Below are 54953 nucleotides of genomic sequence, written 5' to 3' on the forward strand. Positions count from 1 at the left end.
AATCTGTGCGAGGTGGTCAACCGGCTTGTCGGCCAAGCCTGCGCGGCTCATGCGCGAGAGGACGCGCTGCGCGACGTCCTTCGCTTCGAACCGACCGCCTACCCCGCCATGGAAACCGCCGCGGTCGAGTGCGCCAGTAAGCTGTCCATTGATGCTGTCTCATTGCTGGAAGCTTGCGCGGCGATTGCCGCGGCGGCGGTCAACGACGAACAGGCGGGACCGTCCAGCTTTCAGCAGCGCATCCATGATTGGATGCTCGCCTGCTTCGGCGCCGAGATCACCGCCGACAAGCTGGAGCGCAACCACCGCTTCCTGGAGGAGGCGCTGGAGTTGGTGCAGGCGTGCGGCTGCACCCAGGGCGAGGCGCACCAGCTCGTGGACTACGTGTTCGGTCGCGCGGTCGGCGAACCGGCGCAAGAAGTCGGCGGCGTGATGGTGACCCTGGCGGCGCTGTGCCATGCGCAGGGCATCGACATGGCCGAGGCCGGAGAAACCGAGCTGGCCCGGGTGTGGACTAAGGTGGAGGCGATCCGCGCCAAGCAGGCGTCCAAGCCGAAGGGCTCGCCGCTGCCCACCCCCGGCGCTGGGGAGGATCGCTGATGCGCTCCACCATGATCCCTGACATTGGCCTGACTTTCACCGAGGCAGCCCAGCAGATTGCTGACCTCGCTCGGGACGGCCTGCACCATGAATACGCCCCTCTGGAAGACGGGATGCTGGCCGCAGAACCGGTCACGCCGCTCGACGTTCTGGCTGTGCTGGACCGGCTGCTGTGTCCCGAAATCGGGTTGACCGGCGAAGGGCACCGGCATGCTCCAGCGCTTCAGCGCGTGCGTGATGCTCTGGGCACGCTGCTCGCTAGGTCAGAGGACGCCGACCGCGACCAGATCCTCGCAGACGTCCGCCGCTGGCTCGAGCTGGAAGCGACCATCGGCGCCGAAGGTCAAGACGATGCTGACCTGATCGACTCGAGCAACGAGTCCTTCCGGCTGGCCCGCCAGATCGCGGCCTACGACGGGAACCCGACGCTGGGCATGGCCGCCAAGACGGTCTTGCTGTGGGCCACCCACCCCGTCGCCTGCCACCCGGACAGCAAGCCCGGCGTCCTGCCCTTCCCGCCCACGGTGTCGGAAGCCAGAAATGGAGTGGATGCGCTGGTCTTTGGCCTTGTCGCCGACGCTCTGCGGGCGGTGCCGGAGTTGAAGGCCCTGCTGACCGGCGACGTCCCTCTCGCGAACGAATCGGACGACTTCGGCGCGGCCATTGCCAGCCTCGCCGACCGCGCCATCCCTCACACCGCGCCTACGGTCCCCACCGTCATCACCGAAGCCATGGTGGAGGCGGGCGCCAACGCCGCCGGCTGCTCCCCCGACGCCTTCCGGGCCGGGTTCGCGGCGGCGCTCAAGATGATGGAGGCTGCGTGATGTCCATTCTGCAGTTCCACACGGATCGGGGCGCGCCGCGCCCCGTCCACACCGAGATCCACGTCGAGCGCTTAACCCTGCGCGCCGCCGCGGATTGGCAGCAGGACATCGCCGCTGAATGCCGGCGCCGCCGGACCCTCAGCGCCGACCTGTTCGACTGGTTGGAACGCCGCGGCCTGTTCGACCGCTGCACGGTGCTGGCGGCGATGGAGGCGGAAACGCCGCTGCTGTTCCGCCGGATCGGCGCACCGACGGTGAAGGTTCTCGGCATGGGCTGGAGCCGGTCCATGATCGGCCAGCCCGAGGCCGCCGACCCGCATACCGACTACGCCCACCGGATTGGGCTGGAATATGCCGAGGCCATCGGCGCGGGCGAGGCCCTGTTCAACCGGATCGCGGTGTCCGGTGTGGGGCGGCCCTTCGTCTACACCCAAGCGCTGTTCGGGTGGGCCGACCGTGGGCGGCGAGCGGTACTGTCGGCCATCGACGTGCAGACGCTGCATTGATCTGTCAGCGGCCTCCCTCACCAGGAGGGGCCGCCGCAGATACCGAGATCCATATACACGGCGTGGCGGCCCCAGCGCATGAGATGCAGCGGGAGCCGCCCCACGTCGCTCTGATGATAGAGGATGCCGGGCCGCTCCTCCAGCCTGCGCCGACCACCGCCCCGCCCGCTCCACACCGGTACCGTCTCCGGATCGACCAGCCCGACCACCCACTTCGGGTTCCAGCGGGCCAGGGCGACCAGCCGCACCATCTCGCCGAGCCGATGGAACAGCCCGGCACCGCGCCAGTCCGGCCGGGTCCAGCCAGCCACGATCCAGGCCACCGCCCCACGGGTGTCGTGCGCGGCCTCGCTGGCGACGAAGGCCCATTCATCCGCCGGCGCCGAGCCGGGATCGTGCAGAGCCGAAAGGTCCGCCAGCCGGGCGCCGAAGCTGGAGGAGGCGCAGTCGACCAACACCACGGCGTGCGTGGCGACCACCTCCCCTTCGCTGTCGACCAGCCCGAGCCAGAAGGCTGGAGCACTGGCCGGCTTGGGCAGCATCGGGAACCAGCTCTCACGGTGCCGGGCGTTCAGCACCTGCAGATCCGGCCAGGACTCGCACAGGATCGGCGTCACGCCGCGGGCGACCAGCTCACGGGACAAGCGGTCACGCGCGGCGCCCAGCGCCGGGGCGAGCGGCCCGGTGCCCAGCAACAAGGTCTCGACGAGGCGGAAGTCAGGCACGGCTGTGCGTGCCGGGAACATGGCGTTCACGGTTGGTATCCTTTGATTGAACATAGGGGTTGGGTATTCAGACCGACGATCTGCAGACATCAGTTCGCAGGATCGATGCGGTTGCGCACCTCGCCATAACAGACACAAGCGCGAGGCCAGCGCCTACATCGAGGTATTTCCGATAGCCTCTTGGAACGGGCGAGAGAAACGTCTCAACGTCCGCTTGTCGTCTCTTCCATGGAGGACGAAATGGACGCCGCTAATTTGATACGATTTGTCCTGACACACATTCCTTTGATCACCTTTCTACTGGCGATCATCATTCCCACCCTCAGCCGATCTGATCGGACGCCGGAAGGCTATCTGTCCTGGCTGCTGCTGTTGGCCGTTGGTGTCGATGCTCTCTGGGCTGGGCTGTTCCATGTGTTCGCTCCCGAGCGCGCCGCGGCATTCATCGGGTGGACGACAAGCCCGTTTCAGTTCGAGATCGGCGTCGCCGACATAGCGCTGGGCGTCATGGGGGTGCTTGCCTTCCGCAGATCACTCGACTTCAAGGCGGCGGTCGTGACCTACGCATCGCTGTTCTACATCGGCGTGGCGTACGGCCACTTTCATCAGATTTGGGTGGCCGGGAACTATGCGCCTGGGAACGCTGGCATTCTTCTCGTTCTTACCTGCATCCGGCCATTCCTGTTGATCCTGCTCCTCATCGCGGCTCAACGGAAGGCGGCCCCGGCGTTGGCGCTTGGGAGGTAGGAAGTAGCTGGCCGAGCGCTGCTTCGTCGCGCTTCCGAGGTACGCAATCGCGCAGCGCGCCGTAGACCAGCCCGGCCATGCAGAGCAGGTCGGCGGCCAGCCCGAAGGTCGAGCCGGACAGGAAGTCATGCGCGACCCAGCAGGCCCCGGCCAGCAGGAACAGGGCGCGCAGCAGCAGCGCCGACCGGCACCAGCGCGCCGCAGTACCGAGAGCCATCCCAGCCGCTGCACAGGCCGATGGCCAGCCCGCCCAGGTCGAGGCGGCCAACACGGCAAGCGCAGGCAGCGTGGAGATGTAGAGCGCCCGGCACCAGCGCGGACGATCGTCAGGCCAAGCGGTGGCGACCTGCAGGACGGACAGCCCGGAGAGTGCCGCACCGGTGCCAGCCCCGATCAACAGGTAGTGCAGCGCGAACGCCGCGGCGGAGGCGCCCTGCCCGGCCAGCAGCGCGCGGCGACCGGACAGCCAGGGCCAGAGGGCCACCAGGGCGAACCCGGCGCCACCGGCGAGGTCGGAGAGGTGAAGAACGGTCATGGCGCCCCTCACTTCCGCAGCAGCTTGTCCTTGGCCGCGCTGCCGGCGCTGGAGCCGACCCAATAGGACACCACCGCCGACGCCATGGTGGTCAGGGCGCCGAGCATCAGCGTGGCGTTCTGGTCGATCGCGCCGGCCGGCTGGCTCAGCACCCGGTACAGCACGATGCCGAACGTCGCCAGGACGATGGTTGAGACGACGGGCGCGCCCCAGGAGATGCGGCTGCCGGCCTGGGCAAGTTGGACGGTTTGAGCGCGAGCGTCGGCCCGGTCCTCATTGTCCAGCCGCAGCAGCGCCACGACCTGATCGCCCTGCTGGCGGTACAGCTCGGCCAGCTTCGCCGGATCGGTCTGCGCCGCGGCGACGGCGCGTTCGGCTTCCGCTGGGGTGGTGATCGGGATGCCGGTGACCTTCGAGACGACGGACACCGCAGCCTCGCCGACCTTCTGGGCGGTCTCGCCGGTGCCGAGGGCGGCCTTGGCGACCTCGGGCAGAAGCACCGGGGCAAGGGCGGTGAGGATCGGGATGAGCAGTGGCAGCATGATGGGTGCCCCTCCTTCGGGCATGAAAAATGCCGCCTCGGCGGGGGCCGGGCGGCTGGGGTGGATTCGGGTTGTTGGTGGCTGGAACGGCGGTGCACCAGGTGGGTTGATCCGCCATGGACACACGAGCTTCCGCGGCCCGGTTTCAGCGGCTCCTCCAACTTCGGGAGGACGCTTTCAAGCGGGCGCGGTCGTTACAGGAGCAGAGCCGGGAACTGCTCGCGCAAGCCGTACAGGCTCGGCTCGAAGCGCAGGATATCTGCGCCCGAGCAGCGGCGAGGCGGCAAAGGAAAGGTTGAGGTTGCGCTGAAACCAAGCGGCGGGGTGAACGATTGTCAGGATGGCGCGTCAGGCGCATCCTATGAGGGTGTACAGGTCAATGGAGCCCGGCATGCCCAAGCCTCAGTACAGCAGCAGGCTCATGGCCCAGGGGTACCTGACACAGGATCAGATCCTGCTCCTGCTGACGGCTGATCCCGGCACCGGGGAAGTCTACACGCAGAGCGCACACGCCCCCTGCGCGGCGCCGGAGTGGCTCGTGGTGGAGTGCCACGACCGCGGGCTGATCACACCGGGCCACTGTCCGGGCCGGTGGCGGCTCAGCCGTGACGGGTGGGATGCCTGGAACGCGCTGCTGGATTGATGGCGGACATCCCGCCGGCGTTCAGCTCAGCTCATCCGCTGGTGCCGATTCCCCCTCGCTCAGGAGGCCAGCCCCGTCCGTCCGGACAGCAGGGCGGTGATCACCGGGACCAGCGCGGACAAGGAATAAGGCTTGCGCAGGACCACCAGCCGTCCCGGCTCCTCGACAGGAATGTGCTCGCTGAATCCGGTCGAGACGACAACCGGCAAATCGGGGCGCCGCTGCCGGATGAGCCGGATCAGCGCCTCACCGCCCATCACCGGCATGCGCATGTCGGTGAGCAGGAGGTCAGCCGGATCGATGGCGTCAGCCTCGATGGCCGTCAGTCCGTTGTGCGTGACGGTGACCCGAAACCCCTCGGACTCAAGAAAATCGGCCACCACCATGGCAACCAGATCCTCGTCCTCGGCCAGCAGAACATGAGGGGATTCGCGCATCAGCCACCCGCATCAACGAGAATATGACCGCCATTTCTATCCAGATAACAACTCATGCACAGCAGAAAGATTGCATCCTCATGCCTTCCAGCATGAGCTCGGCCGCGCCTCATTGGGGCCATTCACTTCCCGTTGGTGTTACACATCGCCCCGATAAGTCTCCAACGGGTAAGCGCATCATTATCATTCAATCTAGCTACGTGTCCGAGAAAGGTCGCTTTGATATCATCTGCTCGATAGACGGATTTTCCCTGTTCGACTGCGTGTCGTTTGTCCGGTGCGGCTGGCGCAACCGCATCAAGACGGAGCGGGGTGTGCAATGGCTGACAATCCCGACCGAGACCAAGGGATGCTATCAACAGGCCATCCAGGAAACACGGATCGCCGGGTCCTGGGCGGGCGAGCGGTGGAGGGTGATCAGCCGTGCCCCTCATTTCGCCGCGCTCGCTCCCCGACCCAAGGCGTTCTGCGGCGAGTTCGAGCGCGAGGTGATGCTGATGAGCGACATGACGATTCGCTTCAACCGCCCCAAGTTGGCCGGCAACGAACTGGAATACATCCGCGAGTCCCTGGAGCAGGCGCACTTTTCCGGAGACGGAGCGTTCACCAAACGCTGCCAAGCGTGGCTGGAACGGCGACTTGGGGCACCGCAGGCCTTGCTGACCCATTCCTGCACGGCAGCGCTGGAGATGGCCGCCCTTCTGACCAACGTCGGTCCGGGGGATGAGGTCATTATGCCCTCCTACACCTTCGTGTCCACCGCGAACGCCTTCGTGCTGCGCGGAGCGGTGCCTGTCTTCGTGGACATTCGGCCGGACACGCTTAACATCGACGAGCGCTTGATCGAGGCGGCGATCACGCCCCGCACCCGCGCCATCTGCGTGGTGCATTACGCCGGCGTCGCCTGCGATATGGATGCGATCGACGCCATCGCCGCCCGGCATGGTCTGGCGGTGATCGAGGATGCCGCGCAGGCGCTGATGTCTGCGTACCGCGGCCGTCCGCTCGGCACCTTCGGCGCCTTGTCGGCCTTCTCCTTCCACGAGACCAAGAACCTGATCTCCGGCGAGGGAGGCGCCTTGGTCGTCAACGATCCGGATTTGATCGCCCGCGCCGAAATCATCCGCGAGAAGGGCACAAACCGCGCGCGCTTCCTCCGTGGCGAGGTCAACAAGTACACCTGGGAGGACATCGGTTCGTCCTATCTTCCCTCCGACATGCTGGCGGCGTTTCTTCTCGCTCAATTCGAGAATGCCGAGCGGCTGGACGAGGAGCGCCATGCCTTGTGGAACGCCTACCATGAGGCTCTGGCACCGCTGGAGGAACGCGGCCTGTTGCGCCGTCCGCTAATCCCGGCCGAGTGTCGGCACAATGCACATCTGTATTACGTCCTGGCGCGCACGGCCCGTGAGCGCAATGCGTTGATCGCCCACCTGCGGACGAACGGCATTCAGGCGCCGTTTCATTACGTGCCGCTACATACCGCGCCGGCAGGAAGGCGTTTTTCCTGCGCTGCAGGGGAATTGCCCATTACGGTCGATCTCTCCGCAAGGCTGCTGCGTCTTCCGATGTGGTACGGGTTGGGTGATAGAGTCTGGCAGGTGGTCGAAGCCGTGCAGGATTTCTTCCGCACGGCCCACTCGAGAGCGGCGGCAACAACAGGCTATGCTGCCTCAAGGGCGTCGGCGCGTAATTTGGCTTGGGTGCCAAGCACATCCGGCGAGGTTCATACCAACGCCACCTGAGGCGTTGCACAGTTGGAAAATGATGGAAGCGATCATTTTCCAACCGTATCAACCGTGACGACTGGGGTGCCTTGAACGCGCTGCTGAATTGATCGCGGCTACAGCTGCTCTCTGGCCCGCGTCAGGAAAGCCTGACAGCGCGCCATCTCATCGCGCAGCCATTCCCGGTAACCGGGGGTGCCCTGTGCCGGTGGATCTGCCGGCTGGATGTGGCAACCCCGCCGACCGCAGCCGCCGCAACGCGCCTTGCGGGCCAGCATGCAGAGATCGGTGGCCGGATCGAACTTCGCGAGCAGCATCTTCATGTCCCGGAAGCTGTGCCGCCGGCAGATCGGGCACCAGAACTCCAACTGCGTGACGCCTCGCTTCGCCAGGGTGCCCAGGGCGTTCATCCTGTACGACGGTTCGTGTTTCGGTGGGTGGTTCGGTTCCGGCATAGGAGAACGTTACGAGAACATTCCTAGGCGGTCAATGGGGCGAATGGTGGGTGGCGGCGATCCCGCTGCCGGCCCCAGCGGGGAGACCTGCGTTTTATGTGACATCCATCACATGTTTTCCGGCCCCGACTCCGCGACGCTACATACTCGAGAATGCAACATGCAGCGGTGAACGTGCCATGTCATCGAAGAAGCCGAGGAACGTAATGATCGCCGGGCGCCGCACCAGCATGCGGTTGGAGCCGGCCTTCTGGGACGCCCTGACCGAGATCGCGCAGAGGGAAGGGCTGACAGTGAGCGAACTGTGCACCCGCCTCGCCGAACGCGTGGAGGCGCTGGACACCAACAGCCTGTCCAGCGCCGTGCGGGTCTACGTGATGGGGTATTTCAGGGCGGCCACGCCCATGCGGGAAGAGGCTCGCTGGGAGCTGGCCGTGGCGGCGGAGTGACGGGCCGGAAGGCGGGTTGGCGCTGGTCAGGCAGAAAGGTCGGTCAGGCTGTTGACCTTCTCGGTAAACCAGCTGGCCAAGCACCGCTTCGAGCAAAATGAGGCTTCGGCTTGAGCATTCCGCTGCGGCAGGCCGTCCAGCAGATCGACCGAGGCCGATCCGGTCAGCTTCTCCAGATCGTGGTCGTGGTAGCCGATGTCGGCGGAGAGCGTCACGGGGAGTTCGCCGTCAGCGATCATCACGGCGCGGCCCGGCGCCTCCACCTTCATGGCGGCGACGTTCAGCGCGTAGGACTTGCGGTCCAGAGGCTTGCGGCAGTGGTGGCAGGTCATGGTGCGGCCCGAGCGGATGAAGTAGTGGCAGACCTTGGCGGCCCGCCCGCTGTTCGGCGCGAACCGCAGGGTGTGATTCACCGAGGGGCTGAAGGTCGGCGCCGCGGCGTTCCCGTCCCAGGTCCACCGGACACCGTTGCGGAACGGGTTGTCCACGGCGATCTGGAGCATCGCATTGCAGCCGGGGCACCAGTGTTCGTGCAGGGCCAGCTCGCCGTACTGCCGACGGACCAGCTTCGGGCTGAGGAGTTCGGTCATGGGAGGCTCCGGAAAAGGAAAAGCCGCCGGGCGGGATGCCGGGCGGCTTGCTAGGGCGGAAACATTATTGCCTGCTTGCAGTCTGCGCTCTTAGCATTTTTCCTGCCGGCCCGCCGTCACAGGAAGAACATGCAACTGGCCTGTGTTGCGACTCCATGATTTTAAGCAAACTATTAATAGATGCGCTGAGATTTATAGACTCTGCACGCTCCCACATACGCGTAAATTCTGCCCTAAACGGATTATAAAGAGCTGAAGGATCAGGAGTTCTATCAAAGCTATAAGCAGGGGTATTATCAACATGCTTACCATACTCATAATGCTGAAGCCAAAGCCTATCGCTTGAAAATATCATCTTCCATACCGGTGGCCAATCGAATAAACGAACCTCTATATCAGAACCTCTATTCTTAAGCTTTTTGCAAAATGATAAAGTTTTCACAAGTTCATTTCTATAATCATTAACGTCAACTTCCACGTTTGCAGCCCTCATCTCAATTGCTTCTGAGTAAGGGTATACAAGAAGAATTTTTACACTTTTCCCAAAGTTATTAATAACATCATGAAGTGGCGATGATGGAGAACCAAAAGTCGCCCATCCATTTGCGCCGGAGATAAGAATCGCGTTGTTGTTTACGTCATTTAGATGGTGAGCGCAGTCGTCCCAGCTTTCCTTCTTTTCTTGCTCAGTATTTCTAGGAAGAAAAGCCCGAATACCGACGCGACGGACCAGAATACGCCTTTTCATTGAACGCTTAATAAATGGATAGCCATGGGTAACAATGGCCCAGACCCCCATAATTCCTGCAGAAGTCCAAAGAAAACGGTCCCAGTGTATTGCTACATATACGCGCGCCCACTCCCAGAAAGACGCCCAAATTTGAGCGCCCATCTTGTCGACGCCGTCAATTTCCGTTTGGAATATTGTGTTGTATATAGCCACACCTACGCCTGGCACGAACGGGCCAAGCGTGGCGACCAAGAACACTGAAACGTATCTGAGAATTTTCGAAAGAGCGGGCATAAAAAATGCCTACCAGATGGCAGGCCGATATTCAACGGGTTGTTTATCTAATTTTTCACAATCGCTTTTGTTTGCGCCCTGGGTTCTCATCCATGATAATTGCGCGCGGAGCGAGCCGCTGCTCAACCAACTTATCGATCTTGCTAATGATGGTGCCGCCCGCTCCAACCTGAGCCGCAACTCCAAGAGCGATAATTACCGCCGCTGGAATCGATAACAGCACGGTTAATGTGGTTTCCATACGCACACCTCACTTGACAGGCGCGGTCTTATGTAACCTGCCGCTCCTGATGTCAAGTACCGTACACCCGATTACGCGTATCGTCATCGGGATTTTAGTCATAAAATGGTGCCGGACCGATATATATTTTTTCACGGTATGCCTTACCCATCTTATGGGTGGGCTAATGAGTGCAATTTCCTCATTCAGCACCAGATGCCTCTGTTCGTTCGTGGGCGTTGGGACGGAGTTACCTGACCATTACGGAAGGCAATGATTTTACAGATTAATTTTCTAGGAACCTCCCTCACACCAGCCCCAGCGCGATCGCCGTCCGCGTGTCCACCCGCCCGGTGACCGGCAGCCGATGCACGGCCTGGACCTGCTCGACCGCGTTGGCCGTCCGCCGGCCGAAGTCGCCATCCTCCACGATGGACGGGAAGCCGCAGCGCTGGAGCGCCCGCTGCAGGGCCGCCACGTCCGGCCCGACGTCCCCGATCCCCAGCACGCCGTCGCCCGCGGCGCCGCGAACCCGCTGATAGGCGGCGGCCAGCTTCTCGTCATAGGCGTTCTCCCGGAAGGCCGTCCCGTTGTACCCGCGGGCGAAGTCGCTCCAGCGCTTGCCCCGCAGAGCCGGCAGCAGCCCGCACGCCGTGACGAAGGCGTTGAAGGCGGCAAGCTGGGCGGCGGCGCTGTCCGCCATGGCCCGTACGAAGCTCTCGACGTCGCCGAAGCCGCACATGGCGTGGTTGCTGCCCAGGATCTGCGGCATACCCCAGGACGCCGCCTTCAGAGCGACCGCCGGCCCAATGGCGCGGTGCTGGCAGGCCCGGTTGAGCCGGTCGTATTCGCCGGCCGCCGTGCTGGAGTAAAGGCCACGATCCCAGCTTCGTTCCGCCAGACCAGGCACAGTCACGCCCCCATTGAGGCGGTAGGCGATGTGGGCCTCGAACAGGATCGGCATGCGGCCGTCGGGCCGGTAAGCGCTGCGGCCGCCGGTCTCCACGATCAGAACGGCGCGATAGGCCGCCTCCTCGACACCGAGGGCGGCAGCAGCGGTGGCGATGTCGGTGGGGCCGAGCGGGCGCGCGGCGCCGACGACGGTGGGCAGGCGCACGGCTTCAGCCGCGCCGGAGGGCGTGGTGGTCATGAGTTACTTCCTCTTTGGAATTGTTTTAAAGAGCAGCCGCGTTTAGGGTCCCGCGATCTGCTATCCACGGCAGAAATTAGCTGAACCTTGGCGGCTCTCTGGGGCCGCCATTCTTTTTCCCAGCGCCGATCCCCTACCGAGGGGAGGTTCAGCCAGCGGACCGCCGCACCGGCGGCCCAAGCTGCTGGAAGCCGGAGCACATGCCCCGGCGCGCGTTGACGAGGAGGTGCGCCAGCAGCAGGAGGGCATCGTCCTTGCTGCCCTCGCAGTCGGCCAGGGCCTGCGTGGCGACCTGCTGGTCCGTCTCGTTCACTTTTGCCATGGCCGCTCTCCCGGCACCTGCCGCGCTGTGGGCTTCGTGCCGGCCGGCGCCCCGCGGGCTTCCGCTTCAGCGACCGCGGCCTCCTCGACCAGCCGCTGGTTCGTCGCCATCAGGTTCTCGTTCTCCTGCTGGACCCGCACCAGCGCATTCCGGGCGTCATCCCGTTCCGACCGGGCCGATGCCAAATGCTCGTTGGAAAGCCGCAGTTCGGTTTCGAGCTGCAGCTTCACCATCACCGCTTGGTTCCGCTCGTGGGCCATCGAGGCGATGTCGGTCATTGCCTTGTCCAACCGATGACGGAGGTCGTCGCGAAGCTCCGCCTCCATCTTGGCAGCACGATCATGGCGGCCGAAGTAGACCAGCGCTCGCCAAAGCACAGCCGCCCCGAGGGCGCCCGTTCCGAGATAGCTGAGGGCGTTGTTCAATAGACCGCCGTCAGCGGCGGACGATGGATCGGGCATGGGACCTCCTGCGGCCCGGCGCGGTGGCGCGGGCATAGAAAAGGCCGCTCGCGGCGGCCGGAATCGTGGACGGGGTTGGGAGTCTTGTCGCGGGCGGTCAGGCCCGGAGGTGGGTGCAGGCTTGGAATACCTGGACGGGCGTCTCAGCCGCTTTGACGGCCTCCACCGCGGCGCGGCGCTTGCCCTCCAGGTCGGCGTTCGTCGCCGTCCAAGCCGTGGCAGTTGCGCGGACCAGCGCGGCCACGTTGTCCAGAGTGAGACCGGTGGCGGCGGCTTCCGCCTCCAAGTAGGGGAACGGGCCGCTTTCCCCCGCCGCGTGCTGGGCCGCCTCGCCCTGCTTTTCGAGATACGTTGCCGACTGCCCCACCGTCACGGTTATGTGCTGGGCGCGCAGCTCGCCGACGCGGGCGTTGATCAGGTCCACTGCGGCGGCCTTCAGGTCGGCCAGCGGCACCACGGGCGTGGCGGGCGGCTCTGGGATCACCTCGCGTTCGGCGATGACGTTGCCCAGCGCATCGAGATCCCGGAGGATAATCGGTCGGGCCGGCGGAAGCGCGGCGACGGCGAGCGCCCGGACCTCTGCATTCCCGGCCAGCACCGCCTCGATCTCCTCCGGCGTGGCGGCGAAGACGTCCAGCGGCGGCGAAGGGCAGCGCGGGCCGAACACCGCGGGCACCAGTTCGTCACCGGTCAGCGGGTCCAGCACCGCCGGCTGAACCTCAACCCAGGCCCACCGATACAGCAGGCGCCCGCCCTTGTAGTTGTCAGGCATCTGGTCAGGCTGCATAGCTGGTCTCCTCCGACAGGCGGGTGATGATGAAGGTGGCCTCCCAGCGGATGCGCTTGCCGGACACCCCGGTCACGCGGGCGGCGACCCAATCGCCGACAATGGCCAGGGTGGCGTCGGCGCCGCCGGTGACCTCAGTGTCCGTCCCTACCGGCTGGACCGCCCCCTGGAGCGTGATGGCGCCTCCCGCGTCCCTGTAGTAGGTCGCCCGCCTGACGTAGGTCAGCCGCTCCGTGTCCGCAGCTCCAGTGACCCTGCCGATGATCCGGGCCTCCACCAGCACGGTTTCCCGCTCGCAGACCGGGACGCGCGGCGCCAAGTCAAGCGCCGCACCATCGGTGGTGAGTCCGCGGGCGATAAAGCCGGCGCCAACCGGTCGCGGGCCGCCCACGGCGATGGCCTCCTTACCTCCCAGCGCGTCCCCTACGAAGCCGACCTCAGCCGCCGTGCCGATCAGCAGCGAACCGCCCCGCAAGGCGACCGACCGCACGGTGTCGGACGAGGTGGCCGCCAAGACGGCTTCGTCGTAGTAGGACACCCTGCGCAGCCTCGAAAAGACCGACACACCGTCGCCAGTGCCGACAGCCAGCCGGCCCGTCAGCGGGTCGCGGTCCAGTGAGGACACAGCGGAGCTTGCGCCGCCCAGCAGGCACTTGGCCCCGGCCTGGAACAGCGGCGCCTCGTCGGCGTACATGCGGCGGATTTGCGCGGGGGTGGGGGCGAAGCCCCCCCATGCGCAGCAGGGCAAGCGTCCCATCTGTCGAGAACCCACCGACCGGCTCCTTCCCGACGGTCAGCGCGCCGGCTGCGTTCGTCAAATCCGTCGTGTTCGTGCCACTGCCGCCGAGCACACCATTGGTCCACACCTCTACGACGCCGTTGCGTCGCAGAATGTCCACCTTCACAAAATCAGAGCCGTCAAGCCGCGTCCCGCCAAAGACCTCGCCACCCCAGCCTCCCAAGCTGTTGCTGAAGGCTGCATCCGGCCCGTTGGTCGTGGAGATCACCCGCAAGGCGGCGCCGGACCCATCGGGGGCGGCCGTACTGAGGATGGTCGTGCCAGTCGTGGCCCCCTTGCACCAAAAACTGACGTAGAAGTCCCCTGCCCCGAAAGGCATGTCGGCATCATGGGGACGCTGAAGATAATTGCTTGCGAGGAATCCAGACCACGCCACGACGTCAGCACCCGTCGCGACCGGGTTGCGCTGGAGCGTGCCGTTGACGATCAGCCCCTTGCCCTTGTAGCTGCGATCCGGGGCGGCGAGATTGCATGAAATATTGTCGAATTCGACGTACGCGCCAGCCGCCGACTGCTGCACAAACACCCACACTGCCGTCGTCATCGACGTAGCGGTGAACTGCACAAGCCGACCCGACACGCCCCCCGCCGATACATAAGACTCAGCCAGGAGCAGCCCCAGATAGCCGTCCTGCCTCACCTGGACGGACGCCACAGCCCCAGCGTAACCGCTTGCGTCCACGTCGATCCTAAGCAGATATGTGCGGCCAGCTACTGTCGGCAGCACCTGATACGCTCCGGCGTTGGCTGTGCCAGATGACATACAGCGCAGCCGGCCCGATATCACCGACAAAGACGCGCCATTGACTGCCGTCCAACCCGCCGTGCCTCCGGCGAAATCGCCGTTCGTGATCAGTTCGCCCGACCCGGTGATGCTGCCCGTCGCCGCATCGCAGAGCGTGGCAAGCCTGATATCGCCCGGCATCCAGCCGGTTGCATAGCCGGGCGTGACATAGGCCACCATGCCGGAAGCATCGTTGCCGTAATCTTTGGCGAGGAAAGTCACCCCACCGCCATTCCGCCCACCGATTGCGCCGTCGCCCATGATGTAGGCCGCGTTGGCGCTGAAGTTGATGGGCAGACCGCCGTAGGTCGTGCGGTAGGCGCCGAAGCGCTGGACCACGGTCGGCGTGCCCGTCGAGTACGGCAGCGCGACTTCCACCGCGTCGAAGCCGAGCTGCTCGCACATCACGGTCGCGCGCTCGGTGAGGTAGACGCTGGCGCAGTTGGAGAGGCCTGTGGCCGTCGCAACCGTGCCGTTCGGGTGGATAACGGCAACCGTGCCGCCCGCCCCGCAGGCTACTGCCACAGTTGGGATCGGCAGCCCCGCCGCATCCAGAGGAGCGCCAGGGTACACACGGGCGTGCACGCTGTTGATCGCTGTCGCCGGCAGAGCGGCAGAAGCAATGACGCCTCCCTCGCTCAGCACCGTGTTGCGCTGCGCAAAGGTACCGAGCCTCCGCCGCCGCCCTCCGTTGTCGTACCGCTCGCACCAGTCGCCAGTCAGGCTGACCACATGCAGACCCATGCCGGTACCGAAATACATATACCCGTTGAGCGCGAAGACGCAGGTGATCGGCGCGGAGGAGCCGCACAGGACGAGACCATTGCCGGTCGGATTGGATGCCCTCCAGAGGCGGGGAACGCCAGTGACCGGGTCGAGGTCCAGCGCATCGTGCAGATACCACTGCTCCTTCAGGGCAGAGATTGCCACCACTGCGGGAACGTCGCGCTTCACACCGGTATAGGTGCCCTGGGTCTCATGCCAGTAGGACAGGTGGGAGCACCGGCCCGGCTCGTTCCAGCGAGTCCCATCCGGCAGTCGGTCGTCCCGCCTCGTGTCGTAGACGAAGGTCTGCACGACATTCGCGGTGGACAGAAGCACTTTGTCCACGCTGGGGAAGGCGAGTGCGGTGGTGCTGCCCATGGTGATCTGCGCGACAAGGGCCTGACACAGTTGCAGGATGGTCGCCACCGATGCCTGGGCGGCGAGGTAATTCGCCTGCGACAGATAGACGGCCATGTCGTCCAGTCCCTGGGCGATCAGCCCAAGCGCCTTCGGAAAGTTGGCCTCCATACCGCCAGGACCGTCCAGGCCGCCGGCATTGGTGCTGGGATTGTAAACGTCGCCGTTGATGGCGCGCAGGTCGCTTGCAGTGGTCACGTCGTGATCTCCTCAAGTGAGGTCGTGGAGGAGGTGTAGGAGGAGGCAAACCACCTGTTTGCGTGGTCGCCGCGCCGCTGAAAGAGGCCGCCGTAGCGGAAGCAGGCCGCCGGATCGTCGATGTTGGGGAGCCAGACCACCGGCTTCGAGTAGTCCACACGCCGGGCCAAGTCGAACAGGCTGTCGCGGATCTGCCGACCGTTGACCTGCCGGGGGATGGTCACGGTGCGGTACCCGGTGCCCGGCTCGACCGACACCCCACCGCCGGGGAAGCGCGTCACCTCGTCGGTCGAGACATAGCCGTCCTCGGCGTCCAGAGAGCGCCAAAACTGAAGGCTGTCGCTGAGCCAGCCATAGCCCAGGCTGTAGGCGTCCGCGTCGCTCCCGTCCGGCTGGTAGGCGGCCCCGTAGAAGGTCCAGCGGCAGGAACCGACCCGGCAGAGGGGAAAGGTGACGTGAAGGTTGGTCGGGTAGAGCTGATAGTCCTCCGCCGGCAAGTCGCCGCGAAATAGGTTGCTGTCGCCCCACCGAAGCTGCCGCCAATCCAGAAGGGACGGCACCACCGCCCTATCCCGGCCCGTGGTGGGATTCCTCGTGTCAAACAGGAGGCCGGTGAAGGCGGACGTGGCGTAAAGCTCCAGCCGGTACCGGGCGGCCTGTCGAAAGTTGGTGCGGAAGAAACCTGCGTAGGTGCAGGCGTAGCGCTCCGTGAACGCCGCCTGGATCACCACGGGATTGGCCGCGGTCCCGAGCCGTGACGACACCGCCGCGGTCAGCAGGGGCAGCGACTGGCAGGACGCGAGCGGGCTGTTTGCTGCCCAATCGGCATTGCTGGTCAGCGTCGCAGCCGGAAACCGGTTGCGATCTGCAAGGAGTCCAAAGCCCATCGGCTACTCCCGGACGACGAGGGTTGGGATTTTGGAGCGGGCGTTGTTGATCCGCCCGATGACCGTGACGAGCCGCCCGGCCTCATAGCCGGCAAGGTCATCGAAGACCTGCAGCACGGCGCGCCGGTCGATGCCGGGGGCGCCGTCCTGGGCGATCAGATCGTAGACGCGCCGGACCTGCTTCAGCTCGGCCAGAAATTCCGCCTGCTCGGCCACGGCCTGGGTGCGGTCCCACAGCAGGGTTTCGACCGTGGGCGTCCGAGCGCCCGGATAGGCCGCTGCGGTCGCCTCGTCGGTGTCGGTCACCTCGCGCCACAGCGCCTTGTGCAGCTTGACGTCATCGTCCAGGGCATCTCCAACGACGGTCTGCGTGACCTTTGGAATCCCAGCGTAGCGCAGAGTCACCGTCTTCGCCGGTAGGCCCCGGCTGTCCGTGCTGCGCGGCGTCAGGCCAGGCGTGTTGACCCCGCGCCGGTAGGTCCGGGCGGCCGGCGCCGTGGGGGCGAGCAGTCGGCCGACGGTCAGCATGTCATCGGCGGTCACGATCCAGTAGCCGCGCGCCAGCGAGCCAAGCACCTTGTCCAGCGCCTCGCGCAGGGTCGGGCTGGAGCCGGTCGGGATCGCATAGCCGATCTCGCGCGGCAGGGCGTCCAGCACCGCAACCGACGCGGCGTCCATCCGGGCCAGCGGCACCTTGCCGCCCACGGTCACCGCGAGGTGTTGGGCCAACTCGCCGACGTACCGGCGCCAGACGCCGCCGGTCTTGTCGCCCTTCACCTCGCACAGGATCTCGGGCGGGCGGCTGCCGGTCACGATGATGCCGGTGGCCGGGTCCGCCTTGAACTCGTCGCTTCCGGGGGTGCCGGTTGTGCGCGGGATCAACCGGAATCCACGGTCCCATAGGTTCGGCACGCCTTCGATGGGGTGGCCCCCGTTGACGCTCCAATGGTACAGCCCGCCGATGATGCCGAGATAGGTCGGCTCCATGTAGCAGTGGCCGAAGGCCCGCTCCTTCGTCCGGTCGGCCAGGGACTCGCCGTCCCCGGTGCCATATTTCTCGGTCAGCAGCGGATCGTCAAAGTCGGCTTCCCGGCCCCGGACCGCCAAGTTGATGGTGGAGCGCTTAGAGTCCGGGTCCGGCATCTCCATGGTGACGCTCGCCACGACCTGGGCGGTGCTGTAGGCCGCCCCCTCCTCGATGACCTTTTCCACCAGCGGCCAGCCGGCCAGGGCATAGTCGGTCAACAGCGGGTTGAGCGAGCGGGCCGGGAGCGTGACGGTGATCCATTCATCAGCCGTGACGTCGTAGAGCCGGGCCTGCCGGCTCCCCTGCCAATCGCGGGCGTTGTCCAGTTCGACGGTGCCGAAGGTAACCTTCGTGGCCCCCATCGTCTCCCCCAGGCTGGCAATCGACAGCGACACGTCGGAGGGCTTGCCCACCAGCGGTAGCCAGGGCAGCGAGGCCGGGGTGTCGCTGGAGCCCGACCGGTAGCCCGGCTTGGTGGCGAGGTGCCAGCGGTGAATGTGGCCGGACGCCAGATGAAAGGCGTCCAGCTCGATCAGGTGGATCGTCGTCATCAGCCCTGCCTTCCGCTGACCTTCTGAGCGGTGGTTTCCGCCGCGTCCGCCACGCGGTCGAGCAGCCTCGCCATCTCCTGCGCGATGGCCGCCCGCTGTTCCTGGTCCATGCCTTCGTTCCGCTCCAGCCGGCGCTCCAGCCGCTCGATGGCCTGCCGCAGCAGGCGAAGCTCGGCAACGGCGCGGTCGTCCGACCCCGACCGGCTCGACGCCGGGGCGTAGTCCTGCCGCCGGATCGGGGTGACGTTCGGTGCCCAGATGTCGTTGGCCGGCGGGGCGATGCCCCCGGCCTCGTACCCGACGCGCTCCCAGCCCGGCAGGGCGTGGTACTGGTTGATGTAGTCGATGGTCGACTTGCCCCCGATGGCGGCGGTGGCCGGCGCCGTCAGGATGCCCTCCAATCCGGCCAACCAGATCGGCATGCCGCCCGGCCCGCGGGCGACGACACTGTCCCGACCGGGGATGCCGTTGGCGACGATCCCACCATTCTCGTAGCCTGGCACAACGCCGCCCTGTTCGAAGGCCACCCACTGGCGCGGGTCGCCGGTCGGGCGGGTCCGGACCATGAGGCCGTCACCGTCCACGGCTCGCTCCAGCAGCTTCTGCATTCCGGCAGCGGACGTGTTGATTCCGGCGGAGGATTCTTTGATGGAGGCCAGGATGCCCGACATCTTGTCGTCCATGCTGCGGCTGATCTGTACCGTCTCAGTCGTCTCCACCGACTGCGTGACCGTGCGCGTGATCGTGCCGCCGGGGACCAGAACGGCGCCGGTCGCCGGGTCGATCTGCTGGCCGATGGTCCGCTGCACCGATCCCGGAAGGATGATTGCCGCTTGCTCGGCGGCATTCAGCGGACGGCCAAGCTGTTGTTCGACGCTGCGGATGACCGTGGCCGCCGTCACCAGACCGGCCCGCTCGGCGTCGGTCAGATCCCGGCCAAGCTGCTGGGTGACCATCCGCTCAACGGCACCGCCGACAACGAGGGCCGCAACCTCCGGTGCCGACAAGTCGCGGGCGAGGAACTGGCCGATGGAGCGGGTCACCGACCCGGCCTCAATGATGGCCGCCGCCTCCGCCGCCGTCAGGTTGCGCCCGATGGCCTGCTCGATGCTGCGGGACACCGACCCGGACTGGACTATGGATTCCACCTCCACCGCGGTCAGCGTCCGCCCCATGAGCTGCTCGACGGTCCGCAGCACGTTCCCGCCGCCCACCAGCGCCGTCCGCTCGGCATCGGTCAGGTCGCGGCCCAGCGTCTGCTGCACGTCGCGGGTCACCAGGGCGTTGTCCACAAGCCGCCCCAATTCGGCATCGGTCAGGAAGCGGCCAATCCGCTCCTCGACCGTACGCAGCACCACCGCCGCCTGGGTCAGCTTGGCCTTGTCGGCGTCGGACAGGGCGGATAGCTGTTCTGTGATGACCCGGACCGTGGTCAGTTCCACCTGTACGTTCACCGAACCACCGAGCTTCCGCAGCTCTTCCAGCATCTGCTGGTCGTAGGACTTCACCGCCGGCAGGTTCTCCAGCGAGGACATCACCCACGCCCGCATCATCTGCGTCTCGGTGCCGCTGGCCGTCAGCGCCTCCTGCGACGACAGCAGCCGGTCGGCAGCACCGGTCAGCCGGCCATAGGCGTCCACATCGCCGCCGCGGGCCAGCGCAAGATCGCGGGCAAACTGCGCCTGCGCCGCGTCTCGCGCATCCTGCGGAGAAACGCTGGTGCCGGCGGTTGCCCGCTGCTGGTCGAGCCAGTTTCGGACGGAGCCGCCAGCGCTGATGAGAGCCTGTTGCTTGGCGGTCAGCTCCGCCTGCGCCTTCGCTGCCTGCTGCGCAGTGAGTGCCTGGCGCTCGGTCGCCTGCACCTCCAGCAGCTTCGCGCGGTAGACCGCATCGGTGACGCTGCGCAACTCCCGGTCCTGCTCCAGCAGCAGCGCGCGCATGTCGTAGGCGTCCTGCGCCGCCTGCTGCTGCGCCGGGTCGCCGGCCAGCATCTGCACGCTCGCCTGCTGCTGCCGGAGGTCAAGGTCACCCAGGAGCTTGTCGCGGACCTGGCCAGCACGCGTGTCCGCCCACAACGCGGCCACCGGGTCGGTGGAGCGAACGGCGTTTGCAAGCTGGATGATGGCTTCCAGGCTGGCCGCGGTGTCGCCCATGCTGACCAGCAGGGACTCCATCTGCGCGCCGTAAAGCTCGACGGCCTTCTGTCCGTCCTGCCCAGCGGCCAGAAGCTGCGTGGCGACCTTGGTGAACGTCTCCCGGATCGCCATGGCGGACGAGACGTCGTTTTGCCCACGGGCGGAACGGATCTCGGCGTCAATGAGCCGGTCGGTCGCCCGCTTCTGGCTCTCGGCCAGCCCGTCGATGGCAAGTCCAAGCTCAACAGCGCGGTCGCGCATCGCCAGGAAGGACTGTGTGACCTCGGTCACCGCTCCCGCGACCTGCGCCGGCTGGGCCGCGCCGACCGTGTCGAACGCCTTCGCGAAGTCGGTGCTGGCGAACTGGAGGTCGGCGACGAACTGCTCGACGCCGTTGGTCACGCCGCGATCCAGAACGACCTGGAGATTGTCGGCCACCTGCGCCGGCAGGTCGCCACGCTCGAACCCACTCTTCATGTCGGCGGCAAACTGCTTCGCGAACCAGGCCGCCAGCCCAGCGGTATCCTCCTTTCCGAAGTTCTGGGTCTGCCCGGCGTACTCAGCCCGCAGCCCGTCCCGGTCGCCGACTGCGATCAAGCCGCGGCCCTTGATCTGTTGGCCGGGCAACAGCGCTTCCAAGGTCGCGGCGAGCTGCTGGATCTGCCCGCCAATTCCCTGCGCGGCCTGCCGGTTCTCGGCGCTGTACTTTTTCCCTTCCTGACCGCCGACCGTCGTCGCACCGGTACCGAAGTCGATGGAGACATTGCCCTCGCGGTTGCTGGGCTTCTGCCCACCGAACAGCCCGCCCAACAGGGACGAGCCGATGGCGACCAGCGGGGCGAATGCCTGCGCGCCAGGAATGAACATCATCGCGGCGGCGGCGGTGTTGCCGATGCCACCGACGACGTTGCCCTGCTTGAAATTCATAAAGGCGTTGACGCCATACCCGACGGTGGACAGCGCGTTCCCGACCGTGAACCCCGGAGCGCCGCCAGCCCCCTGCGCCGTCATGGCGCTTTCCGAGCCGCGAATCATACCGTTTGCCGCAGTCGGAGCGCTGCCCAGATTGAACAGTTTCGCGTCCATGATGCTGCCGGCGCCGCTCAGTCCGAGCGATTCCAGCGGCTTCTTGGCCCACTCCCCAAGCGCCGAGCCGAACTGCTGGACCGACGCCATGATGCCTTGCGGTCCGCCCGCGGCAACCACCTGTCCGGGGATGCCACCGCCCTTGATGCCCGACAGCGCGCCCACGATGGACAGGATGCCGCCCACCGCCTGCTGGGTGCCGCCCACCATCATTGCTGCCGACTGCTGGGACGCCTGCGCCATGTCGCGAGCGCTCTGAACGTTCAGCTTGGCGGCCTGCTCCTGCGCCTCGGCGGCGCTGATCGCATTTTCCCGGAGCTTGTCCATGGGCCGGGCCACGACCTCAATGGACGCGGCGGTGTTGTCGTTGGCCGCGGTCAGCCCCAAGGCGGCGTCGATGGTCGCCCGCTGGGCGGCCGTCCATTCGGCCTGGGCGGCGGTGCTGGAGCGCTGGACCGGAACGGCGTCGAGCCGCGCCGCCATCTCGTCTTCCATAGCCCGCGTCACGCCCGTCGCCCGGGTGCCGGCCTCCTGCATGGCCCCCGTGAACTTCTGGATGTAGGCGACGGTTTCCGCCGGCAGTGTCGCATCGCCGCGCTGCCACGCCTGCGCCCTGGCCGGCCCAGCGTTGTAGGCAGCAGCGGCCATGGTCCAGTCGCCGCCGAACTGGCGGCCCAACATCGACAGGAATTTCACCCCGCCGCGGATGTTCTCGCGCGTGTTGGCCGCATCGACGCCAAGCCAGTCAGCAGTGCCGGGCATGAGCTGCATGACGCCTTGAGCGCCGGCAGAGGAGGTCAAGACCCTGCCACTCGCCTCATGCTGGCGGAAGCCGGACTCGATCTTGGCGACGGCCAAGGCGACCTCTTCCGGGACTCCCTGGGCGCGGGCTTCGGCCCGGATCGTGTCCACGATGGCACCGCCGTCGGCAATCGCCACCGGAACCGGCCCCGCCATAGTCTGGACGGCCATGCTGGAAGCGTCCAGCGCCGCCGCGCCCGCAGCCATCTGGACCCACATGGCGGTCGACGGGGACGATCCCAGCCCACCGTTCACCTTCCCGATGATCCGGTCGATCAGCCCGTTGTCGTTGGCCGCCTTCGGCGTGTTGTCGTTCGTCACCGCCACCGGGCCAGCCATGAGCTTGGTCAGTTCGCCGGAAACAAGCGTCTCGAACGGCTTGGTGATGGCCTGCCGGACGACGATGCGCTTCAGGTCTTCCCCAAGCGCCTTGAAGGCGTCGCCCGCCTTCTTTGCACCTACAAGCACATCCTCGAACGCCGTGCTGATGGGTTGGGCGATGTTGGCCGCGTTCTGGGCAGCGTCTTGGAGGATGCTGTTGACCCGCGCCAGCTCGCCGGCCTGCTTGATGTACGCGCGGGTGCCAGCGTCAGCCAGATCGGCACCCTTCGAGCGCAAGTCATTGGCAACCTGGAGCATGGCGATCTGCTGGGCGCGGGCGCTGTTGCTCTGGCCGAGCAAGGCGTATTCGGCATTCGCCAAAGCGACCGCCTGCCGCTGCTCCTCCGCCATCTGCCCGAAGGTCTGGGCGCGCTGGGCAATATCGCGCGCCGCCACGCCCTCGGCGATGCCACGGATCGTAGCGGCGTCCCGCTCGGCGTCCAGCCCGCGCTTGCGGGCCTCCGCCAGCACCTCGTTCGCCAGAGCGGCCTCGCGAACGGCGGCGGCACCGGACTGCCATGCGCCCGCCAGCCGCTGGGCATCCTCAACCTGATCGCGCAGGTTGGCCGCATAGGTGGCGGCGTTCAGCCGGCGCTGGGCCAGTTCCTGTTCCGTGATGGCGCGAGCCACCTGCCGGGCGAGGTCGGGCGCCATGCCCATGGTCGCCTGGATGACCTTCTGGGCCAACTCCGCGTCACGGACAGAGGCAGCATTCCGGCCGTATGCGGTGGTCAGCAGGTCGAGCGATACGGTCGCCGACCGGGCCGCCACCACCTGCCCCGTCACTGCCGCGGTCTGCTGGGCGATCACCTGATTAACCGCCGAGTTGATCTTGGCCTCGCGCTCCTTCGTGGTCAGCTTCTGCCCGGCCGTCTCCAGTTCTGCCTGCTCGCGGGCGCGGTTCCGATCGGCAGTCTGGCCATACTGCGTGGCGTAGCTGAGCGCGATCTGGTCCTGACGGGCCAGACGTTCGGAGACGCTGAGGTGGGTTGCCTTGGCATTTTTCACGCGGTCGAGCGCTTCGGCAACCTGGCTGTAAGCCTCCTTAACCTGCCCGAGCTGAGCAGCAGCCCTGCCCTCGCCCTGGCTGAGAGCGTCGATCTGCTGCGCGTAGGAGTCGGCAGATTTCTCCAAGGCGCGATACTGGTCATTCAGGGCGTTCTGCTGGCCGATCTCGGTATCCATCTGCTTGGACAGGGACAGACCAGCCTTGCGGCGCTCCTCAGCCGCAGCACCAGCCGCCCGCGCAGCGGCGACGGCCTCCTCGGCTGCCTTCCGAGCGCGAAGGGCGTCAACCTCGCCGTAAGCTTCCGGCTCCATCTGGCGAAGCTCGTTGCCGACCGGCGCGCGCCCCATAGTGGACCGGAACTTCGCCTCGATCTTGGCGACGACTGCCTCCGCATCGGCCAACTGCGACGTGAGCGACTTCGGAGCCCCGATCCGCCCCATCCAGTCCCAGGCATCGGAAACGCCGGTGCGCAGGAAATGATAGGCCCGAGCCAGATAGCCCACGCCCTCATCGGCGAAGTCCTGATACTTCGCCTTCAGCGCGTCCAGCTGGACCTGCTGAGCCTTGCCGACGTCGCCCTGCGCGGCCAGCCTCTGCACGTACTCCGCCTGGGCCGCCGTCAGCGCTCGGTAGCCGTCGCGCAGGGTCTCCGCGCCCTTCGCCGGGTCCTTCAGCAGGTCGGCCAGCTTCTGCGCGGCCTCGGGCACCTCTTGACCGGTCACGCGAGCAAAGTCGCGGGCGATCTCCATCGCGCCCTTGAATTGGTCGCCGGCCACGTTGCCGACGCGGATGAAGGCGGTCTCCATCTGCCGGGCCGAGCGGGTCGATACCTTGTCCAGCGACCCGGCCAAATCCTCCAGTTGCCCCCGGCTGTAGCCGGTGGCGTCGCCCATGATGCGGTTGGCGTCGTTCACCGCGTTGATGGAGTTCCGGTAGCTCTCAGATGCGGCCACCAAGGCGACCATCGCCACCGTGAGGCCGGCGACGGCTCCCAAGGCAACACCCATAGAGCCGGAGAACAGCTTGAACTCCGCGCCACCCGCCTGAAGCGCCTGGACGATCTGCCCGCTCTGCTGAACGAAGATCATCATCGGCGGCTGGCCCATCATCAGGCCGCTCACCACGTCGTTGATCTGAGGGGCGAGTGCAGTCATCTGGGCGCGGGTCAGGCCGATCTTGCCGGCGAAACCTTCCGCCGCCTCGGTGCTGCGGACGAGTTGGAGGCGATGCTTTTCGTAGGCGGCGGACAGGGCCTCATACTCGGTGCGCCCACCCTCCAGCTTGCCGGCGGCGAAGGCCTCATCGAGCTTGAGCTTCTTCGCCTCCAGGTCCCGCAGGCGTTCGCCCATGGGGTCGATGGCGCGGCGGAGTTCAGCCAGTTCATCGGCCTGCCGTTTCGCAGCCAGGGCCGCGGGCGACATCTTCGCGGCCAGCTTCTCCTCAGCCGCTGCAAGCTGCTCCAGGGGAATGCCAGCCGCCGCCGCGGTCGACTGCAGTTCACCCAGCGCATTCGCATACTTCAGCGCGTCGGTGGACTCCTTGTCGTAGCCCGCCACCAGCCGGTTGAACTTGGCCGGCGCGTCGAAGCTGGCCAGGTCCAGTTCAGCCTGCATGACCTGGGCCGCGTGGTGCTTGAGCTGGGCGATGCGCTCCTTCTGGGCGAACTCCTCCGCCGCAAGCATGTCCTCCCATTCCTTCGCCAGCTTCGCCTTCGCCTCCGCGGCGGCGAAGCCCTCCATGGCGATCTGCGCCTCCCACCTCTCGGCGACAGCCGCCTTGGTCAGCGCCACACGCTCCGCCGTCTTGATCTCCTCGACGGCAAGCATGCCCTCCCATTCGGCGGCCAACCGGGCTTTCGCCTCCGCGGCGCCCCAGGCGTCCATGGCAAGTTGGGCTTCCCAATTCGAAGCCACCGCAACCTTGGTCTGAGCGATGCGCTCCTTCTGGGCAAAGCCCTCCATGGCGATCAGGGACTCCCACTCGTCGGCCAGGACCTGCCTTTCGAGCATAGGGCCGAAGACGTCCGCGGAAGCCTTGGCCGAGGTGATCGGGGCTGCGGTCACGCCGGCATAGGCGTTCCACGTCGCCTGCCCTTCGGCGCTGGATCGGGCATGCGCCGCCTGCTCGCGGTAGCTGGCCATCAGGGCGGCCTGCGCCTCCTCCTCCCGCTTCAGGGCGGCGGTCCGCTCGTTCGCGGCCTTGGTCGCCGGATCGTAGGCATCAGCGATACCCTTGAGAACGGTGGCGCGCACCTGCTCGGAGGCGTTGGACTTGTCGAGGATGGTGGTCGCACGGGCGACTTCCTGCCCGTGCTCTCGGACAGCGGCGCGGATCGGATCGTACTTCGCCAGCAGGTTTTGATACTCGACCTGGAGCTTGCGGGCCTCGATCACCGCAGGGTCGAAGGAGTTGCTGACGTGCTCCATGGCCTTGGCGAACTGGCGCCCGTTCAGGTCACCTGCAACGAAGAGGTCAATCACCTCCTGCTGCTTGGCGGCAAACCGGTTCTGGGCCGCCGTCGAGCTGTCCATCTGCTCGGCCAGAGCCTGGACGGCCCGAGCATTCCGAAGGAAGGTCTCGGTCGCCTCCTGGGCCTTGCGCGCGGCCTCCTCATCCACCCGGCGCTTTTCCTGCTGCTTCTGGATGGCCTCGGCCAAAGTCCGGTTATGGGCCGCCGTCGCCTCTCGGTATTCCTTGGTGCCCTCGGTGAGTCCCTCAAGGGTGGCTCTGGACGCACGGGCCGTGTTGACGAACTCCACCAAGCCCTGCCCCGTGATGCCCACGGTTTTCGCCAGGGTCGCCATGGCGCGAGCGCCGTCTTCCGCCGACACCGATCCCTTGTCGATGGCTGCCTTGGCCTCACCGAACACGCGGACGATCTTCGCCCCCGCGTCGGTCACCACGCCCGCCTGCCGGGCAACCGCCTGGAACTCGCGCGAGGTGCCCGTCAGCCGCTTCGTGGTGTTCTCGACCGAGCCGCCGACGGCATCGAACAGGCCCTGGATCTTGCGCAGATCCTCGGCCACCGAGCCGTTGTCGACGGTCAGACGAGCAAGGCGCATATCGGTCATGGGCGACACCCAACGAAAAGGGCGCCGCGGCATCGGCGGGCGCCCAGAATCAGGACAGCCCGCCGGTGGCGGGCCTATGTGTTTGGAGCCTTACAGCTCGCGGATCATCATGGCCGGGGCGCCACGCTTTGCGCCCTCGGATCGAACCCACTGAAACTGAACCTGGACGAGGTTCCCGTAACGCCGGCGCACGGTGTCGCAAGAGACCTTGTAGACACCATTGGGCGCTTGGTCGGAGAACCCTCGTTCCAGCTTGCCCGCATAGGGTTCATCATCGGTGAGCAAGTATTCGGTGCCCTTCGGCAGGTCGAGCATCCACGCAAAATCGGACGGCTCCATGCCGTCGCTTACGTCGTCGCGAAACACCCCGTCCACGAACAGCTGCCGGAACTCGCGGAAGACGATGTTGTCCGCCCGCGGGTGCATGTCGATCGGGCTGTTTGCGAACAGAATGTCCAAGGCGAAGCAGATGATTTCCGGCATGTAGCGGAATTCGAAAACCGCGACGCCGAAGGAGGAGACGCTTTCGATCGGCGCCCCCTCCTTCCCGTCGATCCATTGGTCCCACCCGGCGGGCCGGGCTTCCATCTCGGCCCGGTCCAGCTCCTGGTGGATGCGCTGGACGAACAGCCTCTGCACCTCCTGCTCCGCGCCGCGCAGCATGAGGAAGACCTGCCGGTCGAACACAGGATCGCGAGCCATGGTCATTCCTCTCGCTGGCGCGACTTCAGAACAGCCTCCAGCAGCGCGCCGGTAGCCGGCCCGTCCGGGTAGAGTTCGTTCGCCCGCGCCACGCTGGCCCGAACGTCGGCGATCTGCCGCTTGGTCCAGACGCCCGGCTTGCTCTCGCCCTCAGCCCGCATCTCCGCCTCGGCCTCGCTCATCAGCGCGAATGCGTCCATCATGAGGGTGGACTGGCTCATGGCCCGCGGGCCTTCAGGTAGATGCCCTATACCCGTGCCGCCCTGCGACATGCGCCAGAGCCGAACCATCATCCAGGCCCAGCTAGGGATGAAGCGCTGGGGGTTGACGTGCCACGTCACCCCCAGCACCTCCCATGGACCAACTACAGCGTCGGCTGGGTCTCCACCGTCTCCGTCTCGGTAACGGTCGGGCTCGGCTGCGACGGCTGCGGCGAGGCGGAGGACTTCGCCCCGCGGCGAGAGTTTCCCCCGCGGCCACGCAGCGAGTTCAGTTCCTGGACCTTGTCGCCGATCGCCGTGATGTCCTCCGGCGGGATGGCGTTGATGGTGGCGTCGGTCGGGTAGCCGTTCTCGGCGAGATAGGGCACGAGGTCGCCATCCAGGTCGCGGACGCCTTCGAAGCCGATCAGGTAGTGCTTGGTGCGGAGGCGGGCCACGCCCTTGGTGAAGCGGAGGCGGGCCGCTCGGATGTCCTGGACCGCCTCGGCATTGTCGGCGCGCTCGTACAAGTCCTGGAAGATCGCGCTGAGATCCTCGGACACACCGCCGCCGGACTTCTTCAGGGCCTCCTTCACGACAACGAAATCGGGATCGTCGCTCGGAATCAGGCCGCTCGCCTCGATGGCGCGGAACATCTTCCGGTCACCCGGGTAGGTCGGCAGGCGGACCAGCGCCTCCTCGAAGGCGGCGTTGATGTCGAAGCTCGGGACCCGCAGCTTGTAGACGGGCTGGTCGGGGTTGGCCTCCAGTTCGGCCTCCAGCCGGTCCAGTTCCTCGTATGCGTCGGCCAGCAGCTTCTCGCCCTGCTCGACGTCCTTCTTCAGGTCCGCGTCATCCTGCTTCGCTTCCAGCGCGGCGGTGGAGTTGGCGAGCTTGCGGGTGGCCTCGGCCACAGCGTCGCGGGCCTTCTCGATCTGGTCAACCAGCCGGATGAAAAGGTAGGGCTTGGCGGCGGTGATGGGCAGCATGGACATGGGATGTCTCCGGGATAGACATGGGGAATCGCGAAGGGCGACAAAGCGCATCCCGGACGCTCCGCCGCCCACACCTCGCGCGGGTGGTCAGCCGTTGCCGGCCAACGGGTGTTCCTGGTCCGGGGCAGGGAAAGGCGAAGAGCCGGCTTACGGGGCCGGAATGTACTGCGGCGGGCCGGAGGACTGCAGCGACACCGAGAAGGTCTCGGCGCTGCCGTCGTCGCCCTTGCGGATGTAGTTCTCCACCACGAAGGTGCCGACGAAGCTGTCGCCGTGGCCGCTGATGATCTGGCACTCGATGTAGCCGGTGGCGTCCATCGCCATGGCCGCATCCCAGATTTTCCGAGCGCCCTGCGTCAGACTGTCGAAGATGCCGTCGCCGGAAATGGCCAGGCCCTTGGAGGCGCCGCCGGGAAGCCATTCCTTCCATCCGGCGCTTCCGACGTTGGTGATTTCCACTGCGCCGCCGTTGAGCTGGAGGTTCGTGCTTTTCAGGCCGCCGATGGTCAGGAAGGTCGGCGTCGTGCCGCCGTCGCTGACCTTGATGGTGAAGGCTCGTCCCGCCTTCGCCTTGATGGACGTGGAGGTCGCCATGGATCAGTGCTCCTTATCGAGTGGCGATGACCGCCGCCGACACGCTCGTCGTGGACGAGAAGGTCATCGACAGGCGACCGTTGGCGTCGTTGAACGCCTTCAGGGGGAAGGGGCCGGCAATGCGGTCAGCGCCCGCCGGAATGGTGATCGCGACGTCCGGCTTGCTGACGGAGCCGTAGCCGTCGACCACCGGCGTCGTGTTGCGCGACTTCAGAGTGACCGTCACGGACGAGCCGCCGCCGTTCTTGACGTGCAGCAGTTCCTTGCCGGTGTTGGTGAAGCTGTCTCCGCCGCCGGACGCGGAACTGTAGGTGAGAGCGGCGCCCGCCTCGCTCGTCGTCTGGGCGCTGATCTGGGCCATGGGGCTTTCTCCATAGACGCGAAAAAATCCGCCACGGCGGGATGCCGGGCGGCGGTGATGAAGGCGTTGAGGAATGGGTGGGTCAGACGATCCCGTCGGGAATCAGTTCCATCCGGAAATCGACCTGGAGGGGCACGACCACCCAACGCGGACCGGGGCTGCCGTCGTTCGCCGGGCGGTCCTGCCCGTCCACCGCCGTCAGGGTCTGCACGTCGGTGATGCGCACCATGTCGCCGAGCTGCGGCCCGTCGACATGCGGCTCGTACAGAAGGCCCACCGACAGGGCCAGCCCCTCAACTGCATCGACCTGGGTCCCCTCCGGCGCGTAGACCAGCACCTGCCAGATGCCGGACGCCTCGGTCAGCACGGCGCCGGTCTTCGCCTTGCGCTCCCAGATCAGGGACACGCGCAGATGCACCCGGTCGGGAGGCGGCTGGAACGAGAAGTCGCCCAAGCGCCCGATGTCTGCATCCGGAATCGGCCCTTCGGCCAGGACAGCATGTAGGGCGGCGCGGACGGTGGCATCATCGATCATTGTCATGCTCCGACGTGCAGGTCCCACAGCACCGCGGCGCCGGCCTGTCGGGCGGCGACCGCCGTCTTGACCCGCCAGCGTTGCGCGCCGATCAGCACGCTGTGCGCCGCGGACGGCTCCACCGGCACGTCGGCGGCGTCCAGGGCGACCTGTGGCACGATCAGGCGTTGGTCGCCCACGACGATCCCGCCGAGAAGCTGTCCGGCCTCGAAGCTGCGCACCGCGGCCTTCAGGGGCCGATCGCAGGCGAACGAGAAGGCGACCGGCGCGCCAGCGGCCACCAGCTCCGGCAAGGCCCGGTCGAGCGGCACGTTGGCGAAGACGTTCCCGGCCGCCGAGACGGGCGCGGTGATGGCGAAGGCCTCGCCGCCTATTACGGCACGGTCGCCGGTCAGAAGCTGGCCGGTCGTCAGCGTCGCCTTGATGCTGACGGTCGAAGCGCCGGCCGGCGCCGCGGTGGCGACGATCCAGCCGGAGCCGGTTGGTGGGTTTAGGGTGTTCTGGTTGCCGGTGGTGGTCCGGAAAGTTGCCGACGTGCCCCAACCGCACAGCAGCCGGGCGCGCAGGCCTTCGGGGTCGTGGTCCACCGGGAAGAGGATGGGCGGGATGTCCACCGGATAGGTCGCCCCGCCCACGGTGAAGGTGCCGCCCACTTCGGGCGCCACCTCCGACCGCAGAAAGTCAAAGCACGCCCCCTAAATTGGGGGATTAGAAATCAATCACTTACGCCCTCTTGTCGCGCCCTTGTCGCGGCGAGGTCTTCCGCGATCAGCGCCGTCGCCCGGCGGATCGCGTCATCTTCGGGGAACAGGTGCCCGTAGATATCCATGGTCGTCTTCACCGACGCATGGCCTATCACCGTCTTGACGTGGAGCGGTGACAGCCCCTTCTCGATCAGCAACGACGCAGCCGCATGCCTGAGCGCATGGAAGCGATACCGCGGGCGACCCGCAGTGTCGCAAAGCCCGGCCCGCTTGACCAGCGGAACCCAATAGTCTTCACGAAGAAGGCTGAGCCCCATGTGGTGCCCGGTCTTCGTCGTCAGCACGTGCCCAACCGGCTTCCCGCCCTTCAGGTCCCGCAACTCTTCCAGCGCCTTGCGCAGGGGCGGCGACATGGGAATCACGCGATTGCCGGCGCGCGTCTTCGGCTCCTTCAGCCCATCCAACCGCGCAAGATTGTGCCGAACGGTGATGACGCCTCTTTGCCAATCGACGTTCTCCCACTGCAACGCGCAGACTTCCCCGCGTCGCATGCCCCCGAGCACGGCGAGATAGAAGGCCGCTCGCCCTGTCATGAACTTCAAGTCACTCTCTCCAGGGGGGCGGATTTCAGTTGCGCCGATCAGACGGGCGATATCTTCCTTTGAAGGAATGGCCGGCTTCGGACTCCCCCAGGGGGGCATATGAATTTTCTCGTCTCGCACAGGGTGTCGCTTCACCCACCCCCGTTCAATGGCGAAGTCAAAAAGCAAGGTCATCGCCATCATCGTGTTTCTTACAGTCTTTGGTTTGAACTTCAACACGAGGTCGTTGACCATCAATTGGAGCATCTGGCCGTTTACGGATGTCAGCAACTTACTACCAATCTCCGCATCGATCCTTCGAGAACAATATTTATAATGCTCAGATGACGCTTTCGTGAGACGGCTTTTCACAGCAGCCCTACCCTCACAATCTTTCAACCACTCCTCTATAGCATAATGCACACTAACTGTTTCAGTGGCCGGCGTGTGTTGTCCGTTTTCAATCTCGACCTCCACACGCAACCGCTCTTTATCAGCCTCCTTTTTGCTCTTGCACGTGATCAGGCGTCTCTTTCCCTTCTGGTCGGTGTAGGCAACCACCCACGCGGTTTTAGACTCGCCATTGTGCGTCCATTCGCGCTTGCGCACACTTGCCATGATCGTTCTCCGGATAGGATTGGGCGCGGCGCCGGGGATGCCCAGCGCCGTCGCCGCGGTTCAGGTGTGGTTGGGTGGGGCGCAGACCGCGCACCCCGTCAGTGCGGCCGGGCCGGTCAGGCGCCCAGGCGTTCAATCAGCCTCGCCAGGGTCACCGGCGGTTCCGTCGCGTGCCCATAGGCGATTGTCGCCGCGAGTTCGATTGCTTCGGCGTCACCGTTGACCGTGGCGGCGCGCAGCAGCTTGACCATCACGGCCAGCTCGCCCACCACCTTCTCCAGCCCTTCGACGTAGCCGATGATCTCGGCGCGGTTCCCGTCGAGGCTCATGCGGCGCACCTCCCGCATGCAGTCCCGGCCATGGGCGCGCCTTCGCCGAACACCTCGGCGAGCGCGTCGACCGTCACCGGGTGGTTCAAGATGCGCTGCACCTGTTGACCGGCGCCCGGCGCAATGAGGCTGTGCAGGTCGCGCAGGATGTTGGAAGAGAGGCGGGAGCTGGCCGACGGGTCGGTCAACCACTCGTCGCGCATCCCAATGATGGCTTTGGCGAACAGCCCCTCCAGCGTCAGCGCCGCAATAGGGCACAGCCGGTCAAGAAGCTCTCCGCCTCGCCGCCCCTCAGCTTCAGCAAGATCGTCCAGAGCACAGAAATCAGGATGGTTGATTCCGCCCTTCAGCCCGAGCCGATCAGCCAGGGTTCGGGCCTCAAGGTTGAGGCGGTCCGATTCCGCCCAGCTATCCAACCAATCCAGACACAGCCGCAGCAGTTCGGCGTCGGGGTGCGGCTCGCCATCCAGTGGCAGCCCCAGGACCTTGCGCCCATCGGTCTCGGCATAGGCGATGGCTTCGGCAAACGAGCCCGCAGCAGCAGGGCCGGGAACGGCCAGGGCCACCGCCGACGCGCCGGCCAGGATGGAGCGGCGGGATAAGGGTTCAAGCATGGGGCACCCCCTGCCCGGCAAGCCACGCCGCCAACTCGTTCCGCCGGGCGCCCACCCTCTTCGTCCCGACCTTGAACGTCGGAATCCGTCCCTTGTCGTGGAGGTTTCGGGCCTGCCGCTCCGTCAGGTTCAGGGTATGGGCGATGGCCTTGACCCCATACAGCAGGTCGCCCGGCTCGGTCGCCTGGATGCGGACCTTGCCCCCGGTCAGCGCCTTCGGCTTCTCCGCGGCGATCTGAACGGGCTTGACGACACCCACCACCAGCTCCCCCACCACCGCAGCCAGCCGACCAACCTCGGCAGCCAGGGCAGCCAGAGCGGCACCCTCGGGCGAGGCGAGCTTGCCCCGCCTGTAAGCCAAGAACACCTCAATGATCTGCCGGCGCACCAGGGCGGCTTGCGGGGTGCGGGACAGGGCGCAGATGACCAGCGCTTGGCCTTCGTTCAGGTAGTAGGCTTTGCCGGGGCGGCCGCCTTTGTCGGTGGTTTGTGTCGCCGTGACACAAACCTCGCCGTAGGTCTCCAGCTCGGCGCGGTTCCGCTCGATCAGCCGGGCCACTTCCTGCGGTCGCGTGCCCAAGCAATCAGCGATCACCGTGTGGACGATGCGCGGCTCGCCGTCTTGGTCGTTCAGTTGGTCGGGGGTCAGGGGCGGCAGGTCGGCGAGCTTGGCGGGCACCAGGGCGCCAGCCGATTTCCGGCGACTGGCGCCGGGCAAGGGTGTGGTATTCTCGGAATCAGCCATGATCCGTAGCTCCAAGCAGCTCGATTGTGGTCAGGCCGGATCGGGTGCCGCTAACACCCGGTTCGGCCGCTTTACTCTCTCTAACAATGTCAGTATGGTTCTAACAACGTTAGCGGTCAACTGCGATGTTAGAGGATGTTAGAGAATGGCACGTACCGCACCGCTTGGGTTCCGCATCGAGCCCGAACTTAAAGAAGCCCTGGAGCGCGCCGCAAAGGATGATGACCGGTCGGTGTCGTCGCTGGTCGAGCGGGTGTTGAAGGCATGGTTGGTCGAGAGGGGCTATCTGCCGAAGGCGGAGTGAGTCTTGGGAGCGGCATAGAGGTCATTCCGGAGAACGGCAGTGGAGCCAAGGTGCGATTACGCTTAGGCGCATCGGATAAAGAGTTGGCATAGCGGGCGCTGGATCGACTCAAAAGGGAAATTGGCCTATGATCACTCTCCAAACTGACGGAGGAAGGCATGGCCGACATTCAAATTACGTGCATTAATAAGAGCGATAGAAACAGCAAGCACGAGGGCATAACTTATCTTGGCAACTCTTCCGGGAAATGGTCGAAACAGCAAGTAATAGGCTGGATCGAAGATAAATCTCACACCTTCTATACGAAGGTTAATGGAAACCGCGCGAATATTGGCGTCGTCAATGGGGAGAACGGTAAGTATCTCCGCACCCACGCCGATGGGAAGTGGAACGATAATCTCTTGTCACTTTCTGAGTGCCCCTAAGCTGACGCCTTGGCAGGCAACTGGCTTTAGGATGTAAACGAACAAGCCCGCCGCGGGAGACCCGGCGGGCTTTTGCTTTTCGACCAGAGCAGCCCCAGCACCCCCGTTGACCTTCCCCGCGCGGGAACGCAGAATGGGCTTACGAAACCCATGCGGGCATCCCTCCCCATTACGAGAGCTTAAATTGCTGGAGTTAAAATAAAAATGCACGTGACTAAGTTCCTTAGAAGCGAAGACGTCGCCCGGGTACTTGAGCATCAAACTATTCTTATTGGCAGCCTTAATTTCTACAGAAAACAGTGCGAGGCAGATTATATAGGTGACAGCCAAGACGGTGTTTACCGAGCCATTATAAGAGATAATGAATTATCATATGAGGAAAAGGAGCATTTGTTCAAAATAGGATCAGAAAGAAATGCTGTTCTTGACCATTACCCAGAGCCAGGAGAATACGTTCCTCCTCCCATTGCAACTATTTTGAATGGAGCATCTATTGGAATGAAGACAAACGCATTCGTTTTTTGTGCTTCAATTGGCGACCCAACTACGATTTATTCAAGTTGGAAACATCGTATGTCAGAAAGCGGCATGCCGCCTTATGACGCTGCGCTAAAAATAAATAATATCCATGCGCTAGCTAACGATATTTATAAACTTGGAATAATAGCAAAAGGAGGAAAAAGAATGAGCTCAATTTTTTTCGCACCGAAAGTATTTGAAGTTAGGTACGACGACTCGCCAATAATTATCAATAATCCACTAGATGAACTTTTCGATTATTCAGCTAAGCGGAAAATTTATAGCTGGCAGAAGGAGGTTAGGATTTTTTTTGAACTTAATCTTCCTCCCCATGACTATTTATCGTTCCCGGAAGAGAAGATGGTAATAATACTTCCAAATATCAGAAAACACTTTAAATTGCTTTGGAAAAACGACAATAAAGCATAGACAGATAAATTATTATTAATGATCTATTCAAGTCCGCTCAAGGCTTCATGTTTCTCAGGAATTGGTTTTCAATTAGCTTCGCCCCACCTCAACCATTGTAACCTTCAGCGCCCTACCCAACGCGCCCATGGTGGAGGGAGCCACCAATTAGCCCCCTCCCCCGCAGACTGCACCCACAGCCCACCGGATCGCGCTCCATCGGGCGTCCACTGGCCGGTCGCCGGTCGAGCCGACACCCAGCGCCAGAGGGGAGGACAGCGCCTCTCCCCGCCCGGCTGGCGAGCTGCGTCACCATTATCATGATGCAGGTGAGCAGCTCCAGGCCGGCGGGTGGGTGACCCGATGGGATCGGGGTGGGCGCCGGCCTCCCCTTCCCTTCGGGTTGGGCGGCGGGGCGGTGGCGCTGGATGAGCGTCGGTCCGGAGGTGGACTGAGGCATCGAGCGGCTGGCATGATCGGCTTCACCTGCGCAGTCATGACGTCCCTTAGTAAAGCGTAAAAGCGTTCACAATTAGCGCTGAAGGCATCAGAGCGGAATCAATACCCACGTCGCCATCAACATAACTATTATATCTGTATTTTTACCACTGTTTCCTCTGGCTCGAAAAATCGCTTTGGTGTCCGTTGGGAGAAGCGAAATGAGAAACATGAATCAAATGACGATGGCCTTATTCTTACCCAATCGTCCTCTAATTCCTCACTTTTGAACGCGATAGGAATTATGAACTCGAAATCCTTCTCATCCACCCGGAAACCATCCTCAAATATCTCATCAACCTTATACTGGTTAGCATAAACATGTATTATCTTGATTTTCTTTGAAAATTCTTTGTTAACAAAGAAAATTACATCAACGCCATCAATATCTTTCAACCTTAGGGCGGGGCCCATCCCAAATACGCTTTCTGTTGTATATACCGCAGCAATGCGGTTTGATTCGCCATCCCAAACATGACCAGAGGTTTTCATTGAATTATACATATCTACTTGTTCTTCAGATTCATCGTCATTAACAGAGCTTTCATCTTTTCCTGTCGCTTCATCGATATAATCCCACTGCATCCCGTAAAGCGGCCAGCTCTCATCAATATCAGCTCTCGAATCAAGTCCATAATTTCTCGTCTTGCTATTTGTCACCCCAAACATCATTTCAGAAACGCCGTGCATTGGCCTTTCTAGACAAAACGAGGCGAACATTCTAAAATGCCCTATCTCCTTTAATGTATATTTTTTATCAAGCTCAAAAATGATGGTTATTCTATCAAGTGGCATATCAGCTTCATGAAGAAAATGTATTCTGTTTAGAATTCGCTCAATTCGCCCAAATCCATCAGATATCATACTCTGTATATCGTCCCCCCAACGTGCAAAGAAAGTGGCTTGCTCCGCTTCAGAAAGAGGTATTTTAAGATACTGGAAACGGATGCTAAGACCATCTGGATTATCTAATGAAAGCCTCATCCGCTCTCGGTCATATATCTCAGAATCTGCAAATCCCAAATTTTTAGCATGCGTGATTAATTCATCTTTCTCTGATACCGTTAAGTTCACATTCGTGAAAAATATAAGAACGTCTGGTTTCGGATCTGCCGAGATGGCGGAGGCTGCATCTTCCTTATACTTATTTGCAGCTTTCCTTTTGTTCTCTTCTGAATCATTTGCTTGATTAATGAATCCTACAGCCCCGAATGCACGTTGGGCGCCATTAAAGATGGCCTCTATATCCCGCCCTCCATCTGGCCCCCCTCGCGGATGACGAGGCCGTACGTTGGAAAAGCGCTTGTCGATGGCCATGATCGCGAGACACATCTGCTCGCGATGGAGTTGGTTCGTGTCCAAATAGCCCTTCAACCGTTCATCCGTCTCGTAGGTCATAGCCGGCCCCGCTTCCTCGTAGGTATTTCGCTCCAGTGTCTGCATCTTTGGCGTCAAAGAAAAGGTCGCAAATCAATCGGGTTAGCGTAACCTGCCCTATCCTCGATTACCCAAGCCAACCGCAATCTCTCCGCTCGGCGCCGCTGATTTCGTTGCTACGATCACTCCGCCAAGCCCCCAGGCCTCTCGTCGGAGCTGTAGATGCTCGGGCCGGTCTCGCCGGCCAGGGCAACCGCTACAGCGCCCGAGAGGCGCTCCACGGCTCCGCCCCGGTCGCTACCCGGTACTCCGCCAGCACCGCTTCGCGCAGCTCCAGAAACACCGGCTCATCGAGGCATACGGCCGGCTTCAGCCGCTTCTTCATGATGGTGCCCGGCAGCCGCACGAACAGCCGCCCGTCCCAATCGGTCACCCACACGTTACGGATCTCCACCGGCCCCACCTGAACGACGGCAACGGCCAGCGTCTGCCCGGTCCCGTCCGACAGGCGAAGGTCCAGCACCTCGACGGCCGGGCACGACGATTCGGGCTTGCTCATGGTCACCTCGCATAGAAAAGCCGGCCGGGCATGACGCGCCGGCCGGCTACAGGTTCAGGCGCTTCCGCCCAGGTCAGGCCGCCGCGGTGCTCACACCGTCCAGCCGCACCGTGACCGTGCTGGCCCCATTGCCGGCGGCCTCCACAGCCACGCCCACCGGGTAGAGCCCGGCGCCGGGCGCATCGCACTGGTGCGCGGTATTGTCCCAGCTCACCCGGCCGCCCGCGGCGATCACGGCGGCCGGCTTCTTCGGCAGGATGAACACGCCCTCGGTGACACCCACCAGGGTGCCGCCGCTGGCCGCGTCAGTGCTGGCCACGGCGAACAGGTTCCCGACGATGAAGCCTTCACCCGATGCCAGGGCGCGCGGGGCGGTAAGGTCGAGGTTGCAGCCGGCTTGCACGAAGTTCCGCATGGTCACAGTCCTTTCGAGGTCGAGAAGGTCACGAACGGCGAGCTGGCCGGCCTGCTGGCAGCGGCGATCTTCCGGTTGAGGTCGAGCAGCGCCCGCTTCATTTCGGCGTCGGATTTGTATTCGGTCTCGGTGTCGCAATAGACCACCTTGCGCACACCGGTGAAGCGGGCCGCCTCCAGGGCGTCCCGCATTCCAATCAAGTCGGCCAGCGTCGTCATGGTCAGGCGCCGGGGTTGAAGTAGGCGCCGCGGTGATCCACCGCGCCCACGGCGAAGTCGATGGTGAGCTTGACCTTCACCCCGGCCACGTCGAAGCCCGGCTCGGGCGTGATGATCGGCCCGGACTGGCCCTGCAGGTAGCCGTAAACGAAGGTCTCCAGCGCCGCCGGCTCGGCCATGAGATACCAGCCCGGCCCCGGCAGGTTCGCGTCACCCACGGGTGTCAGCGTCCCGGCCAGCGGGTTGACCGCGGCGGCCGTGGTCGGCGCAACGGCGGTGCTGACGAACTGGCGGGCCGCGGTGAACTGGTCCGGCCCGGTCGCCAGGACGGCGGGCTTGAGGTTCAGCTTCAGCCCGTCGAGGCTGGTCTGCTTCATCATCGCCGCTTCGCCGGCGGAGACGGTCGCGAGGTCGATGGCGCCGCCGGCGGAAGCGAGGTTGCCGTGGCTGGCATGGAACAGCGTCTTGCCGTCCGACAGCTTCGGGTTGGACACCACCAGCGCCCAGGCCACGGAGTTCTCCCAATCTGCGCAGCGCAGGGCGGCCTTGCTCGGGAGGTCGGCGAAGGCGCCCAGGTCGTCGTTGATGAGCGCCTTGCGGCTGAACATCACCACCCGGCCATACTCGCCCAGCGTGACCGTCTCGCCGCTCTCGCTGATGGCGCCGTGCTTGTATTCCCCGTTCTCACCCACGGCCAGCGGCACCGGGAAGTCGCCGACGCGGGCGAACGACGCGGGCTTGAAGTCGCGGAAGTCGCGCCGGGCGAAGAACCGGCGGTAGGTCGGCGCCGCCGCCTGATAGGCCGGCAGGAGGGTCTTGTTCGCCGCGTTCGCCAGCAGGACCGGGAAGTCACCCGTCGTCATGGCGCGCTGGTAGAGGTCGGCGGGCGACAGGTGCCGCGTGCCGATCGGGTTCCCGCGCCGGTCGGCCAGCTCGGCGGCGAGGTCGAGGAGGGAGCGGCCCGCATAGGCGCGGGCCTGTTCCGGCATCTGCACCCGGTGCGCTTCCGGCAGGTGCGCCGTGGCGCGGGCGGCGAAAGCCGTCGCCATGCGATCCACCACCGCCCCCGGATCATCGTGATCGTGCAGGACCTGGACGGCAGCGAGCGGCCGGCCGCCGGAGCGGGCGAGCATGGCGTCGAACACCGCGGCGCGGGCGCGGTCGAGGTCGGCGCCGTCGTCAATCAGCCGGTCGGCGGTGGCGATCTCCAGGCCAGCGGCGCGGACCATCGTCCGAATCTGGCCGTTGATCCCGGCCCGGCTGGCGGTGGTGTCCACCGCGCGGGCGCTGGTGTCGGTGGTGGTGGTCTCCGCCGCGGCGTCCGCCTCGGTGGTGGTCTGGTCTTCGTCCATGATGCCTCCTTGGGAACGGACGGTGGCGCCGGCATCCACCGGCACAGGGGTAAAGCTCAGCTCATGCGGCGCCCAGCCGATGGCACGGAAGACCGGCAGCCCGTCGCGCTTGCCGGCCCGCTGCCACCGCTGGACGCTGTAGCCCAGGCTCACGCCACGCACGGAACCGGCCTCGACCTTCGCCATGAGGTCGGCAGCCGTGGCGCTGGCGTCGAAGCGGACGGTTCCGGTGATCCGGTCGCCGTCGACTCGCGCATCCGCCACCGTGCCCACGGCGGCGTCGGTGGTGTTGCGATGGTCCTTCAGCGCCGGGCCGCCGCGGAACCGGGAGAGGTCGGCGCCGGCCGCGTCCAGCTCCTCGATCCAGGCGGAGCGGGTGCCATCGGGGGCGGGGGGCGGGCGCACGGCGGGCGCCGGACCGGACAGCGCCACCACCTCAACGGTGCGGGCCTCGCGGTTGAGCGTGGTCGGCGTGGTCGCGCCCATGGCGCGGGTCAGGATCTCAGCCATTCGCGGAGGTCTCCGTGGGTTCGTCCTGTTGGGTCGCCGCGGTGGGTTTGGTCGCCGTGGTGGGCAGCCCGAGCCGCTGTTCCCGCTGCACGTCCGCGGCGATCTGCGAGTCCAGCGTCTCGACGTCGTAGCCGCGTTCGGCGACGGACTGCCCGCGGCTCTTCAACTTCGCCTCGATTGCCTCAACCTCGGCCCGCACGTCCTTCAGCGGGTCTACCCAGTCGAATGCCGGCGGCAGCCATTCCGCGGACAGGTAGGGTTCCGGATCGCGGAAGAAGTCGGGCGCGTCGATGGCGCCGGACAGCACGGCCAGCGTCACGAAGCGGCGCCACACCGGGTCGCAGAACTGTGGGATGATCGTGAGGTGCTGGAGCTGCTCGACACTGCGGCGGAACTCCACCAGCCCGCCGCGCAGGCTCGAATAGTTGGCGTCCTTCAGGTCGCCCGAGACTTGGAAGTACGTCGCCCCGATCCCCACGGCGATGGCCCGCATGTGGTTCTTCGTGAACGGGTCATAGTTCTTGTCGTCGGGCGGGTTGGTGAACTCGACGGACTCGCCGGGGTTCAGCGGCACCAGCACACCCGGTTCCAGCGTCGGCGTCTCGGCGTTGGCCGGCGGCTGCCAAGCCGGGTTGGCGTCGTCCTTGTTCATGATGAAGCCGGCCAGCATCGCCGCGACCTTGGCGCGGACCAGAGCGGCGTCTTCGTACTGGTCCAGCTCCTTCACGCGCAGCAGGATCGGCGCCAGCCAGGACAGCCCCCGAAGCTGGTTCTCCACCAGCTCGCGGAACAGGTGCAGCATGTCCTCCGCCGGAACCCGCTTCGGCTCCCAGGTCGGCGCCAGCACCGGCATGGTGGGGTCGTTCGGGTTGAAGGGCAGCACCCAGAACGCCACCCGCCGGCCCAGCGTGTCGAACTCGATCCCGGCCCGAACCGGGTTGCCGGGCCGGATTTCCTGCCACTGCGTCGAGGGAACTTGGTCCCGGCTGATAAGCTCCACCTGAAGCGGCACCGGCAAGCCGTCTTCCGGCAGCCGGGCGCGGAGACGGGCGAAGGATTCCCCACCCTCGATCATTGCGCGCACGGCCAGGGCCTGTTGGGCGTAGAAGCCGCCGGCCCGGCCCGACGCATCGGCCACCCGCTCCCACCGCTCCCACAGGGCGTGCAGCGCATCGCGCACCGCCGGATCGGGGTGTTTCGAGCGGGGCTTGATCCCGGTCCCCACAGCGTTGCTCACCAAGGCGTTGACCGCGGCGGCGACGTTCGGGTTGTTGCGGGCGAAGTAGGCCGCGCGCTGCGCCGCGATGGACGCACCGGCCAGCATCTCGGCGTTCAGGTTCACCATGCGGGACTTGGCTCCCCAGCGCTTGCCGGCTCCGGCCGCGTCGAGGCTGCGGATCAACAGGTTCCCAACGGTCCGCCGCAGTCCCGACAGCATGACAATTATCCTCAATAGGGTATAATTGCCTAACCATAGGACTGCTGGCCGATTCGTTCAACGTTGGAGATGGCGCCGGGGCCGGCCGTCTATTCCGTCAGCCAGGACGAGCGGGACACCCGCCGCGCCGTCGGCGCCGCTGCGGCCACCGGCACAGCCGGATCACGGGGCACACCCAAGGCCCGCTCCAGCTCCGTCCATGCCGGGTCGTTCATGCGCTCCAGCCCTTGCCGGGCCGCCGCCGCGCGGGCGTAGTTTCGGCAATCCAGGGCCTCGTTCCGATCCCGCAGCTTTTCCCAACTGGTGACGCTGCGCCGGCCCTTGCCGCCGCGGGTCACCCGATGTTCCGCGACAAGCTGTTTCACCGTCTCTTCGCCGACATGCTGCGGAATGTGGACGAAGCCGGCCGGGAACGGCTCGCCGCTTTCCTCGGTCGGGCGGTCGAGGCGCAGGAAGCCGTAGAACTCGGATTTCGCCGCGCTGGTGCCCACCGGCCAGAGCTTCACCCCGCCCGCGATCTTCCGGCCGCCATAGTTCACGTCCGCAGCGGACGGCTGGCCCAGGATCGGCGCCAGCGCCAGCGAACTGCCCTTGATCGCCATGACGCGCGGGCCGGCGTTGCGCACCCACGCTTTCACCGCCTCCATCGTCACGCCGTCGCCCGCGTCAATGGCGGTCATCATCACCGACAGGTCGGTGCCGCTTTCGTGGCGCCAAGTCTCCGCCAGCAGCGAAGTCAGGTCGCGCCAGACAGCCGCCTGGAACGGGTCGCCCGGCAACACCCGATGCTCGATCAGCCAGGACTCCTTGCCCCGACCCCATGCCCACACGCTCACCTCGATCCGGTCGCGCTGCACATCGGCACCGACCGTCAGGAACAGCCCGCCGGCCGGAACGGTGCCCGGCTCCCAGGTCTCGCGCCGGTCGTACAACCGCCGCCACTCCGGGGCCTCGCCACGGTCCACCCAGCACTCGCCCAACACGGTGTTGGTCCAGACTTGCAGCTTTTCCCGGTCGCGCTTGGCGGCCAGGAACTCCTTGACCAACTCGGGCCACGCCGCGCCGGGCAGCGGGCTATAGGCGCTCCAGATGTGAAAGCTGCGATGATCCTTGCACGGCGTCTCCCCGATCCAACGCCCGCGCTCCAGCAGGTCGAGCTTGTGTTCCTCGCCGAAGGGGCACCCGTTGACGCAGACGTAATGCACGGTGTCCGGGTCGTTGTCCGTCCAGCGCATGCCCGGCCCGGTCCCGTCGCCCCACACCAGCGCTTGAAGCTCCCCGCAGCAGGGACACGGCAAATGGTAACGCTCCATGGTCCCGGCCGCGAAGGCGTCCGCGATCTTGCTTTCCCCGTCGAGAAGCGGCGTGCTCCCCAGCACGGCCAGGGGATGCAGCGATTGCGTCAGGCGCTTCAGGCCAAGGGCTATCTGGTCACCCTCCTTCCCGGCCATCGGCGGATAACCGTCCACCTCGTCGAAGAGCAGCACGTCGAGGTCGATGCGGCGGAAGGCGCGCGGGCTGTTCGCCCCGGTGATGCGCAGCGAACCGCCGGGGAATGCCTTGCGCTTGATGGTGTTGCCCTTGGTCTTGGCCTTCACCTCGGACAGCAGCCCGGCCAGCACCGGCCATTCGCCCAGGGGATCGATGGTGTCCTTGCTGTAGTCCTCGGCGTCTTCGGTGGTGGGCTGAACCACCATGATCTTGGAAGGCCGCTGCGCAACGAAGTAGCCCAACGCCGCGGACAGCATTTGCGTGTAGCCGACGCGCGCCGACTTCATGAGGGTGATCCGGCGCACCGCCGGATCGGTCATCGCGTCGAGGATCGCCCGTTGATAGGCGTAGGGCCTGAAGGCGCCGCCGTCATAGAGGCGCGCGTGTTGCTCCGCCCATTCGGCCAGCGACAGCCGCGGCGCCGGCCGCAGCGCCGGGAACCACCCCGTCGCCGTCTCCGCCACCAGCTCGGACACAGGAAGGTCAAGCCGCATCGGCCGGCTCCTCGACGGTGGCGACAACGCGCGTTTCGCTCAGCTCCACCAGCACGCCGTTCACTGCGTCGCTCAACCGCCCGCGCACTTCCGCCGGATCGGAGGTCGCGGCCAGCGGCCCGGCCAGCCGCGCCGGCAGGGCGGACAGCCGGTCGCGCACGATCTGGAACGCCGCGACCACGGCCCGGGTGATGTCGGAGCGTGGAAGCAGCTCCTTCCGCAGCGCCGCGTTCTTCAGGGCGATGTTGTCCGCCTGTTCGCGGGCCAGCCGGGCGCGTTCGCTGGTCAGGTCGTCACCGGCCGGCCCGGTCGCCCGGCCCGCGGCCATTTCCCGCAGATGGCGGATGTAAGAGATTCTGCACCGGTCGAGGTCGAGGGCGCCGCGGGCAGCGTTCGGCAGGACTCCCCGCTCCAGCAACTCCCGCACGGAGCGGTCGGACAGGTCGAGATGCTTCCCGACTTCGGTTTGTGTCGCCATTCCGAAGATCCTTGTCGGTAGGAAAATTTGCTGACGGGAGGCGGATCAGGAACCCCCAAGGACGGTTCGTGCCTGGAGAGGTGCTGTGGCGGGGGCCACCCCCGGTAGAATCGCCCCGGAAGGACCCGTGCCCTTGCCGATGGCCCTTAGCTAAAGCTCAGAAGGCCCGTGGATGCGGTCTGCCTCGCAAGGGTCCGGAGATAGCCTACGAACCCGACAAGCCCATCCACGGTCACGCCAGAGCTTTGCAGCGGGCAACGCGCTTCCTACTTCCCCCACCCTTTCGCGCCATGACCGTTCCGGCCAGGGCCTCCAGTTCCTCGACGGTGGTTTCGGCCTGACCGGCTGCGGCCAGGGCGGCGTTGATGCGGGACAAGCGGACGGGCCGGCGCTCACGGATCAGAGGGGCGGCCACGATGCTCAGAACGTCGGTGCGGTTCATTTCACAATCCCCTCGGTGCGGCGACACGCACCAGTTCCCGGCGCCAGGAAGACGGACGGATGACGGGAGCGGGTGCAGGGCTGGCCTTCGGCGCCGTCGCCTTGAACGCCTCCACCTGCACCGTGAAGGCTGCCAGCACGTCGCCCTTGCCGTCCCGCACCAGCACCCAGGCCGGTTCGGCGTAGCGGCCGGCAGCGTTCACCGCGGCCAGGATTTCCCGGTATTGCTCGGCTTTCGCCTCGGGCGAGGCTTCAGACGGAATGCAGCGGCGGACCAACTCCGCCGAGACTTCGCTCGGAGTCATGAGGGTTCTCCAATCAGGGTTTCGTAGGTGGCTGGGGCGCGTTCCACTTGTCCCGCGCCTCGATCCGCTGGCACTCCGCGTCCACCGCGCTCCAGTCCCCGGAGGTCAGGGCCTTGCCGAGAATGCCGAACAGCTCGCCCATGCGCTGGCGCTGCTCCAGGCTCACCGGCTCGTCCTCGGCCTCCCGCTGGCGCTGGCGTGGTGGCGCGGCCAGGGCCTGCACGCGGTTGACCTTCGTGCGCAGCTCCACCGCCAGCTCGTCCAAGAACTCCGCGACCTTCCCGAACGTCGGAAAGTACGTGTTGAACCGGCGGCCCGCGGCGCGCAGCGTGCGTTCCGTGAACGCCAGACGCGGGTAATCGTCGGCCAACAGGCGGGAGTAGGCCCCCAGCTTGGCCCGCGCCTCCTCCACGCCCATCGTCCCGGCAACCAGAATGCCCAGGTCGGCCAGCCAGCAGCGCACGGTGTCCTCGTCCGCCGGGCGCATCCAATCGGCCAGCGCCGGCAACGCCGCTGCGGCCTCCCGTTGCAGGTCAGGCGCCACCGTCTCCGGCGGGGTCCAAGTCGAGGGTTGGGCCGTCCCATCGGGCAGGATCGTTTGGGGCGTCTTGGTGGCGTCGCTCAGCCTCTTCGAGAGCGAGGGCGACGAACCCGTTCCGGACGGGGCGGGAAGCTGTGCGACTTTGGGCATGGTCGACTCCTTGCCGGCCCGGCTCGTCAAGCCAGCGCTGGCCGTTTAGCCACGTCGCAGGGTGTGCGACGAACCGCTCCTCCCGCCCCTCGACTTCAGCAGCGAAGCGGCGGATGCCGGTCAGCAGTTCGGCGGGCGTAGCGTGCTTCAAGGCGGATCGGTAGGCGCGCTGCGCCGCGCCCTTGGCGACCTTGCGCGGGACGGCGGCCCACCACTTAGCGAAGGCAGCCTCGATGTCCGGTTCAGGGGGCGGCAGTCGCGCCTCTTCGTCCCCCAGGTCGAGCGATAGAGTCTGGTTCTGGATTCTTGGTGGTTCTTTATGATGGATTGGCGGCATCTGGTGCCGGGGGGGTACGGCATCTGGTGCCGGGGGGTGCGGCATCTGGTGCCGGGGAGGGAGGCAGGAGATGCCGGGGGGTACGGCATCTGGTGCCGGGGGTGGTGTGGTCGGAATGTCCAACTCATCAGCGGTCGGCGAACTCGCAACGGCAAGCTCACGGAGGCGGTCGAGGTCGATCCGGTATTCCCTCGGCAGGTGGTTTGCGGGATCTTCCGCAGCCACCATCACCAGCACCCCGCAGTCCTCCAACACACGGTAGGCGTCTCGCACAGCGCGGAGACACAGGCCGGTGTCCCTCGCTACCCGTTTCACACCAGGGAAAACCTTCCCGCCATCATCGGCCGCGAAGTCTGCCAACCGAAGCAGCACGAACTTCGGTGTGCTTTTGAGGTCCGTGTTCCACACCATGGTCATGACACGGACACTCACTCATCCGGCCCGGCGCCGGGCGCGGCGGCCTCCGTGCCCCCTGCCGTTCGGTAAGCGGCCAGCGCCGCCGCGTTGACCGCTGCCCAGGCCGCATGATCGGCCCCCCGCTCCGCTCGCCGGGCAAACGCCTTGCCGAAGACCGCGGGCGGCTGGACGGTCAGTTCCCCGCCCTCAGTTCGGACGAGCGTGCAGCGGTGGAGCCACACGCCCCCCACCAGAACGTCGAGGCACGCGAGGGGCAGGCGCCCCCGCTCGTCCGGTTCCCCGTCGAGAAGAGTCAGGCCGGATACCCGCACCAGAGAGTCACTCATGGCCGGGGGCCTTATCGGTGCCGGTGGCATCGGGCTGGCCGGCGGCAGGATCGGCAATCCACCGGTCAAGGGCGTCGCGACTGGCGAACACCCGCTTCCCTTCCTTGCGCGTGGGCAGCTTGTCTTTGTCGTGCAGGTGCCGGGCCTGCCGCTCCGTGATCCCCAGGTAATTGGCGATGGCTTTCAGGCCATAGAGAAGCCGGCCGGGGTGGGCCGGCGCGGTGGTCACGCTGGTCTGCATGATGGTCTCCGTTGTCGCGTTCATGTCGCGTCGTTGTCGCGTGGCGAGGCCGTCGAACCACGTCGAACGGCTCTGGCGACAGCGACTTTCCGTGTCGTATCAAGGCTTTAGGCGTCACTTGTTGACCAAATCCATGTCGCGCATAAAAAAGGCCCTCCGGACGGGTCCGAGAGGGCTTAGTTGTTGATATTAAATATCTTTTTGACTTCTACGCGCTCAGAAGGTCAAAGCACGCCCCCTCGACCGGCAGGTCGATGGTCCCGAACCGCAGCGGCTGCGTGGCGCGGATCGCCCGGCACGGGATCGGGTCACCGGTCAGGGGCGCGTAGAGGGCCGGGGCGCCCAGAACCCGAAACTGGACGGCCATCTGCTGGGCGCCATAGGTCATGGGCATTGCTCCGGAAGCAGGACAGGCGGCTTCTGTCCGCGCTGCCCTATCAGGCCGCGCTGGTGGTGGTGCCGTTCAGGCGGACGATGACGGAGGACGCGGTGTTGCCCGCTGCCTCGACCGCGCCACCGATGGGGTACTTGCCCGAGCCGGGGCCGTCGCAACGCTTGGCCGCCACGTCCCAGGACACCGCGCTGCCGCTGGCGAAGGTCTGGGAAAGGCGCTTCGGAAGCTCGACCACCCCCTCCATGAGGCCGGATACCGATTCCCCTTCGGGGGCAGTGGTATGCGCCACGGCGAAGAAGTTGCCCACGACAAAGCCATCACCCGACGTGACGCCGCCGGTCGGAGCGACGAAATCCAGGCTCTTGCCCGACTTGATGAAATTGCGCATCGCGCGTCTCCCTCAGAAAGAAGGGGCGACCGCATGGGCCGCCCCGCCGTTGGTCAGGCCGGTTACGGGGACGGAGCCGCGCCGGGATCCTTGTAGGCGCCGCGGAAGTCCATCGCACCCGCGCCGAAGTCGTGGCGGACCTTGATCTTCATGCCGTCCACGTCGAAGCCCTGCTCCTCCTCCAAGTAGACCCCCTCCTCGCCTTCCAGGTAGGCGTAAGCGATGGAGGCCGTGGAAGAAGCCGGATCCGCCAGCAGGTACCAAGCCGTGGCGCTGCTGGCATCCAGCAGCGGCTCCACGATCGGGTTCAGGGAGCGGAAGAACTCCGGCACTGCCTGCTCGGTGCTGGCCGGGGTGTTGCGGACGACGATGAGCTGCTCGGCTTTCGTCTCCAGCGCCGCCGGCACCAGCAGGTGGCGCGGCGTGGTGTTGATGACGGTCTTTCCGTCGAGAGCCTTCTGCTTGCGCATGGCCTCACGCCCACTCGAAAGACCGGCCAGCGACAGAGCGGTTCCTGACGCGGAGAGGTTGCCGTGCCCGGCATGGAAGAGCGTTTTGCCATCGCTCATCGCCGGGTTCGTCAGCAGGATTCCATAGACGATGGAGTTCTCGGTGACGGCAGCCCGATAACCGGCCTCGCGCGGGACGCGGGTCAGGGCGTCGAGCTGGTCATTGACGATCACCTGCCGCGTGATGCCGATGATTTCGCCGAACGTGTGGACGCGGAAGCTCTCCTTCGATTCATACAGCTTGCCGCGGGCGAATTCCCCCTGCTCGTTCACCTTCGGCAGCACGCCGCCGCCGCCGAACTGGACCAGATGCAGGTCCTTGAAGTCGGTCGCCATCATCTGGGCCGCCCAGGGCAGGAACGTGCGGGGCGCCATCTCATAGCCTTCGCGCAGGCTGATGTTGGTCACGCCGCTCAGGATGGCCGGGAAGTCCGAAGTCGTCTGGAAGGCACGCCTTGCGATGTCCTTGCCCGACATCCCACGGACCTTGGTGCCGTGGGACTCCAGTACATCCCGAGCGAGATCCAGCAGCTTGATGCCGCGATACTCGGTCGCCGCCCCGTCGAGCTTGTGCCGGGCCGGGTTGGAGCGGTTCAGCAGCGCCGTGGTCGCCGCCCGGATGCGCGTGTCGCCCTCGTCGGCGATGACCTGGACGTGCGGGTTGATGTTGCGCTGGTTGGACGGCTGGGCGGCGACATGATCGATCACGGCCCGGTTGAAGGCGTCGAGGCTCCAGCCCTCGGTGATCGCGCGGGCGATCATGTCGGACGGCAGGCCGAGCTGGGCGCAGGCGGCGCGGCTCTGGATGTGGGCGATACGATCCGCCTCGGCGGCGCGCATGGCGGCCAGGGGGTCGGCCTCCGGCTGCGGAGCGGGGGCCGTCGGAGCGGCCTGCGTCTGGACGGGCTGCCCCTGCGTGGGTTGGGCACGGTTCTCAGTGATCGACGACGGCTGCGGGGCCGCCGGCTGCTCCGTGATGACGGACATGCGGTTCTCCATGTGGTTGTCCGTGGGGGAATGCGCGGCGGGCGCGCGGGTGAATTCGGGAATGTTGACGTTGACGGTGACTGGGGCCGCCTGGATGGGATTGCTCGGAGGCGGCGAGGCCGGGACGTGCTCGGGCATGGATCGGGTGCCAGCGAAGCCATCCGCCCCGACCGGAACCAGCGACACCTCCAAAAGCTCCCACTTGGTGATGCGGCGGGTTTTCGGGCTGGTGGTCTCGTCCACCTCGTAGGCCAGCACCCGGTAGCCGACGCTGACGTTGCGGATGATCCCTTCGCCGACGTCGGACACGATCGGCGCGACCTCATCCCGTCCCGAGAACTTCAGCGTGAGGATGAGCTTGCCATCCTCGAACTGCGCACATCCCGCAAGGCAGGTCCCGAGCACGTTCGAGATGTCGTAGGTCCAGTGCCTGTTGAGGACCGGCACGCTGCCTGCCTCACACCGCGTCAGGTCAACGGCCTCAGCGCTGACCACCAGCAGCTCATCGAACTCCTCGCCGGTCCAATAGTCGCGCCGGCGAACGGAAGCGCCGGAAGAGGCGACAACATCGACGGTACGCTGCTCGGCGTTGAATGTCTTCGGGGCGAGATCCATGGAGCGCTGCTCACCGGGTGGGGCTACGCGCGTGGAAGGATCGACGGCACCGGCCGGTGCCGCCTGTTCGGTCGGTGTGGTCATTTTCGTCCTTTCAGGAGTTAACCGCGGCCTGATAGAGCGCGCGGAGCCGCGGTGCGTCCGGATCGCCGTCGGCTTCCAGCGCCCGCAGGATTCGATCAGCCGCAGCGTCCATCTGCTGAGGCGTCAGGTTGTTGGCTGAGCCGGACTTGGTGACCTTCCGGGCATCGGAATCGAACACCAGCCCTTCGCCGTCCACCGCATCGAAGTAGGTGCGGAACTCGGCCAGTACGGACTTCCAGTGGTAGCCGCGCTCACCGATGGCGGCGATGGGGCTCTTGAGGCCGGCGCGCATCTCGATCAGGTCGGCCAGGGCGTCCTTGTAGGGGTCGATGGAGATGAACCGCGGCGTGTCCCACTCGACGCCGTAGTTCTTCTCCCGGATGCGGCCAGCAACGAACATCCCGTCCACGTACCAGCGCCACAGCGGGTCGAGCTGGAACGGGATGAAGAACGCCCACTGAAGCTGTTCGATCATCGCCCGGAAGTCGTTCCGCCCCGCCCGGATGGACGAATAGTTCGTGTTGCTCAGGTCCCCGGTCAGCAGCTCGTACGTCATCAGCGCGCCCGAGGCGATCTGCTGCAACTCGGCCCGGATGTAGTCCGGGTAGCTCTGGTTATGCGACGGTGTGTTGAACCTGATGTCCCGCCCATTGCGCAGCGTGGCGATGGTGCCGGGCTCAATCGTTTCGAGCAGCTGGTTGTGGGCGTCGTAGGCACCAGGCTGCTCGGCCGCCGTCCCGGTGAGGCCGCTCGGCCTCCCGTTGTTGTCGTCGTCATCACCGGCCCCGGGGAGGATGAAGGCGGCAACGCTCGCCTCCAGCTTCTTGCGGGTCTGCTCGGCCAGCCGGTAATCACCGAGTTCAGAGATGGCCAGCAGCACCGCGCAGAGCCAGGGCACGCCACGGGCCTGCCCGATCCGCTCCATGGCGAAGAGGTGGGCGATGTCGCTCGCCGGCACGGGCTTGGAATCCATCCTGCGGGATGCTGCCATTGCCGACCGGTCGCCGGGGTGCGCATCGAACACCCGAGTGGGATTTTACTTCAATGGCTTAGCTAGCCATGTCGCGAATTTGTCGCATCGGTGAGTGCGAGAAGCGCGCCGGCGGCTCGGTCTATTGCTTCGTGACGCCGACTGCCGTTGACGATGGGATGAACGTAGATCTGCAAGGTCATGTCGAACTTGCTATGCCCCAACAGCGCAGCCACCTCGGGTAACGGCAGTCCATGCTCAACCATCCAGCTAGCGGCGAAGTGCCTAAGCGCATGAAAATGCAGATTTTTTTGCCCTCGAACCCTCAACCCAGCTCGTTCCAACAGACGTGGCCAGTACCACTTGTGGAAGTTCTGTTGCCTTACCTGCGTGCCGGTTTCGTTCCGGAATATCAAACCACGCTCGTTCTCGACATAGTGTTGCTCGATCCACGAGCGAAGCAAGTCACGAACACGCACCGGCATCGGAACATCCCTAATTCCAGACTTCGTCTTCGGCGCCTTCAATAAATCGAAATCAGTAAGACTGTGCCTCACATGAATAATCCTCTTGTTAATGTCGATGTTCTTAACAGTTAGCCCCATGATTTCGCCAAGCCGCAGACCACAAAATGCAGAGATGTTTACAAAACATTCCATCATATCCCTAACCCTGGGGCTACAGCCGCTATAAAGCTTAGACGAAACAGTCAGCAGTGTTTGCACTTGCTCTGGAGTGAAAGTTTCGATTTTGCCGCACCCCACAGGAGACAACTCCCTACACGCCTCTGATATCACCTGCCCCTTAACCATCCCTCTCTTTTTTGCAAACTCTTCCATAGCCCGCAGCGTTGACAATCGCGTCTTCACCGATCGGGCAGAGTAATTCCGGCTTTTTATGATGAATGATTTGAACGCCTCAACATCTGAGAATTTAACGTCCGACACCTTCATTTTTCCGAAATACGGCAGGATGCAGACAGTGACGCCCTGCTTATGAACCCTTAGATGGTTCAGTCCAATTCGATTGTCTTTAACTTTATCCTCAAGATGCTTCAAAAATAGACCAGCCAGATCCTTAACGGTCAGCGATGAATGAGCGGAGAACCCATCCGTTTTCTCCACTTCCATGCGAGTCCGATATGCGTCGGCGTCCTTCTTCTTCTCGAAGGTCTTCCGATGGCGCTTTCCCTTGCCATCGGTGTACTCACACACCCACGCGGTTTTAGTCTCGCCATTGTGCGTCCATTCGCGCTTGCGCACGCTTGCCATGATGGTTCTCCAGATTGGAACGGGCGCGGCGCCGGGGATGCCCAGCGCCGACGCCGCGGTTCGGGTGTGGTTGGGTGGGTGCGCGGATTGCGCACCCCGTCAGTGTGGCAGGACCGGTCAGGCCCTTGTGATCGCACTCAGCACGCCCACCCAGCGGGCGAGACCGACTTGGCCGCGGTTGGCAAGCTGTCCGCGATCCAACTTGCGAAGGATCGACTTCACCTGCCCCCGCCCCGTGCCGGCGGCTTTGCCGAGTTCTTGGGATGCTTGATCGCTGGTGAAGCCGTTCCCGATCTTCCCGGCAACGACGGCTTCAGCTGGGGTGAGGCCGAAGTCCCGTTGCAGGACGGCGGAAACCTCGCCGGCATCGATCAACGCCGAAGCGACCACCACAACAGCGGTCCCGCCGGGGCCGCTCGCCACCGCCACGGTGTGGGCGATGGGCCAGCGGTCCGGCACGGCGCCGCGAACGCAGGCGGTAGCCGGCCCGGTGAGGGTGCCCGCGCAGGCCGCAGCCACCAGCCGCAGCAGCACGGCGTGATCATCATCGCCGACAGCTCCGATCCGGCCTTGCCCATCGAGGCAGAACCCGTCGCCCACCTCGATCAATTCCGCCATGGCCGCGTTCCGATGCCTGACCGTCAGGTCAGCCCCCAGGACAGCCACACCGAAAGCGAGGCAGTCCAGAGCGGCGGCCAGAGTCTGCACGTGAGGAGGGGGTGGAACCGTCACCAGGGCGCGCAGATCCGCCAGAGCCGAAAGCGCCATGTCCGGGGTGCCGAACTCCCGGTCGGTGGCGTCCCACCGCTCCAGCTTCGCCAGCACGCCCGCCGCGGTGCTGGCCGGGGTCGCCAGTATCGCGGCGCGCTGTTCGTCCTCGTCCGCCGCAAGCCGTTCATAGGCGGCGTTGCGGGCGGCGTATTCCTCATCCGCGTTGATGGCCTTCAGGGAAGCGCCCTTCCCCATCAGCTCATCGTGCCGCGCGCTGGCGTGCTGGTAAGCCGCGCTGGACGCTCGATCCAGGGCCGCCAAGCGGTCGCACATTCCGACAACCGGGTCGGCGTTGGAGGGGTGGTTGGGTGTCATGGTCCATCCCTCCCTCAGTGCGTGGCGCTGGCCGGGCGGGCGCGCAGCGGCGCCGCACCGGGGTTGATGATCAGCACCGCGGCCCAGAGCTGGCGAACGGCGGCAAGCTCCAGATCGGTCGGGAGCCGATTCGCCTTCGAGCCGTTGCAAGCCGCGCAACTCAGCACCTTGTTTCCGAAGAACCGGGCACCGCCGAAGGTCTGCGGAATGACGTGATCAATGGTCCAGCCGTCGGGCTGATTGGGCGCGTGGCTGGCGGAGCTGAGGGGCTTGTCGCAGTAGAAGCACCGGCCCGCCTGGAGCTGGTGCAGAAGGGCCGGTTGGGACACGCCTTCCATCGCGCGGCGCAGCGCCTTCACGCGGTCAAGGTGCTTGGGGGTCGGACAGACGGTCGACTCAAGCATTGATCACCTCCTGCCCGGCCAGCCACGCCGACAGCTCGTTGCGCCGGGCGCCGATCCGCCTCGGGCCGATCTTGATGGTCGGGATGCGGCCCTCTTGGTGGAGGTGGTACGCCTGCCGCTTCGTGATCTTCAGCGCGTTGGCAATCGCCTTCATGCCGTACAGCAGGTCGCCCGGCTCGGTCGCGCGAATGCGGACCTTGCTCCCGGTCAGCGCCTTCGGCTTCTCCGCGGCGATCTGGACGGGCTTGGCGGCACCCGCCACCAGCTCCCCCACCACCGCGGCCAGCCGGCCCACCTCGGCAGCCAGGGCAGCCAGAGCGGCCCCCTCGGGCGAGGCGAGCTTGCCCCGCCTGTAAGCCAAGAACACCTCGATGATCTGCCGGCGCACCAGGGCGGCTTGCGGGGTGCGGGACAGGGCGCAGATGACCAGCGCTTGGCCTTCGTTCAGGTAGTAGGCTTTGCCGGGGCGGCCGCCCTTCTCGGTGGTTTGCGCCACGGTGGCGCAAACCTCCCCATAGGTCTCAAGCTCCGCCCGGTTCCGCTCGATCAGCTTGCGAATGTCGCGCGGCTGAACGAACCCCAACCGCTCGGCCAGGATCACGTCCGAGACCCGCGGCTCCCCGTCTTGGTCGTTCAACTGGTCCGGGGTCAGGGGCGGCAGGTCGGCGGGCTTGGTCGGCACCAGGGCGCCACCAGATTTCCGGCGGCCGGCGCCGGGCAAAGGTGTGGTATTGACGGAATCAGCCATGATCCGATCTCCACTCAGGTCGGGTTGTGGTCAGGCCGGGTCGGGAGGTGCGAACTCTCGGCTCGGCCGCTTGATCCGCTATCGGATCACTGATACGGTATCTCTGCCTCGGCACTGGTTCAACAGAAATCGTATCCGTGATCTGACATGCTCCCTGTACAGCTTGAAATGGCCCTCGCCGCGGTCGGCTGGGGAACTCGCGATTTGGCAAAAGCCGCTTCCGTGTCGCTGGACACCATCGGCCGCTTCAAGCGTGGCGAGGTCGTACGGGAGCGGACGATTGCCGCCATGCGGACCGCCCTGGAGGGGGCCGGCGTCGAGTTCATCCCGGAAGGTCCCTACCAGGGCGACGGGGGAGCGGGGGCGCGGCTGCGGAACGCAAAGCAATCCGGCTAATATTGAACGCATATTATCATGGAAGGCTTAAGCAATGCCTTGGACGGATTGGTTGTCATCTGCTTGGTTCCCCGCAATTTCTTCATCGACGGTGCTTGCTGCAATTGGATATGCCGTGGGAACGGCTTACAAAGCCAAGATTGAGAACAGCATCAAGCACAAGTACGACGCCGAGTTGGAGAAAATAAAATTCGATATTAGGAAAAAGGAAGAGAACACAAAGA

General features: G+C 65.2%; 61 protein-coding genes and 1 pseudogene (2 of these 62 cut by a window edge). 12 read left to right on the forward strand and 50 right to left on the reverse strand.

The window, feature by feature from the left end; translation table 11 throughout:
* The 3 genes in view from H1Q64_RS18060 to H1Q64_RS18070 are tightly spaced (each overlapping or abutting the next) and all read left to right on the forward strand, a layout consistent with a single transcriptional unit that may run on beyond the window.
* Positions 1-600 carry the 3' portion of a hypothetical protein gene (locus H1Q64_RS18060; protein ID WP_237904975.1) on the forward strand. Its footprint begins 474 nt before the window's first position, so the window shows 600 of its 1074 coding nt (coding positions 475-1074); the start codon falls outside the window, past its left edge; its stop codon occupies positions 598-600.
* A complete protein-coding gene (locus H1Q64_RS18065; protein ID WP_237904976.1) occupies positions 600-1424 on the forward strand; it encodes a hypothetical protein in 825 nt (274 codons plus the stop codon). Before H1Q64_RS18060 ends, H1Q64_RS18065 begins: the two co-directional genes overlap by 1 nt.
* Complete coding sequence (locus H1Q64_RS18070; protein WP_237904977.1) at positions 1424-1930, forward strand: hypothetical protein; 507 nt, start codon at positions 1424-1426, stop codon at positions 1928-1930. The genes H1Q64_RS18065 and H1Q64_RS18070 overlap by 1 nt, the downstream gene beginning before the upstream one ends.
* A 17-nt stretch (positions 1931-1947) precedes the next feature.
* Here the strand turns inward: H1Q64_RS18070 and H1Q64_RS18075 are convergent, their stop codons facing one another.
* Positions 1948-2676 (reverse strand): hypothetical protein, encoded by a 729-nt coding sequence (locus H1Q64_RS18075; protein WP_237906459.1) that lies wholly within the window; start codon positions 2674-2676, stop codon positions 1948-1950.
* 219 nt (positions 2677-2895) lie between these two features.
* Here H1Q64_RS18075 and H1Q64_RS18080 point away from each other — a divergent pair, with 219 nt between their 5' ends.
* On the forward strand, positions 2896-3402 hold the full coding sequence (locus H1Q64_RS18080; RefSeq protein ID WP_237904978.1) for a DUF6790 family protein: 507 nt from the start codon (positions 2896-2898) through the stop codon (positions 3400-3402).
* Here H1Q64_RS18080 and H1Q64_RS18085 read toward each other — a convergent pair.
* Positions 3353-3937: a YgjV family protein gene (locus H1Q64_RS18085; RefSeq protein WP_237904979.1), complete on the reverse strand. Its 585-nt coding sequence runs from the start codon at positions 3935-3937 to the stop codon at positions 3353-3355. The genes H1Q64_RS18080 and H1Q64_RS18085 overlap by 50 nt on opposite strands.
* Positions 3938-3945: 8 nt before the next feature.
* Positions 3946-4479, reverse strand: a complete 534-nt coding sequence (locus H1Q64_RS18090; RefSeq protein ID WP_237904980.1) for a hypothetical protein — start codon at positions 4477-4479, stop codon at positions 3946-3948.
* Between the two features lie 391 nt (positions 4480-4870).
* Here H1Q64_RS18090 and H1Q64_RS18095 point away from each other — a divergent pair, with 391 nt between their 5' ends.
* Complete coding sequence (locus tag H1Q64_RS18095; RefSeq protein WP_237904981.1) at positions 4871-5122, forward strand: hypothetical protein; 252 nt, start codon at positions 4871-4873, stop codon at positions 5120-5122.
* A 59-nt stretch (positions 5123-5181) separates the two neighbouring features.
* On the opposite strand, the gene H1Q64_RS18100 is transcribed toward H1Q64_RS18095, so the two are convergent.
* Positions 5182-5559: a response regulator gene (locus H1Q64_RS18100; RefSeq protein WP_237904982.1), complete on the reverse strand. Its 378-nt coding sequence runs from the start codon at positions 5557-5559 to the stop codon at positions 5182-5184.
* Between the two features lie 92 nt (positions 5560-5651).
* Here H1Q64_RS18100 and rffA point away from each other — a divergent pair, with 92 nt between their 5' ends.
* Positions 5652-7304, forward strand: a complete 1653-nt coding sequence (rffA, locus tag H1Q64_RS18105) for a dTDP-4-amino-4,6-dideoxygalactose transaminase (protein WP_237906460.1) — start codon at positions 5652-5654, stop codon at positions 7302-7304.
* A 98-nt stretch (positions 7305-7402) separates the two neighbouring features.
* Here the strand turns inward: rffA and H1Q64_RS18110 are convergent, their stop codons facing one another.
* Entirely contained in the window at positions 7403-7696 is a 294-nt protein-coding gene (locus tag H1Q64_RS18110; RefSeq protein ID WP_237904983.1) for a hypothetical protein, read from the reverse strand.
* Between the two features lie 224 nt (positions 7697-7920).
* Here H1Q64_RS18110 and H1Q64_RS18115 point away from each other — a divergent pair, with 224 nt between their 5' ends.
* Entirely contained in the window at positions 7921-8190 is a 270-nt protein-coding gene (locus H1Q64_RS18115; protein ID WP_237904984.1) for a ribbon-helix-helix domain-containing protein, read from the forward strand.
* A 26-nt stretch (positions 8191-8216) separates the two neighbouring features.
* Here H1Q64_RS18115 and H1Q64_RS18120 read toward each other — a convergent pair whose 3' ends face one another.
* The 23 genes from H1Q64_RS18120 to H1Q64_RS18230 form a co-directional block, all read right to left on the reverse strand.
* Positions 8217-8780 (reverse strand): DUF6527 family protein, encoded by a 564-nt coding sequence (locus H1Q64_RS18120; protein ID WP_237904985.1) that lies wholly within the window; start codon positions 8778-8780, stop codon positions 8217-8219.
* 64 nt (positions 8781-8844) lie between these two features.
* On the reverse strand, positions 8845-9804 hold the full coding sequence (locus tag H1Q64_RS18125; RefSeq protein WP_237904986.1) for a hypothetical protein: 960 nt from the start codon (positions 9802-9804) through the stop codon (positions 8845-8847).
* A 55-nt stretch (positions 9805-9859) separates the two neighbouring features.
* Positions 9860-10045, reverse strand: a complete 186-nt coding sequence (locus H1Q64_RS18130) for a hypothetical protein (RefSeq protein ID WP_237904987.1) — start codon at positions 10043-10045, stop codon at positions 9860-9862.
* Between the two features lie 286 nt (positions 10046-10331).
* Positions 10332-11174 (reverse strand): N-acetylmuramidase domain-containing protein, encoded by an 843-nt coding sequence (locus H1Q64_RS18135; protein ID WP_237904988.1) that lies wholly within the window; start codon positions 11172-11174, stop codon positions 10332-10334.
* 148 nt (positions 11175-11322) lie between these two features.
* Positions 11323-11496, reverse strand: a complete 174-nt coding sequence (locus tag H1Q64_RS18140; RefSeq protein ID WP_237904989.1) for a hypothetical protein — start codon at positions 11494-11496, stop codon at positions 11323-11325.
* Positions 11484-11957, reverse strand: coding sequence for a hypothetical protein (locus H1Q64_RS18145; protein WP_237904990.1), 474 nt, complete (start codon positions 11955-11957; stop codon positions 11484-11486). Before H1Q64_RS18145 ends, H1Q64_RS18140 begins: the two co-directional genes overlap by 13 nt.
* 97 nt (positions 11958-12054) lie before the next feature.
* Complete coding sequence (locus H1Q64_RS18150) at positions 12055-12744, reverse strand: hypothetical protein (RefSeq protein ID WP_237904991.1); 690 nt, start codon at positions 12742-12744, stop codon at positions 12055-12057.
* Positions 12734-13258 carry a hypothetical protein gene (locus H1Q64_RS18155; RefSeq protein WP_237904992.1) on the reverse strand — a complete coding sequence of 175 codons (525 nt, stop codon included), beginning with the start codon at positions 13256-13258 and terminating at the stop codon, positions 12734-12736. Before H1Q64_RS18155 ends, H1Q64_RS18150 begins: the two co-directional genes overlap by 11 nt.
* Positions 13182-15707, reverse strand: a complete 2526-nt coding sequence (locus H1Q64_RS18160) for a hypothetical protein (RefSeq protein WP_237904993.1) — start codon at positions 15705-15707, stop codon at positions 13182-13184. The genes H1Q64_RS18155 and H1Q64_RS18160 overlap by 77 nt, the downstream gene beginning before the upstream one ends.
* Positions 15704-16594: a hypothetical protein gene (locus tag H1Q64_RS18165; protein ID WP_237904994.1), complete on the reverse strand. Its 891-nt coding sequence runs from the start codon at positions 16592-16594 to the stop codon at positions 15704-15706. Before H1Q64_RS18165 ends, H1Q64_RS18160 begins: the two co-directional genes overlap by 4 nt.
* 3 nt (positions 16595-16597) lie before the next feature.
* Positions 16598-18172 carry a hypothetical protein gene (locus H1Q64_RS18170; RefSeq protein ID WP_237904995.1) on the reverse strand — a complete coding sequence of 525 codons (1575 nt, stop codon included), beginning with the start codon at positions 18170-18172 and terminating at the stop codon, positions 16598-16600.
* Positions 18172-26655 carry a phage tail length tape measure family protein gene (locus tag H1Q64_RS18175; protein ID WP_237904996.1) on the reverse strand — a complete coding sequence of 2828 codons (8484 nt, stop codon included), beginning with the start codon at positions 26653-26655 and terminating at the stop codon, positions 18172-18174. Before H1Q64_RS18175 ends, H1Q64_RS18170 begins: the two co-directional genes overlap by 1 nt.
* 90 nt (positions 26656-26745) lie before the next feature.
* Positions 26746-27363: a hypothetical protein gene (locus H1Q64_RS18180; RefSeq protein WP_237904997.1), complete on the reverse strand. Its 618-nt coding sequence runs from the start codon at positions 27361-27363 to the stop codon at positions 26746-26748.
* A complete protein-coding gene (locus tag H1Q64_RS18185; protein ID WP_237904998.1) occupies positions 27360-27578 on the reverse strand; it encodes a hypothetical protein in 219 nt (72 codons plus the stop codon). The genes H1Q64_RS18180 and H1Q64_RS18185 overlap by 4 nt, the downstream gene beginning before the upstream one ends.
* A 143-nt stretch (positions 27579-27721) precedes the next feature.
* Positions 27722-28552 carry a hypothetical protein gene (locus tag H1Q64_RS18190; protein ID WP_237904999.1) on the reverse strand — a complete coding sequence of 277 codons (831 nt, stop codon included), beginning with the start codon at positions 28550-28552 and terminating at the stop codon, positions 27722-27724.
* A gap of 147 nt (positions 28553-28699) precedes the next feature.
* Positions 28700-29146, reverse strand: a complete 447-nt coding sequence (locus H1Q64_RS18195; protein WP_237905000.1) for a phage tail tube protein — start codon at positions 29144-29146, stop codon at positions 28700-28702.
* Between the two features lie 13 nt (positions 29147-29159).
* On the reverse strand, positions 29160-29507 hold the full coding sequence (locus H1Q64_RS18200) for a hypothetical protein (RefSeq protein ID WP_237905001.1): 348 nt from the start codon (positions 29505-29507) through the stop codon (positions 29160-29162).
* A gap of 82 nt (positions 29508-29589) precedes the next feature.
* A complete protein-coding gene (locus H1Q64_RS18205; protein WP_237905002.1) occupies positions 29590-30042 on the reverse strand; it encodes a DUF4128 domain-containing protein in 453 nt (150 codons plus the stop codon).
* A gap of 2 nt (positions 30043-30044) precedes the next feature.
* Positions 30045-30707, reverse strand: a complete 663-nt coding sequence (locus H1Q64_RS18210; protein WP_237905003.1) for a hypothetical protein — start codon at positions 30705-30707, stop codon at positions 30045-30047.
* A gap of 50 nt (positions 30708-30757) precedes the next feature.
* Positions 30758-31945, reverse strand: coding sequence for a tyrosine-type recombinase/integrase (locus H1Q64_RS18215; protein WP_237905004.1), 1188 nt, complete (start codon positions 31943-31945; stop codon positions 30758-30760).
* Positions 31946-32061: 116 nt separating this feature from the next.
* Entirely contained in the window at positions 32062-32274 is a 213-nt protein-coding gene (locus H1Q64_RS18220) for a hypothetical protein (RefSeq protein WP_237905005.1), read from the reverse strand.
* Positions 32271-32888 carry a hypothetical protein gene (locus H1Q64_RS18225; protein WP_237905006.1) on the reverse strand — a complete coding sequence of 206 codons (618 nt, stop codon included), beginning with the start codon at positions 32886-32888 and terminating at the stop codon, positions 32271-32273. The genes H1Q64_RS18220 and H1Q64_RS18225 overlap by 4 nt, the downstream gene beginning before the upstream one ends.
* Entirely contained in the window at positions 32881-33633 is a 753-nt protein-coding gene (locus H1Q64_RS18230; protein WP_237905007.1) for a hypothetical protein, read from the reverse strand. The genes H1Q64_RS18225 and H1Q64_RS18230 overlap by 8 nt, the downstream gene beginning before the upstream one ends.
* A 145-nt stretch (positions 33634-33778) precedes the next feature.
* Between H1Q64_RS18230 and H1Q64_RS18235 the strand changes: the two genes are divergently transcribed.
* The 3 genes from H1Q64_RS18235 (at position 33779) to H1Q64_RS18245 (ending at position 35310) form a co-directional block, all read left to right on the forward strand.
* Positions 33779-33937 carry a ribbon-helix-helix protein, CopG family gene (locus H1Q64_RS18235; protein ID WP_237905008.1) on the forward strand — a complete coding sequence of 53 codons (159 nt, stop codon included), beginning with the start codon at positions 33779-33781 and terminating at the stop codon, positions 33935-33937.
* A 158-nt stretch (positions 33938-34095) separates the two neighbouring features.
* Entirely contained in the window at positions 34096-34362 is a 267-nt protein-coding gene (locus tag H1Q64_RS18240; protein ID WP_237905009.1) for a DUF3892 domain-containing protein, read from the forward strand.
* A gap of 210 nt (positions 34363-34572) precedes the next feature.
* A complete protein-coding gene (locus H1Q64_RS18245; protein ID WP_237905010.1) occupies positions 34573-35310 on the forward strand; it encodes a hypothetical protein in 738 nt (245 codons plus the stop codon).
* 567 nt (positions 35311-35877) lie between these two features.
* Here H1Q64_RS18245 and H1Q64_RS18250 read toward each other — a convergent pair.
* The 22 genes and pseudogenes from H1Q64_RS18250 to H1Q64_RS18350 all read right to left on the reverse strand — a co-directional run bounded on the left by H1Q64_RS18250 (position 35878) and on the right by H1Q64_RS18350 (position 54333).
* The gene (locus tag H1Q64_RS18250) at positions 35878-37104 is read right to left on the reverse strand and encodes a hypothetical protein (protein WP_237905011.1); all 1227 of its coding nucleotides are present in this window, start codon (positions 37102-37104) and stop codon (positions 35878-35880) included.
* A 316-nt stretch (positions 37105-37420) separates the two neighbouring features.
* Positions 37421-37723 (reverse strand): hypothetical protein, encoded by a 303-nt coding sequence (locus H1Q64_RS18255; protein ID WP_237905012.1) that lies wholly within the window; start codon positions 37721-37723, stop codon positions 37421-37423.
* A 73-nt stretch (positions 37724-37796) separates the two neighbouring features.
* A complete protein-coding gene (locus tag H1Q64_RS18260) occupies positions 37797-38138 on the reverse strand; it encodes a DUF2190 family protein (RefSeq protein WP_237905013.1) in 342 nt (113 codons plus the stop codon).
* A gap of 2 nt (positions 38139-38140) precedes the next feature.
* Positions 38141-38356 (reverse strand): phage head-tail joining protein, encoded by a 216-nt coding sequence (locus H1Q64_RS18265; protein WP_237905014.1) that lies wholly within the window; start codon positions 38354-38356, stop codon positions 38141-38143.
* Positions 38357-38358: 2 nt separating this feature from the next.
* Positions 38359-40218, reverse strand: coding sequence for a prohead protease/major capsid protein fusion protein (locus H1Q64_RS18270; protein ID WP_237905015.1), 1860 nt, complete (start codon positions 40216-40218; stop codon positions 38359-38361).
* Positions 40211-41656 carry a phage portal protein gene (locus tag H1Q64_RS18275; RefSeq protein WP_237905016.1) on the reverse strand — a complete coding sequence of 482 codons (1446 nt, stop codon included), beginning with the start codon at positions 41654-41656 and terminating at the stop codon, positions 40211-40213. Before H1Q64_RS18275 ends, H1Q64_RS18270 begins: the two co-directional genes overlap by 8 nt.
* 89 nt (positions 41657-41745) lie before the next feature.
* A complete protein-coding gene (locus H1Q64_RS18280; RefSeq protein WP_237905017.1) occupies positions 41746-43641 on the reverse strand; it encodes a phage terminase large subunit family protein in 1896 nt (631 codons plus the stop codon).
* Entirely contained in the window at positions 43631-44119 is a 489-nt protein-coding gene (locus H1Q64_RS18285) for a hypothetical protein (RefSeq protein ID WP_237905018.1), read from the reverse strand. The genes H1Q64_RS18280 and H1Q64_RS18285 overlap by 11 nt, the downstream gene beginning before the upstream one ends.
* Positions 44120-44351: 232 nt before the next feature.
* A complete protein-coding gene (locus H1Q64_RS18290) occupies positions 44352-44561 on the reverse strand; it encodes a hypothetical protein (protein WP_237905019.1) in 210 nt (69 codons plus the stop codon).
* A 1-nt stretch (position 44562) separates the two neighbouring features.
* Complete coding sequence (locus H1Q64_RS18295) at positions 44563-44865, reverse strand: hypothetical protein (protein ID WP_035681104.1); 303 nt, start codon at positions 44863-44865, stop codon at positions 44563-44565.
* A 13-nt stretch (positions 44866-44878) separates the two neighbouring features.
* The gene (locus H1Q64_RS18300) at positions 44879-45556 is read right to left on the reverse strand and encodes a hypothetical protein (protein WP_237905020.1); all 678 of its coding nucleotides are present in this window, start codon (positions 45554-45556) and stop codon (positions 44879-44881) included.
* A 586-nt stretch (positions 45557-46142) separates the two neighbouring features.
* Positions 46143-46310: pseudogene (locus tag H1Q64_RS34125) on the reverse strand (helix-turn-helix domain-containing protein); the annotation flags it as partial.
* An 11-nt stretch (positions 46311-46321) separates the two neighbouring features.
* The gene (locus H1Q64_RS18305; protein WP_237905021.1) at positions 46322-46636 is read right to left on the reverse strand and encodes a hypothetical protein; all 315 of its coding nucleotides are present in this window, start codon (positions 46634-46636) and stop codon (positions 46322-46324) included.
* Positions 46629-46877 (reverse strand): helix-turn-helix domain-containing protein, encoded by a 249-nt coding sequence (locus H1Q64_RS18310; protein WP_237905022.1) that lies wholly within the window; start codon positions 46875-46877, stop codon positions 46629-46631. The genes H1Q64_RS18305 and H1Q64_RS18310 overlap by 8 nt, the downstream gene beginning before the upstream one ends.
* A gap of 208 nt (positions 46878-47085) precedes the next feature.
* Positions 47086-47265 carry a hypothetical protein gene (locus tag H1Q64_RS18315; protein ID WP_237905023.1) on the reverse strand — a complete coding sequence of 60 codons (180 nt, stop codon included), beginning with the start codon at positions 47263-47265 and terminating at the stop codon, positions 47086-47088.
* A gap of 49 nt (positions 47266-47314) precedes the next feature.
* Positions 47315-47659 (reverse strand): DUF2190 family protein, encoded by a 345-nt coding sequence (locus H1Q64_RS18320; RefSeq protein ID WP_237905024.1) that lies wholly within the window; start codon positions 47657-47659, stop codon positions 47315-47317.
* A 62-nt stretch (positions 47660-47721) separates the two neighbouring features.
* Positions 47722-49854, reverse strand: a complete 2133-nt coding sequence (locus tag H1Q64_RS18325; protein WP_237905025.1) for a prohead protease/major capsid protein fusion protein — start codon at positions 49852-49854, stop codon at positions 47722-47724.
* A gap of 10 nt (positions 49855-49864) precedes the next feature.
* Complete coding sequence (locus H1Q64_RS18330; protein ID WP_269145374.1) at positions 49865-50878, reverse strand: phage portal protein; 1014 nt, start codon at positions 50876-50878, stop codon at positions 49865-49867.
* Positions 50879-50907: 29 nt separating this feature from the next.
* Positions 50908-52095 carry a tyrosine-type recombinase/integrase gene (locus tag H1Q64_RS18335; protein ID WP_237905027.1) on the reverse strand — a complete coding sequence of 396 codons (1188 nt, stop codon included), beginning with the start codon at positions 52093-52095 and terminating at the stop codon, positions 50908-50910.
* A gap of 117 nt (positions 52096-52212) precedes the next feature.
* Positions 52213-53181 carry a helix-turn-helix transcriptional regulator gene (locus H1Q64_RS18340; RefSeq protein ID WP_237905028.1) on the reverse strand — a complete coding sequence of 323 codons (969 nt, stop codon included), beginning with the start codon at positions 53179-53181 and terminating at the stop codon, positions 52213-52215.
* Between the two features lie 14 nt (positions 53182-53195).
* Positions 53196-53585: an HNH endonuclease gene (locus H1Q64_RS18345; RefSeq protein WP_237905029.1), complete on the reverse strand. Its 390-nt coding sequence runs from the start codon at positions 53583-53585 to the stop codon at positions 53196-53198.
* A complete protein-coding gene (locus H1Q64_RS18350; protein WP_237905030.1) occupies positions 53578-54333 on the reverse strand; it encodes a hypothetical protein in 756 nt (251 codons plus the stop codon). The genes H1Q64_RS18345 and H1Q64_RS18350 overlap by 8 nt, the downstream gene beginning before the upstream one ends.
* Positions 54334-54537: 204 nt before the next feature.
* Here H1Q64_RS18350 and H1Q64_RS18355 point away from each other — a divergent pair, with 204 nt between their 5' ends.
* Together H1Q64_RS18355 and H1Q64_RS18360 are read left to right on the forward strand one after the other, a co-directional pair.
* A complete protein-coding gene (locus tag H1Q64_RS18355) occupies positions 54538-54729 on the forward strand; it encodes a transcriptional regulator (RefSeq protein WP_419468833.1) in 192 nt (63 codons plus the stop codon).
* A gap of 34 nt (positions 54730-54763) precedes the next feature.
* Positions 54764-54953 carry the start of a hypothetical protein gene (locus H1Q64_RS18360; RefSeq protein WP_237905031.1) on the forward strand. 707 nt of this gene lie beyond the right edge of the window, so the window shows 190 of its 897 coding nt (coding positions 1-190); its start codon is at positions 54764-54766; its stop codon lies off the right edge, out of view.

Source organism: Azospirillum brasilense, from assembly GCF_022023855.1.
GTDB lineage: Bacteria > Pseudomonadota > Alphaproteobacteria > Azospirillales > Azospirillaceae > Azospirillum > Azospirillum brasilense_F.

Bases quoted from the DNA above. Each gene is read 5' to 3' on its own strand.
- H1Q64_RS18065 (WP_237904976.1), top strand. From the start codon at position 600: ATGCGCTCCACCATGATCCCTGACATTGGCCTGACTTTCACCGAGGCA.
- H1Q64_RS18070 (WP_237904977.1), top strand. From the start codon at position 1,424: ATGTCCATTCTGCAGTTCCACACGGATCGGGGCGCGCCGCGCCCCGTC.
- H1Q64_RS18075 (WP_237906459.1), bottom strand. From the start codon at position 2,676: ATGTTCCCGGCACGCACAGCCGTGCCTGACTTCCGCCTCGTCGAGACC.
- H1Q64_RS18080 (WP_237904978.1), top strand. From the start codon at position 2,896: ATGGACGCCGCTAATTTGATACGATTTGTCCTGACACACATTCCTTTG.
- H1Q64_RS18085 (WP_237904979.1), bottom strand. From the start codon at position 3,937: ATGACCGTTCTTCACCTCTCCGACCTCGCCGGTGGCGCCGGGTTCGCC.
- H1Q64_RS18090 (WP_237904980.1), bottom strand. From the start codon at position 4,479: ATGCTGCCACTGCTCATCCCGATCCTCACCGCCCTTGCCCCGGTGCTT.
- H1Q64_RS18095 (WP_237904981.1), top strand. From the start codon at position 4,871: ATGCCCAAGCCTCAGTACAGCAGCAGGCTCATGGCCCAGGGGTACCTG.
- H1Q64_RS18100 (WP_237904982.1), bottom strand. From the start codon at position 5,559: ATGCGCGAATCCCCTCATGTTCTGCTGGCCGAGGACGAGGATCTGGTT.
- rffA (WP_237906460.1), top strand. From the start codon at position 5,652: ATGAGCTCGGCCGCGCCTCATTGGGGCCATTCACTTCCCGTTGGTGTT.
- H1Q64_RS18110 (WP_237904983.1), bottom strand. From the start codon at position 7,696: ATGAACGCCCTGGGCACCCTGGCGAAGCGAGGCGTCACGCAGTTGGAG.
- H1Q64_RS18115 (WP_237904984.1), top strand. From the start codon at position 7,921: ATGTCATCGAAGAAGCCGAGGAACGTAATGATCGCCGGGCGCCGCACC.
- H1Q64_RS18120 (WP_237904985.1), bottom strand. From the start codon at position 8,780: ATGACCGAACTCCTCAGCCCGAAGCTGGTCCGTCGGCAGTACGGCGAG.
- H1Q64_RS18125 (WP_237904986.1), bottom strand. From the start codon at position 9,804: ATGCCCGCTCTTTCGAAAATTCTCAGATACGTTTCAGTGTTCTTGGTC.
- H1Q64_RS18130 (WP_237904987.1), bottom strand. From the start codon at position 10,045: ATGGAAACCACATTAACCGTGCTGTTATCGATTCCAGCGGCGGTAATT.
- H1Q64_RS18135 (WP_237904988.1), bottom strand. From the start codon at position 11,174: ATGACCACCACGCCCTCCGGCGCGGCTGAAGCCGTGCGCCTGCCCACC.
- H1Q64_RS18140 (WP_237904989.1), bottom strand. From the start codon at position 11,496: ATGGCAAAAGTGAACGAGACGGACCAGCAGGTCGCCACGCAGGCCCTG.
- H1Q64_RS18145 (WP_237904990.1), bottom strand. From the start codon at position 11,957: ATGCCCGATCCATCGTCCGCCGCTGACGGCGGTCTATTGAACAACGCC.
- H1Q64_RS18150 (WP_237904991.1), bottom strand. From the start codon at position 12,744: ATGCAGCCTGACCAGATGCCTGACAACTACAAGGGCGGGCGCCTGCTG.
- H1Q64_RS18165 (WP_237904994.1), bottom strand. From the start codon at position 16,594: ATGGGCTTTGGACTCCTTGCAGATCGCAACCGGTTTCCGGCTGCGACG.
- H1Q64_RS18170 (WP_237904995.1), bottom strand. From the start codon at position 18,172: ATGACGACGATCCACCTGATCGAGCTGGACGCCTTTCATCTGGCGTCC.
- H1Q64_RS18175 (WP_237904996.1), bottom strand. From the start codon at position 26,655: ATGACCGATATGCGCCTTGCTCGTCTGACCGTCGACAACGGCTCGGTG.
- H1Q64_RS18180 (WP_237904997.1), bottom strand. From the start codon at position 27,363: ATGACCATGGCTCGCGATCCTGTGTTCGACCGGCAGGTCTTCCTCATG.
- H1Q64_RS18185 (WP_237904998.1), bottom strand. From the start codon at position 27,578: ATGAGCCAGTCCACCCTCATGATGGACGCATTCGCGCTGATGAGCGAG.
- H1Q64_RS18190 (WP_237904999.1), bottom strand. From the start codon at position 28,552: ATGTCCATGCTGCCCATCACCGCCGCCAAGCCCTACCTTTTCATCCGG.
- H1Q64_RS18195 (WP_237905000.1), bottom strand. From the start codon at position 29,146: ATGGCGACCTCCACGTCCATCAAGGCGAAGGCGGGACGAGCCTTCACC.
- H1Q64_RS18200 (WP_237905001.1), bottom strand. From the start codon at position 29,507: ATGGCCCAGATCAGCGCCCAGACGACGAGCGAGGCGGGCGCCGCTCTC.
- H1Q64_RS18205 (WP_237905002.1), bottom strand. From the start codon at position 30,042: ATGATCGATGATGCCACCGTCCGCGCCGCCCTACATGCTGTCCTGGCC.
- H1Q64_RS18215 (WP_237905004.1), bottom strand. From the start codon at position 31,945: ATGGCAAGTGTGCGCAAGCGCGAATGGACGCACAATGGCGAGTCTAAA.
- H1Q64_RS18220 (WP_237905005.1), bottom strand. From the start codon at position 32,274: ATGAGCCTCGACGGGAACCGCGCCGAGATCATCGGCTACGTCGAAGGG.
- H1Q64_RS18225 (WP_237905006.1), bottom strand. From the start codon at position 32,888: ATGCTTGAACCCTTATCCCGCCGCTCCATCCTGGCCGGCGCGTCGGCG.
- H1Q64_RS18230 (WP_237905007.1), bottom strand. From the start codon at position 33,633: ATGGCTGATTCCGAGAATACCACACCCTTGCCCGGCGCCAGTCGCCGG.
- H1Q64_RS18235 (WP_237905008.1), top strand. From the start codon at position 33,779: ATGGCACGTACCGCACCGCTTGGGTTCCGCATCGAGCCCGAACTTAAA.
- H1Q64_RS18240 (WP_237905009.1), top strand. From the start codon at position 34,096: ATGGCCGACATTCAAATTACGTGCATTAATAAGAGCGATAGAAACAGC.
- H1Q64_RS18250 (WP_237905011.1), bottom strand. From the start codon at position 37,104: ATGGCCATCGACAAGCGCTTTTCCAACGTACGGCCTCGTCATCCGCGA.
- H1Q64_RS18255 (WP_237905012.1), bottom strand. From the start codon at position 37,723: ATGAGCAAGCCCGAATCGTCGTGCCCGGCCGTCGAGGTGCTGGACCTT.
- H1Q64_RS18260 (WP_237905013.1), bottom strand. From the start codon at position 38,138: ATGCGGAACTTCGTGCAAGCCGGCTGCAACCTCGACCTTACCGCCCCG.
- H1Q64_RS18265 (WP_237905014.1), bottom strand. From the start codon at position 38,356: ATGACGACGCTGGCCGACTTGATTGGAATGCGGGACGCCCTGGAGGCG.
- H1Q64_RS18270 (WP_237905015.1), bottom strand. From the start codon at position 40,218: ATGGCTGAGATCCTGACCCGCGCCATGGGCGCGACCACGCCGACCACG.
- H1Q64_RS18275 (WP_237905016.1), bottom strand. From the start codon at position 41,656: ATGCTGTCGGGACTGCGGCGGACCGTTGGGAACCTGTTGATCCGCAGC.
- H1Q64_RS18280 (WP_237905017.1), bottom strand. From the start codon at position 43,641: ATGCGGCTTGACCTTCCTGTGTCCGAGCTGGTGGCGGAGACGGCGACG.
- H1Q64_RS18285 (WP_237905018.1), bottom strand. From the start codon at position 44,119: ATGGCGACACAAACCGAAGTCGGGAAGCATCTCGACCTGTCCGACCGC.
- H1Q64_RS18290 (WP_237905019.1), bottom strand. From the start codon at position 44,561: ATGAACCGCACCGACGTTCTGAGCATCGTGGCCGCCCCTCTGATCCGT.
- H1Q64_RS18295 (WP_035681104.1), bottom strand. From the start codon at position 44,865: ATGACTCCGAGCGAAGTCTCGGCGGAGTTGGTCCGCCGCTGCATTCCG.
- H1Q64_RS18300 (WP_237905020.1), bottom strand. From the start codon at position 45,556: ATGCCCAAAGTCGCACAGCTTCCCGCCCCGTCCGGAACGGGTTCGTCG.
- H1Q64_RS18305 (WP_237905021.1), bottom strand. From the start codon at position 46,636: ATGAGTGACTCTCTGGTGCGGGTATCCGGCCTGACTCTTCTCGACGGG.
- H1Q64_RS18310 (WP_237905022.1), bottom strand. From the start codon at position 46,877: ATGCAGACCAGCGTGACCACCGCGCCGGCCCACCCCGGCCGGCTTCTC.
- H1Q64_RS18315 (WP_237905023.1), bottom strand. From the start codon at position 47,265: ATGACCTATGGCGCCCAGCAGATGGCCGTCCAGTTTCGGGTTCTGGGC.
- H1Q64_RS18320 (WP_237905024.1), bottom strand. From the start codon at position 47,659: ATGCGCAATTTCATCAAGTCGGGCAAGAGCCTGGATTTCGTCGCTCCG.
- H1Q64_RS18325 (WP_237905025.1), bottom strand. From the start codon at position 49,854: ATGACCACACCGACCGAACAGGCGGCACCGGCCGGTGCCGTCGATCCT.
- H1Q64_RS18335 (WP_237905027.1), bottom strand. From the start codon at position 52,095: ATGGCAAGCGTGCGCAAGCGCGAATGGACGCACAATGGCGAGACTAAA.
- H1Q64_RS18340 (WP_237905028.1), bottom strand. From the start codon at position 53,181: ATGACACCCAACCACCCCTCCAACGCCGACCCGGTTGTCGGAATGTGC.
- H1Q64_RS18345 (WP_237905029.1), bottom strand. From the start codon at position 53,585: ATGCTTGAGTCGACCGTCTGTCCGACCCCCAAGCACCTTGACCGCGTG.
- H1Q64_RS18350 (WP_237905030.1), bottom strand. From the start codon at position 54,333: ATGGCTGATTCCGTCAATACCACACCTTTGCCCGGCGCCGGCCGCCGG.